We start from the raw sequence: 57671 nt of genomic DNA, 5'->3' as shown, positions 1-57671 counted from the left end.
GCGGAAATTGAGCGTCAGCGTGTTGGGCACCGCGCTCGGGACAGCATAGCCGGGCATGATCGTTGCGGCAGGTGGTTCGGTCTCCGGCGGTCCGCCACGGGCACGCGCGGCAAGCTCGACGGCCATCGCCGGGACCGGCTTGCCACCGATCGAAAAGCTCAGCGGCATGCGCCGGATGACGTCGTCAAGATCGGTGTGAACATTGAGGGCGCGGACATTGTTCTTCACTGCAAGCCGCTGTGCGGGGAAGGGCGCGTCCGGATGGTCGTTGCTCAGGACCTCGCCGAGCACGAGCTTGCCGCTGTCGGATAGCTTGCGCAGGGCGATCAGGTAATCCCGGTCAAATCCCCTCACGCGGCTGCCGAATGACGTATCGCCAAAGGGAATTTCCGACTGCTCGATCGAGCTCGGAAAGATGACGTCGAATCCGATGACCTTGGCACCGCCCTCGGTGATGCTGCCGAGCACCCGGCCGATCTCGCGCGTCCAGGTTTGCGTCGGCGACCCCCTGAACGGCGGCGTCTCGTAGGTCTCCCCGTCAATGGCAATGACGACGACTGGCGACGTTGCGGGATCGCGGTGGTCGCCGATCAGTGTCCAGCGCAAGGCCGTGAGAATGTCGAGTGAGAGACCTTGCAGTCGCTGAAACGGCGGAGACGTGAAGGCCGCACCAGCAACGAGCGCAATCAGGATCGCCGCAACGATGTCCCGCCTGCCGATCCGCCGCATCGTTGCTGTCGCGGACGTCTATTCGAGCCGCAGCAGACGGCCGACAATCGGCGTCGGCGATGCGGTCGCGCTGGCGTCGACCTGGAAAGTGTAGCGCTTGGTGCCGAGCTTCGCGAGATAACTGCCGCCCGGGGTCAGCGACTTGCCGGCTTTCGAAAGGTCGTAGAATTTTTTGGCGACCATGATGTCATTCTTGAGCGGAAGGGTGATCGTGGGCTCCTTGCCGTCGGTGCGTTCGATCACCAGCGTGCTGCCGCTCTTGGCCTGAATCAGCGGCGCGACACCGTAGATCGTCGGCAGCTTGGCCGGAGCGCTGTTGGTGTCGGCCCGCACGCTGCGGAACGTGGTCGCCGCGCTCTGGTTCGCCTCGCGCTCGGAGAGCTGCACGGCGTTGGCATCGCACGGGACTTTGACGCGCGTGATGTTGCCGAGCTGCACGGTGCTTTGCTCCGCGCCGACCAGCACGACGCCGTCAGTGATGGTCTCGCGCAGGCAGGATTTCAGATAGCTCAGCGTGATGCCGGCCTTGGGGCCAAGCTTGATGATCTTGCCGGGCGCCACGTAATCCATGAATTCGATGCCGTCGACCTTACCCTGCACGTCCTCGACGATGGCGGCCGGCGTCTCGGCAATGGCCGGCGCGCTAAGGCAGAACACGCCGACAACGGCGCCGATCAGGCTTCTCATGGTTTTTCTCGTTCCAGTTCGAAGGATTGGGAGACTGATCCACGTCTCGGCGGGAGGGTATCAGGGGATGGTCCAGGCAAGTGTGATCAGAATCACTCTCAGTATTGGTGTACCCTAGCAGGATCAGGTTCAAACCTGTGATGGCAAAAAACGGCGCCGCGGCCAACGGTGGCTCCATGCGTGCCGTCAGACGGTTTCCGGCGTGTGGTCCTGGTCCCTCGGGCTCCCGGCCGCTCCTAATATAATGAGTTCGGGGGCAGTCCCGGACGTCTGCAACGACGGCGCTGCCCGACCGGTGGCGATCGCCACGACCTCGTTCCAGCGCGATAGAAAGGCGTCGACGCAAGCCGGGTCGAACTGCCGTCCCTGATTCTCGACCAGATAGGCGCGCGCGGCGTCCAGCGGCATCGGCTCCTTGTACGGGCGTCGCGTTGTCAGGGCGTCGAAGACGTCGGCGACTGCGACCACGCGCGCGGCGACAGGGATCTCGCCTGCTTTGAGGCCGTTCGGATAGCCGGCGCCGTCCCAGCGTTCGTGATGGCCTGCGGCAATCTGCGCCCCCAACTGGATCAGCTCGCAACTGGAATCGGCCAAGATCCTCTCGCCGATCATGGCGTGGGTGCGGATCACCGCCATCTCGTCGTCGGTCAGCCTGCCGGGCTTGAGCAGGATCTTGTCGGGAATGGCAACCTTGCCGACATCGTGCAGGGGAGCTGCGAGATAGATGTCACGGCAAAGTCGGGCAGGGAGGCCAAGCTGCTCGGCGATGATCCGGCTGTAGCGGGCGACCCGCAGCGTGTGCTCGCCGGTGTCGTTGTCGCGATATTCGACCGCGAGTGCGAGCCGCAGGATGATCTCCTCTTCGCGTTCGCCGAGCTTGCGTGTGGCGGCAGCGACTTCGCTCGCCAAATGCGCAGCGCGATCATTGAGCTTGCGTACGGCTGCACCAAGCTGAATCAAATTCCGCAAGCGCACCGTCATCTCGACGCTCTGCGGTGCCTTGGGCAGGAAATCGGTTGCACCTGCCTGCAGCGCCTGCATTTTGACGTCGTCGGTCTGCCGCGACGTGATCATCGCGATCGGAATATCGGTGCATCCCGGCAGTGTGCGCAGCGTTCGGATGAAGCTGATGCCGTCCATGTGCGGCATTTCGTAGTCGACCAGCACGAGATCGAACACGCGTTCGCGCGCGCAGGCCACCGCCTCGACGGGATCGAGGAACGTGGTGGCCTCGACGAGGCCTTCCGCTTCGATATGACGTTTCAGGAAATTGAGGACGGAGCGGCTGTCATCAACCAGAAGCGCTTGGGTCAGCATCGGCGGCCGGACTCGTTCGGATGGCGAGGCGTGATCTCAACGAATAGTCCCCGTGATTTAACGTGGAGCAAACATTCATGCCGCGTCAAACCGCCTCAACGTTGCGCGCAGCGCATGAGATTTAAGCGGGGCATGCACGTTTGCATGCTTACGCGAAGTTCCTGGGAATGTGACCCGTAGTTGTACGGGTGGCTCCATTAGGGTTTTGCATACTCTCCCACACGAATAGTCATCGCACGGGATTCGCGCGATGCGTGCAGTGAATCCCGGGAATTTTGGGGGACGAATGTCGTCTGATGTCACTGAGCCGAAGTGGTCCCTACGGCTGCCTGCAGATTGCAGCATCGCTGCGATTCGGAATGTCTATGACCTGATCCGCGAAGCGTTCGGCCGGCAGGACCGGCTCGAGATCGATTGTTCCAGCGTCGACAAGGCCGACGTGACCTCGATCCAGCTTCTGCTGTCGGCTGCCAAGACTGGCGACGCTCAAGGCCGCCCGGTGGTCCTGACTTCCTTTTCCCAATCTCTGCGCAACACCCTTCGTCGCGCCGGCTTCGCCAGCGAGGCAATGATCGATCAGCACTTCCCGCAAAAGAAAGATGGCATCTAATGGCCACGATTCTCACGGTCGACGATTCTCCCAGCATCCGGCAGATGATCAAGGTCGTGCTCGAGCCGGCCGGTCACAGCGTGATCGAGGCTGGTGACGGCGCGCAAGGCCTCGCCAAGGCGCAGGCCGGCAAGCTCGACCTCGTCATCACCGATCTTAACATGCCTGTCATGAACGGGCTGGAACTGATCAAGGCGCTGCGCAAGCTGCCGAGCGCTGTCGGTATGCCCATCGTGTTCCTGACCACCGAGTCCAATGACACGGTGAAGCAAGAGGCCAAGAGCGCCGGCGCCACCGGCTGGATCACCAAGCCGTTCAAGCCCGAGCAGCTGCTCGCCGTCGTCGCAAAGCTGGTGCGCGCATGAACGCGATGGACCCGACCGAGGTCTTTCGCCAGGAAGCCAGCGAACTGTTCGAGGTCCTTGAAGGGGCCCTGCTCGACCTCGGTCAGCGTCCCGACGATCGCGAACTGGTCGATTCCGCGTTCCGTGCCCTGCACACGATCAAGGGCTCGGGTGCGATGTTCGGCTTCGACAAGGTCGCCTCCTTTACCCACGAATTCGAGACGGCCTTCGATCGCGTCCGCAAAGGCGAGATCAAGCCGACCCAGGAACTGATCTCGGTCGCGCTTGCCGCCAAGGACTATATCCGCGCCCTGATCGAGGCTCCGCAATCGACCGACGACATCATCGGCGAAGCCATCCTCGACGATCTCAAGCGCTTCGTGTCGTCGGATCAGCCCGCCGCTCCGATCGCCGTGATGGTCGAAGCGCCGCCGCTGGCTCCCGTCGAGAGCAAGCAGGCCGGCTGGCATCTCTACCTGGAATTCGAATCCCATATCCTGCGCAACGGCTCGAACCCGCTCGATCTCCTCGAAGATCTCTGCAAGCTCGGCCCCTGCTTCGTCGTGCCAATCACCGACGGCATCCCGTTCCTCGACGAGATGGAACCGGAAGACTGCTATCTGAAGTGGGACGTCAAGTTGCACGCGGCCTGCGACAAGGATGCGATCGACGACGTCTTCATGTTCGTCTCGGACGAAATGAAGCTGACGCTCCTGCCGCTGGAGCAGGTCGAGGCGCCCATGCCGGCGCCGCTGTTCCAGCTGCTCGACGAGGAACCGGCCCTGGCGATCGAGATGCCCGCGCCGGTCGCTGAGGTTGTTGCTGTGCCCGTCGTCGCGCAGCCCGTCGCAAAGCCAGAGCCCAAACCCGAAGCAAAGCTGGAACCGAAAGTCGAAGCCAAGCGCGACGATCGCGGCATTGCCACCGTCCGCGTCCAGGCTGAGCGCCTCGATGAGTTGATGGACCGCGTCGGCGAGCTCGTCATTGCCCAGGCACGGCTGACCCAGCTCGCCGCCTCCGGTTCTGATCTCTCGATCAAGATCATCGCCGAGGAAATCGAGCGTCTGGCCTCGTCCTTGCGTGACACCACGATGGGCGCGCGCATGGTGCCGATCGGCTCGCTGTTCGGCCGCTTCCGTCGCCTGATCCACGATCTGTCGCGCGACCTGTCCAAGCCGGTCGAGTTCGTCACCTCGGGCGAGGATACCGAGCTCGACAAGACCATGATCGAGTGCCTGGCCGATCCGCTGGTGCACTTGATCCGCAACGCCATCGACCACGGCATCGAGGACACCGCGACCCGCTCCGCCAACGGCAAGACCGAGCAGGGCCGGATCGAGCTCGCAGCCGTGCATTCCGGCGCGCAGGTGCTCGTCACCGTGAAGGACAATGGCGGCGGCCTTAACACCGCCCGCATCCGCGCCAAGGCCGAAGAACAGGGCCTGATCGCCGCAGGTGCCGTGCTCTCTGATCACGAGATTCACCAGTGCCTGTTCCACCCGGGCTTCTCGACCGCGCAGACCATCTCCGCGCTGTCCGGCCGCGGCGTCGGCATGGACGTCGTCAAGCGCACCATCGAGAACATGCGCGGCTCGATCGACCTGTCGACCAGGCAGGGCCAGGGCACCACGGTCACGCTGCGCCTGCCGCTGACGCTCGCGATCATCGAAGGCCTGCTGATCCGTGTCGGTGAGGGCCGCTACATCATTCCGCTGTCGGCAGTGGAAGAATGCATCGAGCTGACTGCCGAGGACGAACGCTCCCGCGGGCGCAATTTCCTCAACGTGCGCGGCAATCTCGTGCCCTTCCTCCGCCTGCGCGAAATCATGTCGGCATCCGGTGCGCCTGATCGGCACCAGAAGACGATCATCATTTCAACCGGCGAGACCCATGTCGGCCTCGTCGCCGACCAGATCATCGGCAACCACCAGACCGTCATCAAGTCGCTTTCCAAGCTGCATTCGGACGTCACGATCTTCTCCGGTGCGACGATCCTGGGCGACGGCACAGCGGCGCTAATCCTCGATGTCGCGCAGCTCGTCACGCTGGCGCAGTCGAAGGTCGAGAAACAGCACATCAGCGAGGCGGCGTGATGACCGACGGATTGGCAGCCGAACACCAGGCCGACGCGATGCAGGTCGTCATGATCGGGCTCGGCGAGGAGAAATTCGCGCTCGACGCCGGCCTCGTGCGCGAGATCATCGATCCCGTGCCCGTGACCAGGGTGGCCGGCGCGCGTGCTTTCGTTCCCAGCGTGATCAACGTGCGTGGCAATGTCATTCCGCTCGCCGATCTGCGCATCCGCTTCGGCATGCCGCAGCCGGAAGACTCCGCGGATACGCGCATCGTCGTCATCGAGATCGAGCTCGACAATGAGCCCGTACTGGTCGGCGTCACCGCCGACAAGGTCTACGAGGTCACGGAGATCTCGCAGACCGACGTGCAGCAGACGCCGCGCGTCGGCATGCATTGGAAGCCGGAGTACATTCGCTTCATCGCGAAATGGCGTGAAGAGTTCGTCATCGTTCCGAACATGGAACGCATTCTGAATTGAAAACGGGGTCTCGGGCGAGATCGGGTTAGGGGCGGATATGAGATTTACGGTCAAGGCAAAGCTTGCCAGCGCGTTCGGCCTGGTCATCGTTCTGTCGATGGTCGCCGGCGGCGTCGCCTACATGAAGCTCGGCGACATGATGGCAACTGCCGACAGCATGGTCCTTCGCGCCAAGCGCATGGAGAAGGCGACCGAAGTCGAGAAGGACATTCTCATCCAGTTGCGTGCAGAGAAGAACGCGATACTCGGTACCGACAGCGAGATCGAACAGGCCGTCGCCGACGCTGCGAAGCGCCGCGAGGAGGCCTCCAAAACCAAGGACGAGGTCTACGCGCTCGCCAGCGAGGCCGGCAGAAAGCTGCTGGATGCCTTCGCCGTGACCTTCGCCAAGATGAACGCCTATCAGGAGGAGACGATCCGGATCGCCAAGACCGACAAGGCCAAGGCGACGGAACGCTCGATGAACGAGGGCCGCAAGGTCGTGAACGAAGCGCTCGAGTCCATGGGCGTCTATGTCGATAACACCAAGAAGCAGATGGCCGAGCAGGCCGTTCAATCGAAGGAGGAGGGGCACCAGGCGCAGTTCCTGCTGATGACGCTTCTCGGCATCTCGCTGCTGGTCGCGATCGCCGCCGCCTTGTGGATTTCGATCTCGATCAGCCGTTCGCTCGGCCGCGCGGTCGGCCTGGCCGGTGCAGTCGCCAACGGCGATCTCAATCAGACAATCCCCTCCGCCAGCAATGACGAGATCGGCGACCTCACCAAGTCGCTGAACATCATGGTCGAGAAGCTTCGCCAGATCGTCGCCGAGGCGCTCACCGCAGCGCAGAACGTCTCCGCCGGCAGCCAGGAGCTCTCCGCCAGCGCCGAGCAGCTCTCGCAGGGTGCGACCGAGCAGGCGTCGTCCGCCGAGGAAGCCTCGTCTTCGATGGAGGAGATGGCTTCGAACGTGAAGCAGAACGCCGACAACGCCAATCAGACCGAGAAGATCGCGGGGCAGTCGGCCAAGGATGCCGAAGCCAGCGGCATCGCCGTCGGCCGCGCCGTCCAGGCGATGCAGACCATCGCCGAGAAGATCACGATTGTGCAGGAGATCGCGCGTCAGACCGATTTGCTCGCCCTGAACGCCGCGGTCGAAGCCGCGCGCGCCGGCGAGCATGGCAAGGGTTTTGCGGTGGTTGCCTCCGAGGTGCGCAAGCTTGCCGAGCGCAGCCAGGCTGCGGCCGCCGACATCGGCACGCTGTCGAGCGAGACCGTGAAGGTCGCACAGGAAGCCGGTGACATGCTGTCCAAGCTCGTCCCGGACATCAAGAAGACCGCCGAGCTGGTGCAGGAAATCACTGCCGCCTGCCGCGAGCAGGATGTCGGCTCCTCGCAGATCAACCAGGCAATCCAGCAGCTCGACAAGGTCGGGCAGCAGAACGCCAGCGCCTCCGAGCAGGTGTCGTCGACCTCGGAAGAGCTGGCCTCGCAGGCCGAGCAGCTCCAGTCGACCATCTCGTTCTTCCGCATCGAGCAGGCTGGCCGTGGTGAGAGCGCCGCATCCGCGCCGATCGACCGCGCCGTCAGCCAGCTCCGCAGCAAGGCGGGACAGATGCAGGTGGCGGATCGTGGCGCAAAGAAGCCCGTGCCCGCTCGAAAGCCGGCGCGCGCGATGAAAGTTGCGGGTGGCGGCGGTTTCGCTTTCGACATGCAGGACGGCGAAGACGATCGCGACGCCGAGTTTCAGCGCTGACCTAGGCATAAAAACCATCTGACCCTGGACTTGGAAATGGCCGCAACCTCTCAATATCTGACGCTCGGGCTCGCCGGCGAGACGTTCGGCATCAGCATCCGCAACGTGCGGGAAATCCTGGACATGCGGCCGATCTCGCGCCTGCCGCATGCACCGAACTTTCTGCTCGGCATGATCGACGTCCGCGGCGCCGGCTACCCGATCGTGGATCTCCGGACCAAGCTCGGCCTGCCGGCCGTCGCCTCCACCGAGGCGACCCGCATCATCATCCTCGACGTGCCGATGAAGGACCGCCTGGTCGGTGTCGGCTTCGTCGCCGATTGCGTGTTCGAAGTCACCGACATCGACGAGCAGGCGATCGAGCCGATCCCCGAGGTGGGCGGCAAATGGCAGTCAGACTACGCCGCCGGCATCGGCCGCAAAGGCGAGAAATTCGTCGTCATTTTCGACCTCGCCAAGCTGATGGCCAACGACGAATTGCCGGGCGAGGCCTCTCGCGCCGCCTGAGTTTTGCGACAGTAAGCGTTTTCGCGCGTAAGCAATTGAAATCCGAACAACGAGACTGACCATGAGATTTACCGTCAAAGCCAAGCTCGCGAGCGCGTTTGGCGTCGTCATCCTGCTGTCCATGATCGCCGGCGCTGTCGGCTATCTCAAACTGTCCGACATGGTCGGAACCGCCGAACACCTGGTCGCACGTGCCGGCCGAATGGAGAAGGCCGCAGAGCTCGAAAAGGGCATTCTGGCGCAGGTGCGCGCCGAGAAGAACTCGATCCTGGCGTCTGACGCCGAGTATGACCTCTTCACCGCCGATCTAGCCAAGGTTCGCGAGTCCCTGCAGAAGTCCAAGGACGAGATCTATTCGGCTGCAAGCGAAAGCGGCAAGAAGATGATGGACGTCTTCATCACGGCCTACGCCAGGATGAACGCTTATCAGGACGAGACCGTCAGGCTGGCAAAGACGGACAAGGCCAAGTCGATGGATCGCTCCATGCATGACGGCCGCAAGGTGGTCGCCGACGCGATGGACGCCGCCAATGCCTATGTGGTCTATGTCAAGAAGGCGATGGCGGACGAAGCCGAGCAGGCGAGGCAGGACGGAAGTCGCGCAGAGATCATCCTGATCAGCCTTGTGCTTGCCTCGCTGTTGATTGCCACTGTGGCCGCGACCTGGATTGCGCTCAATATCAGCCGCGGGCTCGCGAATGCCGTTGACCTTGCGGACGCCGTCGCGATCGGTGACCTCAGCCGCACGATCGATGCGTCCAGCAATGACGAGATCGGTGATCTCGTCAAATCGCTGAACGCGATGACGGTCAACCTGAACCAGACCGCGGCCCTTGCCAACCAGATCGCGCAGGGCGACCTCACCGTCGAAGCAAAGGCGCTGTCGGATAAGGACACGCTCGGTCTCGCGCTCGAGCGCATGGTGGAAAAGCTCCGTCAGATCGTGTCGGAGGCCCTGACCGCGGCGCAGAATGTTTCTGCGGGCAGCCAGGAGCTCTCGGCGAGCGCAGAACAACTCTCGCAGGGCGCGACCGAGCAGGCTTCGTCCGCCGAGGAAGCCTCCTCTTCGATGGAGGAGATGGCTTCGAACGTGAAGCAGAATGCCGACAACGCCAATCAGACCGAGAAGATCGCTGCGCAGTCGGCAAAGGACGCCGAAGCCAGCGGTGCTGCGGTCGGCCGCGCCGTCAACGCAATGCAGACCATCGCCGAGAAGATCACAATCGTGCAGGAAATCGCGCGGCAGACCGACCTGCTCGCGCTCAATGCCGCGGTCGAGGCCGCGCGTGCCGGCGAGCACGGCAAGGGCTTTGCGGTGGTCGCTTCCGAAGTGCGCAAGCTCGCAGAGCGCAGCCAGGCGGCCGCTGCCGAGATCGGCACGCTCTCGGCGGACACGGTCAAAGTGGCGCAGGAAGCAGGTTCCATGCTCTCCAAGCTCGTTCCGGATATCAAGAAGACCGCCGAGCTGGTCGAGGAGATCACGGCCGCCTGCCGCGAGCAGGACGTCGGTTCGGCCCAGATCAACCAGGCGATCCAGCAGCTCGACAAGGTCGGCCAGCAGAACGCCAGCGCCTCCGAGCAAGTGTCCTCGACCTCGGAAGAGCTTGCCTCGCAGGCCGAGCAGCTTCAATCGACGATCGCCTATTTCCGCATCGAGCATGGCGGCAAGGGCCACACCCAGGCGCCGATCGACCGGGCGGTCAATCAGCTCCGTACCAAGGCTGCGACCATGGCGGCGACCGAGCGTCCCGCCAGGAAGCCGCAGGCCAAGCCGGCGCGCGTCATGAAGGTCGCGGGCGGTGGTGGCTTTGCTTTCGACATGCACGATGGCGAGGATGATCGGGACGCCGATTTTCAGCGCTGAAATTGTCCGGGGACAGGTCTGCTCCTTGAGCGCGGGCCTGTCTTCCTCTGTTGTCGCGTAAACGTGCAGGAATCAAAAATGGCCCTGATGGTCCGACATTCATTGCATTCGGGCCTCGACGGCCGGAGCGGGCAGCCATGATGCCGGCTCTGCAAGATACGGCCGTGCATCTTTCGGACCGTCATTTCCGGACCATTGCCGAGCTGATCGAAGGTCAGGTCGGCATCAAGCTGCCGCAGGGCAAGCGACTGATGCTGGAGGGACGCCTGCACAAGCGTGTGCGCGCCTTGAACTTCTCCGATCTGAACGAATATGTCGACAACCTGTTTGAGGTCGATCATTTCGACACGGAGCTCACCCATCTGATCGATGTGGTGACGACCAACAAGACCGATTTCTTCCGCGAGCCGCAGCATTTCACCTTCATGCGGGAGATCGCCATCCCGGCTTTGCTGAAGTCGCATGGAAGCAAGAACGCTAACCTGAAGTTCTGGAGCTCGGCGAGCTCGACCGGCATGGAAGCCTACACCACTGCGATGGTGCTGGATGACATGACGCGGAGCGGATCGCGGTTTCAGTACCGTATCCTCGGGACCGACATCTCGACCGCGGTGCTGCGCCTCGCCAGGACCGCGATCTACACTCGCGATGTGCTGGCACCGGTGCCGGAGCCGTTCGTGAAGCGATATTTCCTGTCCTCGCGCGACAGGTCACGCGGCGAAGTGCGGGTGGTGCCGGAACTTCGGCGCATGACGCATTTCATGCGGATGAACCTGATGGACGCGTCCTATCCCGTCGATCGTGACGTTGACATGATCTTCTGCCGCAACGTGCTGATCTATTTCGACAAGCCGACGCAGCGTAAGGTCGTCGAGCAGCTTTGCAGTCATTTGCGACCGGGAGGGTATTTGCTGGTCGGACATTCGGAATCGATGGTTCACAGTGCCGTTCCGGGGCTGAAGCAGGTTCAGCCGACCATTTTTCAAGTCTGAGCGGGAGCGCATTCAACATGCCGAGGGAGAAAGTTCGCGTGTTGATCGTGGACGATTCGGCGTCGGTCCGCCAAATCCTTCAGACGATTCTGAATGACGACCCCGATATCGAGGTGATGGCGACAGCGTCCGATCCGTTCGTGGCGGCGCGCCGTCTCCAGGACGAAATCCCCGATGTGATGATCCTCGACCTTCAGATGCCGCGCATGGACGGAATGACGTTCCTGCGCAAGATCATGGCGCAGCGGCCGATTCCGGTAATTATCTGCTCCTCGCTCACCGAGGAAGGCTCGAACGTGATGTTCGAGGCGTTCGAAGCCGGTGCCGTCGACATCGTTCCCAAGCCGAAGATCGACACGCGATTGGCGCTGCTCGAATGCTCGACACGGCTGCGTGAATCCGTGAAGTCGGCCGCGCGCGCGCGCGTGCGGCCGCGTACGGAACGGCGGGTGATCGAGAAGAAGCTGACGGCGGATGCCATCATCCCGCCGCCGGTTCTGGGCAAGGCTCGGCCGACCACCGAGCGTATCGTGTGCATCGGCGCGTCGACGGGCGGAACGGAAGCGCTCAACGATGTCCTCGAGATGTTGCCGGCGAACTGTCCTCCGATCCTGATCGTCCAGCACATGCCGGCGGGCTTTACCGCGGCCTTTGCCAAGCGTCTCGATGGCGTCTGCCAGATCCGCGTCAAGGAAGCGGAGGACGGGGAAACGGTGCTGCCCGGCTGGGCCTATATCGCGCCGGGCGCACGCCACATGCTGCTCCAGCGCATCGGCCTGCGCTATCAGGTCGCGATCAAGGACGGTCCGCCGGTGTCGCGACATCGCCCCTCGGTCGACGTATTGTTTCGTTCGGCCGCCCAGCATGCCGGCGCCAATGCGCTCGGAGTCATCATGACCGGCATGGGCGATGACGGGGCACGCGGCATGCTGGAGATGCGCAAGCTTGGCGCCTCGACCAGGGCCCAGGACGAAGAAAGCTGCGTCGTGTTCGGCATGCCCAAGGAAGCCATCGCCCATGGCGGGGTCGAGAAGGTGGTCGCGCTGAACCTCATTCCGCGCGAGATCATGCAGTGGTACCAGGCCGGGCACGCGGCGGCGGTGGGTTGATCGTGATGTCAGCCACTCCGACCGGCACATTGAACGATGCGATCGCCGCGGTCGAAGACGTCTCGTCGCGCATTGAGGACGTTTTCGCGCGCGTCGGTCGGGAGCTCGGTCGCGGTCACATCGTCTTCAAGGATCTCAATCAGGGGCTCGCCTCTCTCTCCGGAGAACTCTCGGGCGCCGAGATCGAGGGCGCCGCGACCGCGCTGCAGGAGATTGCAGCGCGGCTGGGCGAACTGGCGCGCGCCTTGCCGGCCGAGAATGCCTTGCTGACGATGATCGGCAAGAGCACGACCGAGGCGTCGGCGCTGCTGAAGCCCCTGTTCAAGCATATCCAGATGATCACCATCATCGCGCGCAGCGCGCGGATCGAGGCGGCCTCGCTTGACGGCGATCGCGAGGGCTTTCTTGCCTTTACGCAGGAAGCCTACGATCTCGGCAAGGCCGTGCAGGGCTCGATCGAGGGCTGCGCGCGGGATCAGCAGCGCCTGTCGGAAGCAGTCGCCACGGCGTCCGGCCGACAGAGGGAGTTCGAGAGCCGCTATGGCGATCAACTGATCGCAGAGAGCGCCGAACTCGGCGCGGCCTATTCAGGATTGCGTGAACAACGCAGCAGGAGCGGCCATCTCGCTGAACTCGCGGGCAGCAGCACCCGGAAGATCGCCGGGGCAGTCGGCGGCGCGATCATTTCCCTGCAGGCCGGCGACAGTACGCGGCAGCGTCTCGAACATGTCTGTCATGGTTTGCGTCTCTCGTCCGGATCGGAACCGGGCCTTGTCCCTCAGCCGGTTGCCAGCGAAGACGGTGTGCTTGCAATCCGCAAGCTCGAGGCGGCCCAACTCAGGGACGCCCAGCGCGAGTTCGGCGGTGATATCGACCAGATCATCCGGGCGCTGACGGCGATCCTGAACGATGCGAGTGGCGTCGTCGGTCACGGCCGCTCGCTGTTCGGCGGCGAGAACGGCTCCTCATCCTCGGCCCTCGCGCGCATCAAGCAGACGCTGGCGCAGGCGTCGACCCTGATCGCCACCTGCGAGAGCGCCGGCCGCTCGGTCGACGAGGCCCTTGCGGTCGTCGAGGATACGCTGGCGAAATTCCGTCAGGCCATCGCGGGCCTGGCAGAGGCCACGGTCGATATCACGCTGATCGGCATGAATGCTGGGCTCAAGGCGAGCCATCTCGGCAGCCGCGGCAGCGCCTTCGTCGTCATCGCCAATGAGCTCAAGGCGACGGCCGACCAGGTCTCTGCGGGGGCGGGACGCCTGCGGCCCGTCCTCGACGGCATCGAGCGTTCGGCCAACGAATTGAAAGAGCTCCGCGTCCAGGGCGATCCCACCCGGCTCGCCAATCTGGAGCCGCAGATCCTCCAGGCGTTGCGCGAGGTCGAGGTCGGCAACGAACGGCTCGACAAGCTGATGAGCCGGCTCGTCGACGAGGGCGCCGAGTTCGAAGGCCTGATGAATTCGGCGCAGGGCCTGATGAGCTCGCTCGGCGAGTCTTCCGCTACTCTGCCTGCCATCGCGGCGCGCCTCGAGACCGCAAGCGCGAGCACGCGTCGGCCGCATCCGCAGGACGAGGCGCTGCTCGACGATCTCTTTGCACGTTACACGATGGAGCGCGAGCGCGATGTCCACCGCGAATTCCTGCAAACGCTTGGGCTTTCGTCGAGCGCCGCCGCACACCGGGTTGAAGCGCTCGCACCGGCGGATGACGGCATCGAACTGTTTTAAATCTGCCGTCCGCACCGCCAGGGCGGAGCCTGCAATTTGACGAACCGGCTTTGCAGGGCGTTAACCGTGGCCGAATACGTGTCGTCACGGTCATTGTCGCGCCCCAGAGTTGGTCGCAAATACGTTTGAATTTTACGGCGGATGATTTCCATGCTGAGAGACGGCAAATACGCTGCCTGGTTCAGAACACCGCTTGGCCAAGGCACAGGTCTTGTCGAATTGGTCGAGGGGCGGATCGCGGGTCGCGACAGCTTCTTCACCTATGGTGGCTCCTATCAGGTCGATCAGCAACGCTTCACCGCGGTCCTCACCGTGAAACGGCATGCCGAGGGTAATCCCAGCGTGTTCGGTCCTGATGAAGTCGAGGTCGATCTGTCCGGCATATGCAGCGGCGCAATGGCGACATGCTCGGGGGCGGCGAGGGAGGTGCCCGAGATCAAGTTCGAGGCCACGCTGATCTACAGCCAGGAAGAGGCCGTGGCAGCCGACGCCACATGCGCGATCGTGAAGCTCAATCCCGACAAATTGCCCAAGGGGCTCGACAGCCGATCGCGGCCCCGGCCGCCGTTCACGCCCTCCCGACCTCCGGCGTCTTAGTTTTGCGTTGACGCTGTTCTCGCGAAAGCATGTGGCGACCGCACTGCGGCAAGAGTGCTTTCAGATGTGAAATCTAGGTTGAGGCCCATAACAAAAGACGGACAGGGATATGCCTCAGATCTGGATGACTTATGACGAACTCGCGACCCTCTGCGGTTGTAATGCCACTGAGGCCAGGGGGCTGGCACTGAATCTGTCGCTCGACCGCCGCAAGAGCCGCGATGGAAACACTCGCGTCAAGCTGGACTTCGCCTTGATGACCCGGTTTTTCGAGATCATTCGCGAAGGCGAATACGGAGTTGATGAAGCGATCACTGCGTTGCGAGAGACACACCGGCAGATGTCCGGCGGCTTGGGCTCCAATCAGGAGAGCTTCCGGCGCGGGGTGGCGTAATTCCGCTGCTCCGGCAGCAGTCTCCATTCGAATCAGGCATAATCATCCAACCGGAATTTGGCGTGCCCCCTGGTGTTCCACACCGGAACGGGTTGAGTTCAACGGGATCCGGGCTGGGAGATTGCGATGATGAGAGCCGTGTGCTTGGCAGGTGCGTTGGTTTTTGCGCTTCCGCCTCTTCTCGTGACGGCGGCGAGTGCCGAAGTGGTCAAACTGCATGCGGAACTCAAGGGCAGCAACGAAGTGCCGCCCAATACGAGTTCCGCCTCCGGCAAAGCCGAGGCGGCTTTCGATACCAATACGAAGGTCCTGACCTACACGCTCACCTACACGGGCCTGACCGGTCCCGCGCTCGGCGCGCATTTCCATGGACCGAGTGAAGCGGGCAAGAATGCCGGCATCGCGCTGCCGTTCAAGTCGGCGCAAAGCCCGATCCAGGGCACCGCGACTCTCACCGAAGCGCAGGCTGCTGATCTGCTGGCCGGCAAGTGGTATGCGAACATCCACACCGCGGCCAATCCGGGTGGTGAGCTGCGCGGGCAGATGGCAAAGTAACCTGTCGGGCTCGTCAGCACATCGCGCGCGCGATCCAGGCCGACGTCGCGCGCGTCAGGACGGTGGTCTGGGCAGGAATGCCAGGATGGTCTGGGCGAGACTGACGCCGAGGATGCCGCCGGCGGCCTTTTGCAGCACGTCGATGAATCGCGGATCGCGATCGGGTATCATCGCCTGCAATAGCTCAAGCCCGACGGCGACGGCGATGACGAACGCGCAAGCGAGCCTGAAGCGCCCCGGCAGCATGAACGACAGCAGGAAGCCCAACACGCAATAGGCGCTGAAGCGCTCGATGACCACGACCCAATAGGCCTCGGCATGGCCCAGCAGCACCGGCCTGCCCGCAAGCGTCGCCAGCGTGGCATAGACGATCAGCGCGAGGCAGACGGCCGCAGCTGCGATGAAGTGGTTCTGTCGCATCGCAGCATCCTAGCCGGTCGACCGCCATGCCGCTCGCGAAAGCGCGGAATATCGTTAAGGCCCGGCACATCGCCGGTCATGCGTTCGTGAATGCTGGTTCGCGCCGGGACATGTTCGGACATGATCTCGACTGGCTGTTCAAATTCGGGCCAGCCGCGCCGGTCAGGCCACCAGTGCCGTGCCGCCGGCTGAAGCTGCGACTGCCGTCCCGGCACGCCGCGACGCGATCAGTTCGCTGAATTTCGCAAAGGGCAGGGGCGCTGCGACGAGATAGCCCTGGCCCTCCTCGACGCCGCATGAGATCAGCGCGCGAACCTGCTCCTCGGTTTCGACGCCCTCCGCGACCACGCTCATGTGGAAGTCCCTGGCGAGTGCGACCAGCATCTCCACGATGGTCGTGGTCGAAGCGTCCACCGTGATGGTGTCGACGAAAAACTTGTCGATCTTGATCGTGTTGGCGCCGAGTCCCTTCAGCCGTGACAGCCCGCTATGGCCGACGCCGACGTCGTCGATGGCGACGCGAAAGCCGTAGTCGCGCAGCTCGCTCACCACGGTCGCGGCGCGCGCGAGATCGTCGAGCTCGTCGCGTTCGGTCACCTCGAGCACGATCTGCCGTGCAGATACTCGCGCCGCGGTGACGGTGCTGCGCAGTGTTTCGACGAAGCCAGCGCCGAAGATGTGCCTGGGCACGACATTGAACGAGAGCTTGAAATCCTTGTCGGCCTTGAGAAGCGGTTGGAGGTCGGCTAGCGCGCGGCGGAGCAGCTGCCAGGTCATGGCTTCGATTCGCCCGCTGGATTCCGCCAGCGGAATGAAGTTCATCGGCGGCACCACCGTGCCGTCCTCACGCAGCCAGCGCGCGAGGATTTCGCAACCCCTGATCTCGCCCGTGCGCAGATCGAAGATCGGCTGGAAATAAGGCTTGAATTCACCGCGCGCCAGCGCGCGATCGAGATCTGCGACAGGTCCCTCCATGCGCCGCGTCCGCGAGAGCAGAACGCCGAACAGCACACCGAGCGCGAGCGCGACCGCCATCGCTGGCCAGTAGATCTCGCTGTTCCATGTCGACAACACCGACTTGTCGATGCGGATGACCGCGCGCAGTGGAAAGCGCGCCGAGCTTTTTTCGAAGTCGATCGGATGCGCCAGTGCCTTGTCGGCGTCGAGCGCGAACTCGCCGAGCTGTGCGCCGTTCGTCAGCGCGAGCAGCACCTCGCCATGGGCGCGCAGTTCGGCCGGCATGATGTCAAACAGGCTGGAATTGATGCCGAGAATGGCGACCAGCGCCTTCTTGTCGCCGATGTCCCTGAGCACGCCGAGCGCGTCGCCGCCGAATTGCTCGACGCGGAACAGCATCAGTTTCGAATCGCGCGATGCAAGCATGTCCGCGCGATCGACCCAGCCCTTGTCGAATTCGAGCGTCTCGGAATAGGCCGAGCAGATCACCGAGCCGTCGGAGTTGACGAGTCGGATGTCCTTCACGGCGGAGCGCTGATAGACGTGCAGTCGGATCGCCTGGAGCGAGGCGGGATCGCATGTCGCGAGGCCGCGGCCGGCCAACTCGTCGAGGCTTGCGGTCGCGAAGTCGACGGCGAATTCGGCCCGGCGCAGCACGACTTCGGTCAGACCGTCGAGTTGGCGCGCCTGCTGATCATGGATGAATCGCGTCGCCGCAATGTGACCCGCAAGGGCAAACGCAGCCATGCCCGCAAGTACGAGCGCCGCCAGTGAGAGTTTCGGCCGTGCTGCCTTCATCCGGCCCGCGGAGGTTAAGAGAAGATGAGCCGAACAGTAGCCATGGGGCGCTAAAATAAGGTTTAAGTCGGCTTCTGGCCGTCCTCACGATGCGTGAGCTTCCGGGCTGGTCGCGCCGAGCTTCCGGAGCATGGTTAGCGGCGCAGACGCGGCCGTTAACCCTTTTTGTTCCCCTTCGATCGGAGCGAGAGGCCGAGACGCAGAGCCATGCGCTTGACGGCATCGGGCGTGCGCCCGAGCTGTTTCGCCGCCTCTTCCAGTGAAATCGAAGACCTGGCCAATTCCATCAGCCGGCGGTCTTCCTTGAACGACCAGGGCTTGCGCGCCATAACCGAAATATTCCTCTTCGCATCGACAGAACGACAAAGCCGCCAAGCGGACCCATGTTCGCTCAGCGGCTTTGCTTGGGTGGGGCCGGGCCTTGGGGCAGGCTCGGTGCAAAGATGGATAAGCCATCGACGAGACTTCGCAACAAACAACGCGGATTAAGCTAACTGCTCAACCTTACCGCGATGAAATCGGTCCGTAACACTCCGTATAACCACGGAAATTTCGTCGATCTCGGTCGATCCTTGCGTATCGGCAGCCGCTGCTGAAGATTTTCGCCACCGCATCCAGTCGATAAAAAATCGTCAGACCGACTTCGCGCAGGATGGCGTCGTCACGCATCGGCAAGACCAGGACGTGAGGTCTCCTCGATCTCGGTTGCGGCAACGTCGGCTACGCATCGTCGCGTCGGTTCAACACGCGCCCGATGGCGGGCTCCTTCCGGTCAGGCTGCGCACGCCCCGTGCGCAAAAATTTGAATCGGAGTAGCGCGCGACAAAACCACCACAATCGATGCGGATCGAATCACGATCGGATCATCGTGTGAGTTGACAGAAGAAACTTCGATCCAAAATCGCTTCAACTGCGGCACGCGAGCGCTGTGTCGATCGCGACGAACAGCATTGCACTCTTCTCGGCCGTGTCGTCACGAGATCGTCGAATTCATTCCGCTATGTTCGCGCAGGACAACGAACCAATCAGAAGATCGAGATGCTCCAGAAAGCGCGCGCGGCGTTCCCTCTCGCGAAAGTCAGACAGCGGGCATTTGAAGGCGCATTTTTCAGCGTGGCGATGATCGCTATGGCAGGCTGGGTGTATTTCATCGCGTTGTTGCTGGTGAGATTTTTTCTCTGGTTCCTGAGTTGACGTGCTGACGAACGATCAGTTCGAACGCACCGCGCTGCCCAAAAATTCCCGGGTCTGACAAGAAAATCAGCTGCGTCCATCATGATGTAGACACAACTCGAAGATGAGAATGCCGCGTCACGAAGACAACGCGCTCAGTAGCTGGAAGAATTCCGAATGATGGTAGCTGCGATCCTGATCTCGATCCTCGCCGGCTTTGGTGCCGGCTATGCGATGCGCGCGTGGCGGTCACGCCGACGCCGGGTGCGCCATCCGCTCTACCAGCCTTATGACCCAGCCATGTCCCAGCCGGGTGTCTCGCTCGCGAGGGCGAGGCGTGCATTTTGATGATTTGCAACCGAAGCCATGTGCCGATTGTCTGTGCCCTCGCGCGTCATGCGCGAGCCTCGCTTCGTAGGGCCGTGCCATGACTAGTCTGTCCAACAACGCACCGCGTCGATATTTTGTGGATACGGTGGGCCGGCGCGTCCTGATCGGACTGACGTTGGAGGAAACCTTCGAGTTCGAGCGGCTCGACACCGAGCAGCTGTCTGCAGAGGGCCGACAGGCTGCATCCGACGATGGTCGTGGTTGGGGAGCCATCGCCGATGAGCAGCGCTGGCTAGAGCTCTATGAGAAACACGAGGGTGCCTGGAAAGCGTGGATGGCGCAAAGCCGGATGGAGATCCGGCCTTGATCTGACGATTGGGAGCTGCGCGATCCACGGCTCGTTGGCGCGAGCCGAGTTTTGCGTCGCGTGGTCAGCCGCCGCCGGCACGAGTGAACCGGCGAAGCCAATATTGCACACGACGTCGCGAAGTCGATCCGCCGGTTAGCCGAGGCCGATGCGCTTCTGCTGATAGCCACGATCGAGAATGGCTTGCCACCAGTCGCGATTGTCGAAGAACCAGCGAACCGTTTTGGCCAGGCCGCTTTCGAAATTCTCGTCGGCGCGCCATCCGAGCTCGCGCTCGAGCTTCGACGCATCGATGGCGTAGCGGCGGTCGTGGCCGGGGCGGTCCGAGACGAACGAAATCAGGCCACGCCGCGGGCCCGCCTTGCGCGGCGACATATCGTCCAGCAGGTCGCAAATGCCTTCCACGACGTGCAGATTGGACCGCTCGTTTCGTCCGCCGACATTGTAGGTCTCGCCGACCGCACCGCGCTCGAGCACGAGTGTCAGCGCTTTGGCATGGTCCTCGACGTAGAGCCAGTCGCGGATGTTCTGTCCGTCGCCGTAAACCGGCAGCGGCTCTCCGGCGAGGCCCTTGATGATGATGTGAGGAATGAGCTTCTCCGGAAAGTGATAAGGCCCGTAATTGTTCGAGCAGTTCGTCACCATCGTCGGAAGGTCATAGGTCTCACGCCAGGCGCGGACCAGGTGGTCGGACGACGCCTTGGTCGCCGAGTAGGGCGAGTTCGGTGAATAGGACGTGGTCTCGGTGAAATAGCCGTCCTTGCCGAGCGACCCGAACACCTCGTCGGTGGAGATGTGAAGGAAGCGGAACTGTGCACGGCGGTCAGAAGACAGGGCCCTCCAGTACCGCAGCGCTTCCTGCAGCAGCGTAAAGGTGCCGACGATGTTGGTCTGGATGAATTCGCCGGGACCGTCGATCGAGCGATCGACATGGCTCTCGGCCGCCAAATTCATCACCGCGATGGGCTGGTACTTCTCGAACAGCTTGCGAAGCGACGCCGCCTCGCAAATGCATTGCTTCTCGAATGCATAACGCGGGTTTGCCCGAGCGTCGGGGATCGACTCGAGGTTCGCTGCATACGTCAGCTTGTCGATGTTGACGACGCGCGCTTGGGTGTCGCGCAGGAGATGACGGACGACCGCGGAGCCAATGAAACCCGCGCCACCCGTGACGAAAATCGTGGAGCCTTCGAAACGCATGGATGATCTGCCTCAATCTTGAGCGGCGAAGGAACGTGCCACGGATTGCAGATACTGGCCGTAGCTGCTTTTGGCGGTCTTCTCGGCGACCTTCGCGAAGGCTTGAAGCGAGATATAGCCGCGTCGCAAGGCGATTTCCTCGGGGCAGGCGATGCGCAAACCCTGGCGCTGCTCCAGGATCTGAACGAAGTGACTGGCCTCGACCAGCGAGGCGTGCGTGCCGGTGTCGAGCCAGGCGAACCCGCGTCCGAGCACTTCGACGAACAGATCGCCCCTGGCGAGGTAGGCGTTATTCACGTCGGTAATCTCGATCTCACCCCGTCCCGACGGTTTGATCTCGGCTGCGATGTCGACCACGCTGTTGTCGTAGAAATAGAGGCCGGTTACGGCGACATTCGACTTCGGCTGCTTGGGCTTTTCTTCGATCGAGCGCGCGCGCCCGTCGCTGTCGAGCTCGATCACGCCGTATTGTTCGGGTGAGTTGACGACATAGCCGAAGATCGTGGCGCCGCTCTTGCGTGCCGCGGCCTTGGCGAGCATTTCCGGAAGTCCGTGCCCGTAGAAGATGTTGTCTCCGAGAACCAGCGCGACGGAATCCGATCCCACGAATTCGCGCCCAACGATGAATGCGTCAGCGAGACCACGCGGCGTTTCCTGGGTGGCGTAGGAGAAGTTGACACCGATCTCTGCTCCGTCGCCGAGCAAGCGTTGGAACAACGGTTTGTCTTGTGGCGTCGAGATGATGAGAATGTCGCGAATTCCAGCGAGCATCAGTGTCGACAGCGGATAGTAGATCATCGGTTTGTCAAAAACCGGTAACAGCTGCTTCGACACGACTGTCGTGACGGGATACAAGCGCGAGCCTGTTCCGCCAGCGAGTATAATTCCCTTCATAGGTCCCTCTGGTTTACCACTTCGAAAATATCAGATAGCGTGCGCTGCACAAGATTGATGTGTGTGCGCGGAGCTGAAGTCGCTGGATGAATGTTATCGAGACAGATCTGCCCGAGGTTTTGATCATCGAGCCAAAGCTTTTTGGTGATCAACGCGGCTTTTTCTTGGAGACCTACCAATTCGAGCGTTACGCGCAGAGCGGGGTTGCGCAGCCGTTCATTCAGGACAATCTGTCACGCTCGCGTCAGGGAGTGCTGCGCGGGTTGCACCTACAAAATCCGGGCACGCAGGGCAAGCTCGTCACGGCGCTCCGTGGTCGCGTTCTTGATGTTGCAGTCGATGTCCGTGTGGGTAGCCCAAATTTTGGGCGTCATGTCGCTGTCGAATTGAGCGAGGACAACCGCCGGCAATTGTGGCTTCCTCGCGGCTTTGCTCATGGTTTTGCCGTTCTCTCGGAGACAGCCGACTTCTTCTACAAATGCGATGCGCTCTACAGCCAGAAGGATGAGATCTCCATTCGGTGGAACGATCCGGCGATCGGCATCGATTGGGGGCTCGTTGATCCCTCGCTGTCGGCCAAGGATGCCGACGCACCCTTGCTTGCGGATGTGAAGAATCTTCCGCGTTACGGGGAGATTTGACATGAAGATTCTTCTCACGGGCACCGCGGGGCAGGTCGGCGGAGCTCTGCTTCCGCTGCTTCAGGGACGTGCCGATATCGTTGCGCCGGAACTGGAACAGTTCGATCTGTCACGGCCGGCAGAGCTTGCCGGCAAGCTGGATTCGATCGCGCCGGATCTGATCATCAATCCCGCCGCCTATACCGCGGTCGATCGCGCAGAAGATGAGCGAGAGCTGGCGTTTCGCATCAATGCGGAAGCTCCCAGGGCGATTGCCCAATGGGCCGCGCCCCGTGGCGTGCCGCTGGTGCACTTTTCGACGGATTACGTCTTCGACGGCTCCGGCGATCGTCCCTGGCGTGAGGACAGCACGCCGGCTCCTCTTTCGGTATATGGCCAAAGCAAGCTCGCGGGCGATCAGGCCATTGTCGAGGCGGGTGCCCTACATGTGATCGCACGCACGTCATGGGTGTATGCCGCCTCGGGCGCAAATTTTCTCAAGACCATCGTGCGGCTTGCCGGAGAACGCGAGCAGTTGCGCATCGTTGGCGACCAGATCGGCGCGCCGACGACAGCAAGTACGATTGCACAATCGATGGTTGCAATGCTGCCGCAGAGCGGCGACGATCTTCATAAGACGTTCGAGCAGCGCGGTGGAGTCGTCAATCTGGTCTGCACGGGCGAGACCAGCTGGCACGGCTTTGCGACCGCGATCGTTTCCGGCCTGGAAGCGAGAGGCGCCAAATTCGCCGTGAAGCAAATTGTTCCTATTCGTTCGGACGAATTTCCCGTCAAGGCGAAGCGGCCGTCCAATTCCCGTCTCGATCTCACGCGCCTGCGCGAGCGGTTCGGTATCACGCCGCCAAGCTGGCAGCAGGCGCTCGATCGCGAGCTGGATGCCATCAAGGCGACGATCTGAACGCCGGTTCACAGCGACGTGGCGGAACACAACATTCCGTCCCCTTTAGGCTTTGTTAACCATCCAGGGCCCATTTTCCGGTTTGGCGCCTCGAACCGGAAATGCACGCATGTTTCAGCTCTTCTTGCGGGCCCGCACTCACAATTTCCTGAAGGATCGCTTCGGCGGAGAGCAGACGTTTCGCGCGCGATCGCCGGAGCGCGACGCCGAGACCGATCACACGCGTATTGAAGCCATCATGATCGCGATCGACGAAGCCCTGCATGCGGCGGAGCGTGAGCAATCCGGTTTGAACCGCCGGGTGGAAGACGTGCTGGCGCGCGCCGCCGTGACCATCGGCAACGGCAATGACGAATATCTGGAACGCGAGGCGTTGGACAATCACCATCAGGATCTGTTCGACAAGGAGATCCTGAACGGCCAGCGCAGGCTCAAGGAACTCGGCGCTTCGATCGCCCATTTCAAATTTCTGAAGGCGGCGATGCTTAGCCGGTTCCCGGAATACCGGCCGCCTGCGACCAAGACCAACTGAGCGCTCCGCGCCGGCCAGGCTCTTGTTTCGATACGTGTTCTTGACGTGAACCGTTATTCACTCCGCTCGAAACCGTTCTAGATCGCGAGCATGCTGCTGCCCTGGATCGACAGCAGGGTGAGGTTGCCTGTCGCGTATGCTCCGGTGTCGATATTGGCCCTGTTCTCGAGTAGCTCGGCCTGGCGCACAGGCGTGTGGCCGTGCACCACATATTTCCCGAAGCGCTTCTTGCTCTGGAGAAATTCGTCCCTGATCCACAACAGGTCCTGCTCGCGCTGCTCTGACAGGGGGATTCCCGGACGAACGCCCGCATGCACGAAGAAAAAGTCGCCGCATGTGAATGTTGGCCGCAACTGGCGCAGGAACGCGATGTGCTGCGGCGGCATTATGGACGTGAGCTCGCGCAGCAGATCGGACTGTTCGTCCTTGCTGAGATCGGGCGCTGCCGAGATTCCATAGGACATCAGGGTCTGGACCCCGCCGAACTGAAACCAGTCGGTCGTGCGCGAGGGATCGTCCAGGACTGAGGTGAAATAGGCCTCGTGGTTGCCCTTCAGAAAAACCGTGTTGCGGCGGCGGCTGCGGTCGATCAGGAGATCGAGGGTACGACGCGAATCCGGTCCGCGATCGATGTAGTCGCCCAGAAAGACCTCGATCGCGCGATAGGGCCGGCTGTTCGCCATATCCGCATCGATGACCGCGAACATCTGTTCAAGCAGATGCGCGCAGCCGTGGATGTCGCTGAGGGCGTAAATCCGCACGCCGTTCGGCAGCTTCGGCCGGGGCAGGGTTTGAGGCGGGGTTGTGACCATGGGGTCCAACTCTTGGAGAGAGCTTGGCCCGAGATGTCAATATGCTATCGCGCAATTCGGGTCAGCATGAATGGCTTTTTTTGTCCATGCCGTGTGAACGTCCCTTCGCGCGGCCGTCATGTCACCCGCGCGGCTTGATGAGGCGTCGATTTGGTGTGCGCGCTCAGGGTCAGCCGAAGCTGCGGCTGTCGAACGACGGGGCGGCCTTGGTGCGATACGACGCCGCGCGGGCGCGGATCAGCATCGCGCCGCAGAGATAGCCAAGCTGGAGCATCGTCGCAAAGACCAGGATCGTAACGACCATGTGAGCCGGTCCCTGGCCCTGCCAGGCCCAGACCGCGCCGATCATCGCTGCACCGAGAACGATGGCGGGAGGCAGAATGAAAATCCGGAATCGGCCCCCAAGCAACGATCCGATCAGCAGGCTAAAAACGGCGACGGTACTCACGGCACAACTCCCCCGAAACTGCCGCGAGTGGTAAGCGTGCTGACCTAAGGACGCCTTAAGCAACAGAGTTGAACAACCGTTCAAATACACGCGAAATGATTTGTAAAATTTGCGCGATCTGGCGCAAAGTGCGGCGCGATGCTCAGTTAGATGTCACGCTTGTGACGGCGCTTTGAGCACGTTCGTATGCGTGTGTCGTATTGCAGAAAATCGGTTTGATTATTTCACTGCAGTGCCGCAATGTTGCTTTGTTTGGTTAAGACATTGCCCGAGACATATCGAAGATTGAATCTATCTCCTTGCAATTCTGGATTGCGAGTGCGTGACGAGGCAGCGAGGGTCGGATGGCTGTAGCGACTTATGGTTCGGAAAACTATTATCCGGTTGTATCGAACCGCCGGGGCGCTCTCCAGAGACCCCTCCAGATCGCTCTGATCGGGAGCGACTTCCTCGCACTTCTGCTCAGCTACTTTGCGGCGAACGGCTTGTATCGCCTGCTGGTGGCCGAACAGGATTCGTCCGTCGGCGCTGGTCTCGTCGTCGCTGCGGTGTTCGTGATGATCTCGTATTTTCAGGGCATCTATGATCATCACCGCCTGCTGAATACGCTCTGGCAGCTCCGCAAGACGCTGGCGATCTGGATTGTCTCGCTGACCATTCTCGCGGTTGAAGCGTTCCTGCTCAAATCGTCCGCGGACCTGTCGCGTGGCACCACGCTGCTGTTTGCTGCGACTGGCGGAGTTGCCCTCGGAGGTCTCCGCGTGCTGTGGCGCATCGCCTTGAACTCGAGCTATGCGAAGGGCCGCCTGGTCGACAGGAAGGTCGTGCTCCTCAGCCTGAAGTCGCTCGACTTCACGTCGAGCCGCTTCAAGGATCTCCGCAAGCACGGCTTCAACGTCGTGCGCCATTTCGTGCTTGAGCCGTCTGAGGACGGTGCGGGATGGGACCGTGAGATTCGCGACGTGGTGCGGCAGGCGCGGACCGCAGATGCGGAAGAGTATCTGTTGGTCATCGACTGGGATGAGATGCCTCTGCTCCAGAAGCTGAGCCAGCACCTGCGCGTGGTTCCGCAGCCGATCCGTCTCTTGCCGGACTTTCCGATCGCCGATTTGGTCTCGCGCCCGTTCCAGCCTGTCAGTGGTACCGTCGCGATCGAGATTCAGCGTGCGCCGCTCACCGTCTTCGAGCGGGCGCAGAAGCGTTGCCTCGATATCGGTCTTGCCTCGTTCGCGCTCTTGCTGCTGGCGCCGCTGCTGGTGACGGCCGCGGCCATGATCAAGCTGGACTCGTTGGGGAACGTCATCTTCAAGCAGTCTCGGCGCGGCTTCAACGGCAAGCCGTTCGAGATCTGGAAGTTTCGCTCAATGACGGTGGCGGAGAATGGCCACACCGTCACGCAGGCCACGAAGAGCGACGTCCGCGTCACGCGCGTCGGGCGCGTGCTGCGCCGGACCAGCATCGACGAACTGCCGCAGCTCTGGAACGTCCTGCGCGGCGAGATGTCCCTGGTCGGGCCGCGGCCGCACGCGTTGGCGCACGATAATTATTACGATCCGATGATCAGCAACTATGTCTACCGTCACCACATGAAGCCGGGTCTGACGGGCTGGGCCCAGGTCAACGGTTTTCGCGGCGAAACGCCGACCATCGATTTGATGGAGAAGCGGGTCGAGTACGATGTCTGGTACGTCAGTAACTGGAGCATCTGGCTCGACATCAAGATCATCTTCAAGACGGCCTTGGCGCTGGTCCATCAGGAAGCATACTGACGGCCGCGTTCGACCCTGCGGGGTTCGCTACGCCTCGATCCGATCCCTTGAGTCGACGTTCCGCTACGCCCCGCGACTGGGCCTCGATCGCGGCCCATAGTGGAAGCAGCACATTAGCGAACGACCTTCGCCTTCAAATCGATCGGAGCGGTCGTCGGCAATGTAATCACGACGGGCGTGGGTCCGATCCGTATCGTCTTCGATGCGGACTTCTGTTGGCACAATGGGGCATATTCCGGTTCCGTGCCGTCCGGGAATTCGAGGGTCGCGGAGACCTTCTCTTGCGAAGTCCAGGCAATCAACCGCTTTCCTGCGGAGGTCGTTGCCTCGATCACGGACAGTTCGGGGAGGGGGCGCTCAAGTCTCATGGCGCTTGCGCTCTTGATGATGTTGATCGCCTCGCGGGCTAAACACGCAGCCGGCTTCGGCGCAAAAGCAAAGTCGTACAGGCCAAAGTTATCCTCCAGGGCGCCAGGATCGCGGCCCTGATCCTTCATTTCGTAGAGCCAGGCCCCTTTCAACCAAGGTGTGGCTGCCGTCCAGAGCAGGAACTGCGCGATATTGTTTGCCGCCGCTTGCGTCGAGATCGGACACATTTTCGAAGCCGTAGGCCAGCCAACCTCGGTCACGTAGATTGGGATGTTCGATCCGGCCGAATCGAGCAATTGGCGCAGAGTGCTGACCTGCCGGATCGCAGCCTCTGCGGTCCGGTTGGACACATCCCGCTCGCAATGATTGTAGAGGTGAACGGACAAGCCGCTGGCGCCTTCCAGCGCGCCGGAGCGCACCAGCGCCATCGTCCATTTCCAATCGGGATCCATCCCGACAGCGCCGACCAGGACCTGCGCTTTGGGAGCCACACTGCGTATCCGCGCGAGCGCCTCCTTCGCGAGGGCAGAATAATGGCTCGCCGCGCGTGGATCGCTCGGATCACCTTCGCCGACCAGGAACGGGCGTCCCTGCACGGCGTTCATGTTCCATTCGTTCCAGATCTCGTAGATTGGAGTTCGCTTGGCGGTCGTCAGGACGGCCTTTGCTGCAAAATCGGCGAAGCTCTTCCGGCCGACATCGGTCAGAGGAGGTGCGCCGTCGGGAACGAGAGGATTGGGGTGACCAAGAATCAGCAGCGGCCTTGCCTGGGTCTGATCCAGGAAATCGAATAATTTGAAGGGTTCGCGCGCGACTTGAGTTGTCGTGTCGCCGACCGCCGGGCCAGCGTGAAACAGGCTCCAGGCCAGATCGTCCCTGACTGAATCGAAGGCGTCGGAGCGCAATATCTGCGCAGACTTTTGCGGGGAATAGCCATACTCTCCGCCTATCCCGAAGTGCACACCGACGCCGATGATCGGCCGATCGGTACGTTCGGCCAGCGGCTGCTTGCCAATCGAGAAGGATGTCGCCTCATTGGCAGCATAGATTTTGCTGAAGAGCAGGCCTGCTGCGATGATCGCAAGTGCCAACCCTCTTTTTGCCGCTTTGACCATCTTCATCTCTATTGTGTCAGGTACCGAACGTAGATGCGAATTCTCATCGTTTCAGCTTTCTTTCCGCCCTTTGTCCAAGGCGGAGCTGAACTTTCCGCACGCAATCTGGCGGCATGGCTCCATGCGAACGGTCATGAGGTCGCCGTCCTGACCACATCACCGGCTCCGGCGGACGAGGCGAGGGGAGCGATCGTTGACGGTCTCAAAGTCTGGCGCATTCACATGCCTCGGCCGTATCAGGTGTTTGAAGCCGCTCAAAAGGCCGGTTTACAGAAATCAATCTGGCATCTTCAAGACCATTTTGATCCTCGCAACGACCGGATCATGCGACAGGTCCTCGACGAATTTGTCCCCGACATCGTCAACATTCACGTCCTGCAGGGGATCGGCTGGAATACCCTTCGCGTCATCGGTGGCCGGAACATTCCCGTGGTGTTGACGCTTCACGACCTCAGCCTCGCCTGTGTGAGGATGGCGATGTTCAAGTCCGGCCGGGAGTGCGAGCGCTTATGCGCACCCTGCGCATTTTCGTCGAGAGCAAAGCTGGCTTTCCTCCGCTCGGTCCCGCGGCTGGGATTCGTTTCGCCTTCGCTGGCGATTCTCCGCCGGCTGGCGGCGTTTCAGCCGATCCAGGCCTGGCCTCAGGCGCATATCCTGAATCCCAACAAATCGCCGAGCCCGACGATCGGGAAGAGTGCATCGAGGATCATTCGCTTCATGTATGTCGGACGTCTGCATGAATCGAAAGGGCTGTACGTTCTGCTCCAGGCTCTCGAGCCGTTGTCGGCCCGTCATGAGTTTACGCTGACGCTGGTGGGCACCGGCCCCAGCGAAGACGACCTCAAGCAGCGCTTTGGCCATCATCGCTGGATCGAATTCGCCGGGCACGTCTCGGTCCAGGAGGTTGCCAACCGCATGGCCCAAAGCGATCTCCTTCTCGTGCCATCGATATGGTTCGAGAACTCTCCCGGTGTGATCATCGAAGCGCTCGGGCAGGGTCTTCCCGTCATGGGAAGCAATGCCGGCGGAATACCGGAGCTCGTGATGCACGAGAAAAATGGTATCCTTGTGGAGGCCGGCGATGTAAGAGCCTGGGGTGCGGCGATCGAAGCCATCCTCGATCATCCGGAGCGTCTCGAGGCGTACAAGGACAGCGCCGGCGCGGCAATGCAAGAGTTCAATCAGGACACTTTGGGGCGGCAGGTCGTTGCCTTCTACGAGAGCGTGAGGAGGCAACCGGCATGAACTCTTCCTTGATGGAACAGCCGGCGCCCGACGCAACAAGCCGGTACAGGCAGGACGATTACGCCGTCGACAATCCGAACTGGCACGAGGAAGATGCGCCGTGGAAGGCCGCTCATATCCGCACGATTCTCGATCGCAACAGCCTTCCGTGGCGGACGCTTGCCGACATCGGCTGCGGGACGGGTGCCATCCTCGAGATCCTGTCGAGGCAATATCCGCAATCGAGCTTCGAGGGCTTTGAAGTCTCGCCCTATGCTCACGAACTGTCGCTCAAGCGCGCGTCGGACAATCTGGGCTTCAGCATGGAGGACGCTTTTCAGAGCGGGAAGCAATTCGATCTGACGATGGCGATCGACGTGATCGAACACGTCGAGAATCCCTTCGAATTCCTCCGTGCGATGGGAAAGATGTCCCGTTGGCAGGTCATTCACGTCCCGCTCGACATGAGCGCCCTTGCTGTCGGCCGCGGCTGGGTGCTGCCCACGGCCCGTCGCACGCTGGGGCACATTCACTATTTCTCGCGTGACAGCGCGCTGTCCCTGATTGCTGAATCGGGTCTGGAGACGATCGACTTCTTCTACACGGCCTGGGCGATCGATCAGTCATACAAGACCTGGAAGAAGCGGCTCGCCGCATGGCCGCGGCGCCTGGCGTTTCTCGCTGCGCCCGATGCGACGGTCCGGCTTGTCGGCGGATGGTCTCTCATGGTTCTGAGCCGTTCGAAGCTGCCGTAGGCCTTACGAAGCCGCAAGACGCATGCTTGATGTTTTCATAAACGGTCGCTTTCTTTCGCAGCCCGTAAGCGGCGTTCAGCGATTTGCCGCGGAGGTAGTCAAGGCGATCGATCAGCTGATCGATCAGCGGCAGCTGCCTGATCGTCTCAGTGGCGCGAACTGGACCCTGCTTGCGCCTTCGAATGCGGATGATCGTCTGTCGCTGAAGCACATCCGCATCGCGAAGATCGGAACGCGGACGGGGCACGCCTGGGACCAGATCGATCTCGCCATGGCGGCGCGGAGCGGTACGCTCATCAGTCTCGCCAATTCAGGGCCAGTGCTCCATCGCCGGCATCATATCGTGCTTCACGACGCGCAGGTCTTTCGCCATCCCGAGTTCTTCAGTCGCAGCTATGGACAGTTTCACCGTTGTCTCGGATGGCTCTACGCCAGAACCGCACGCATCATAACGGTGTCACACTTCTCCCGGCGAGAGCTCGCCGATGTCCTGAAGCTTCCGGTCGACGATATCGCCGTCTGTTCAAACAGCGCCGAGCACCTTGCGGGGCTTCCGGCTGACGACACGATATTGCAGAGGCTCGGCCTGGTGGCGGGGCGATATTTTCTGGCGATCGGCTCCAACAAGCCTAACAAGAATATCGACCTTGTAACCCGCGCGATCAAATCTCTCCCCGGGGATTACCCCTTGGTGATCGTGGGCGGCTCCAATGAGCGCGTATTCGGCCGCAACGATGCAACGATCGATGATCGGGTCATCCGTGCCGGGCATATCTCGGACGCGTCCATGGCCGCCCTGTATGGTCATGCGACCGCGCTGGTCTTTCCAAGCCTGTACGAGGGGTTTGGCGTTCCTCCGCTGGAAGCCATGGTGTTCGGGTGTCCGGTGATTGTATCGGACATCGCGGTCCTGCGCGAAGTGTGCGGAGACGCCGCCGAATATTGCAGCCCGACGGATCCCGGACACCTCGCTCGTCTGATGCGAGAGCGGATCGAAAAGGGAGCGCTGACTGACGCCGAGATTGCGCGTCAGTCGACGCGGAGATCGCACTATACGTGGACCTCTTCGGCGCTGGCGATGGTCAACTCCATCTAGTCCGACGGGGACGCTGGCACGTTGCGGCCCGTTCCTTGAATGCCTGAGGCGAGCGTTGTGGTCCCGCCAGAGAGCAAAAGCCTCTGCATCCAGGGAGCCTTCATCACAGGGGCTTCGATCAGGCGATGGAAGACGATCGCTGCCATCTGGCAGATCGCGATGATGGCCACGAAATACAGGGCGCGCGGCGCCGCGATCGTTGCGCTCAGCTTGACCGCGATCTTCGCAAGCAACGAGATCAGCGGATAGTGAATGAGATAGAGCGCGTATGACGCAGCGCCTGCCTCCTCCAGCGGAGCGATCTTCCGGTTGAGGAACGGCATGGAACATGCGCCGTGGATAATTCCCGCTGCGCCCAGTCCAAACAGCAGCAGCTCGCCGTTCGGAGGAATCTGCTTCGACATGGCGAAGTAGAATGTGGTGGCGAAGACGATCAGGCCCGCGAAGAGAAAGTAGGGGCCGCCGGCAGAATATCCGCGTATGTAGAGCCACGCGATGCCGACGCCACATAGAAACAGCAGGTGATTGTTGTTGAAAATGAAGTCGATCAGCCAGCCCTTGTCGTCGAGCAACGCCAGGGGGAGGCCGATGACGCCCCAGGTCACCAGGAGCCAGAACCCGATTCTCCGATTCCAGAGAAAGCAGGCGAACAGGGCGTAGAAGAGAATTTCGTGGCGAAGCGTCCATTCCGTTGCCAGGATCACCTCTTCCTTCACCGGCAAAATCAGGAGCGACAAGACGACGTCGGCGCCGTTCGGCACCCTTGTTGCGAAGCCGAGAAATGACAGGATGATCAGGGGAACGAGCACGATCCAAAGCGACGGATAGATGCGACGAAATCGCTTCGCCGCGAATCGAGCGACCACGCTCCCGTCAGCTTCGGAATCCCGACGATGGGCCAGGTAAATGACGAAGCCGCTCAGAACAAAGAACAGTTGAACGCCGGAATGACCGGCCTTGAACAATGGAAACGTGCTGGCGCCGAAATATTTCGGCAGCACCATGGTCACTTCGCAGTGGTAGGCCACGACGAGCAGCGCTGCGATGGCCCGGATCCAGTTCAACTGCAACAGCTGACCCTGTCGCGGCGCCGGAGCCTTCGGAAGTTCGGTCGTCATGAAGGATCGCTCCCTCGGTCAATTCGCGGCGTGAAGATGCCGAACACTTAATGCCCGGCCCTTCGCTTGGTGATTTTGCCGACGCCGGGCGGCCGGATGAGCGGAACCGAGAATCGGGACCTGAACAGAAGGAGGCTGTGAATATGGGTCCGGCCGGCAAACGTGAGAGGACCGGCAGCGCTTGATCGCTGATGGTCATGCACCAGCTTGGCTCCCGGCATGCCCTTGATCTTGTGTCCCGCGCGCCAGAGGCGGGCACAGAGGTCAACATCCTCCATATAGAGGAAATAGCTCTCGTCCATTCCACGAATTTGCTCGAACGCGGAACGCCTGACGACGAAGCCGGTCCCCATGACCCATTCCGCATCGAATGGCTCCCCGGTCTCCCATGCGTCCATCATCAGGTGCTTCTTGGCGCGCTGGGGCACCATCGCCCCGATCCAGTCCACGCGCCGGGCGAGGACGTCGAACACCGAGTAAAAGCGCCGAGCCGAATACTGCCGGCTGCCGTCGGGATTGACCAGGTCCAGCCCGACCAGCGCGGTTTCGGGACGCCGCTCCATGTAGTCCACGACGGCCGCGACGCTGTTGAATTCGAAATAGGTGTCTGGATTGAGGATCAGAAGATAGTCGGCCGTCGCCTTCGCGACGCCCAGATTCACGCCGGCTCCAAACCCGCCATTGCGGTCGGCGGCGATGAGCTGGATGTCAGGCAGCGCCTTGCGAATCTCCGCGACGGAATCGTCTCCGGAAAAATTGTCGACGACCAGCACGCCATCCCGGTCCACCACCCGATGCTCCAGCATCGATTCTATGCAGCGAACGGTCAGTTGCGGGGTTCTGAAGTTGACGATGATCGCCTGGAGCTTACTCGGGCAGCTCATTGAGCGAAATTCCTGCAGAGTGAGAACAGTCGCAAATCGTCGATCCGGGCGGAACGATCCAGAATGGTCGGGCACATCATCCTGACGTTCCGGCTGACAAAGGTGCCGGTCATCAGATCTCTGCCTTCCATGGCTTTAGGTCACGGCTCATATCACAATTCCTGGGAACACCATGCGACAAACGCCATCGCGAGGCGTCTCTTTTAGTGTCATCTTCTGCATGAATTTGATGCAGATCGTTCTTGCACGATCGCCTGTCGGCTTGTCGCGCGTGTGCCATGTCGGCGGCGTCGGGCAAAGTCGTGCGAGCACCGGACAGTTCATGACGTTTGAGGCGTGTCGGATCTGTCGGGGAAAGCGTTGACCGGAATCGAGATCGACAACGCTCCGAAAAATCTGATGGCTGCCTGCCGTGCGTCCGCATAGAGCCGCCGGGCGTGCGTCACGCACATCGAGGAAACGCCTCCTCTGTCTATGTTGCATTGATCGATGATGCGACCCATCAAGCTACAGTCGTCGTTCGGAACAAAGGACAGGAGTCTGTCACTTGAGCGAATACGCTCCGGAATACAGCCGGTGCTCGAAGCCACAACTTCGCAGCCGCTGCTGTAGGACTCGAGCAGGACGAGCGGATCGGCTTCGTCGAGCAGGCGCGATGGAAGAACGAAGATGTCGATTGACCGATAGAACGCTGCCTTTTCCTTGCCATAGACCGGCCCCAGATACGCAGCATTGCCGGGGTGGCGAGCGCAAAATGCGAGAATCTCTTCTTTGAGGGACGGGTCACGAACCGGACCAGCCAGCACCAGGCGGAAATCGCTTCGCTCCTGAAACATCCGCTCGGCGAGTTCCATCAGGTAGACAATGCCCTTCTCGCGGGTGATCACGCTCAGATGTCCGAGCGTGACGGGCCCCGAACGTTCGGGCACATGGTCCATGGGCTCGTAAAACAGGAAGGAATTGGGCAGCACCAGGCTTTGGGATTGTTGCTGGCCGCTTAGATAGAGCGCCGCATATCGGTCTCTCATGCCGTCGGAGAGGAAAATATGATGCTGGTACCTTCCGCCTACGCCTGCCAGCAGCTTTGCGGACAGCGACGGAGACTGATTGATGGGCCGGAAGGAATGGTGGTGGACGTAGTGGTCGAGATGGCGAACGCGCAGTGTTGCTATTGTGAGTAGAAACGCCCAAAGGCCGCCCTGGCCGGGTGGCGAGGTATAGACGTCGTCCCCACGGCGCACGAAAAGCAGCATGATCAGCGGCAACAGCAGCGCGCCCGCGATTTTCTCCGATCTGGTTCCGCCCAACGGCAAGCAGGTCGGCACGCGATAAGGGCGCAAAAACGCCAACAGCGCTGTATTGTAGACGGATTGCCCGTGCAGGGGAGGTGGCATCGGTCCGATGAACCACAATCGAGCTGCGCCGTGCTTCTTCTTGCGCAGCTCTGAAATGAGTGTCTTGCAGTACAACAGCATCGGAACTCGTATTGCCTCAGGGCCCAGTCGCGTGATCACTTCGTCCCTGGAGCGGGGAGTTCTCCGGTATCCACGGCTACGGATATTTGAGCGTTCTGATCAAATTCGTAGACGACGGGCTGCGCTCCCAGACTGGCAGGCTGGCTTGTCGTTATTGTGTCGCCGCACATCCTGCGGGCATGCGACGCCGGAGTGTCGAACCTGTAATTCGCGCGTTTGAAGGGGCCTGATGTCCAGAGCGCGACCGTTTGTCCCCTCGCCGTGGTGGCCCGTAGCACGAAGACATCCGGAAACGGCTCGTGCAATTCCAGCACCTTGGCCGATTTGACCAGGTCTGTGGCCTCGCGCATGAAGCAGGCGGCAGGCTTCGGCTGATCGTCGAATGTAAAGAGGCCAAAGTTGTTTTCGCGATCCACCGGATCCGGCCCAATGTTCTTCAGTTCGTGCATCCACGCTCCCTTGAGCCATGGCAACGTGGCGCTCTGCAGGACGAAGTGCGCGAAATTGTAAGCGGAAACATCCAGCGGCATGCCGCAATTGCCTTGCGACGTAGGCCAGCCGAATTCAGTGACATAGATGGAAGTCTGCTGCCCATTTCTGATTGTCTTCAATGCGTCCTGAAGCTTTTCCAGGCGAACGATCATTTCTTTGGCCGTTCGATCGGATACCAGCCTCGCGCATTGGTTGTAAAGGTGCACCGACAAGCCATCGGCATGATCGAGCGCGCCATCTCGCGTGATGGCCTTTGCCCACATCCAATCGGTGTCGTCGCCGACGGCACCAACGATCACGATTGCATGAGGATTGATTTTCTTGATCGTGTCGACTGCGGTTCTCGCAATGCGTGCATAGTGAACTGCGGCTCGCGGATCACTCGTGTCGCCGGCGCCCTGCATGCGCGGCATACGAGGTCCCGTGCCGATGTACATATTCCATTCGTTCCATATTTCGTAGATCGGATCGTATTGCCTTGTGGCGCTGACGACTGCCTCCAGATAGCGATCGAAATACTGCAGGCCTTCTTCGGACACGGGAGGGACGCCGCCCGGAACCTGGCTGTTGGCGCCACCAAGATTGAGGAGCGGCTTGAACCGCGCCTGTGGAAGAAAACTCATCAGTCGCTCGGAATAGATGAGAGACGGAGCCCCCGTCCTGAAGTCGAACGATTGCCAGGGCAGATAGTCGCGGAAAGAGACCGCGCCGACCTCGCTGAGCTGCTTGATGCCCTGGGCAACGGAGTTGTAGCCGAGCGTGCGTCGCAACCCATAGTGGATGTTGGCACCATAGATTGGTCGGGGCGTCGTTGCGGCTGCATCGCGATGGGCGAAGACAACCATCTTCGTCTCTGCCGCCACAGGTCGTGTGAGGAAGGGAGCGAGGCTTATGGCAGCTACAGCCGCCGCAATGAGCTTTGCGAGGCGGGTTACCGGAAATGTCATTCTAGATGCCGTCCTCCACGTCACTGCGCCGGTAGGCCCCCAAAATTCACAATCCGATCCATGAATGCGGCATAGCGTTTGCCGATGAAATCCTGATCGAACTCGTTGGCGCGAGTCGCGGCATTCTGCTGAAATTGACTGAGGCGCTTGCGGTCCGCGACCAGCAGTTTAAGGGCGTTGCTCCATGCCGCGATGTCCCCTGGCGCGACCAGCAGGCCCGTCTTATCGTGCTGAACCAATTCGGGGATGCCTCCGACATCGCTGCCGATGACGGGGACGCCCATGCCGAGTGCCTGGATGACGACGCCAGGAGAATTCTCCAGCCATATCGACGGAATGCAGAGGACGTCGCTCCCGGCGATGCGATTGATGGCCTCCTGGAGCGGCACATGTCCCGTGAACTCGATGCGCGGGCGGTGACCGTATTTCTGCCGTAAGACCTCTTCCTCCGCGCCACCGCCGACGATCGTCAGAGAAAAGTCCAGATCTTGAATCGCATCGGTGGCCTGTATCAGCATGTCGACGCCCTTGGCCGCGTGCAGCCGCCCAACGTAGATGAAACGCACCGTGGCGGATGGTGTCCTTGCAACGGTTGGCGCCGGATATTTGTTCGCGTTCAGGATATGAGCGGTTGGATAGGCGTCGAGCGCCTGGAAGCGGGCATTGCGTTCCAGGTTTGCACGCGACGGCGCACAAAATCCGATGCGTCGAACCGAGCGAAAGTCGCTGCGCTTCAAGGCCGCCGATATCCTGCAAGGCGAACATTGTCGTTCGCATGTCTTTCCATCGCGAAACATGGTCAGGCGCACGCAGGATAAGGCGAGATCCGGCATCACATACATCACGGGAATATCGCGCTTGCCGAGCTCGGACAGCACATTGTGGCCGATCCCCGTGAGATAGTGGACGTTGCAGAAGTCAGGTCTGAATTCCTCGACCACCTTGGCGACCGTGCTCCGGTTGCGGGGATCGAGATGATCCTGAAGATGCCAGATGGGCTTGAGATAGCTTGGCTGACCCGCGCCTTGCGCGAATATCGGATATGGACGCGGCATGTAGATGCTCCAGATTCTCATGCCGTCGACGATCTCGCCAAACTTCTCCTCTGCGCGCGACTTTGCAGCGGTGAGTACGCCGATTTCATGTCCCTGCTTCTGCAGCCAGGATGAGAGGTTGAATGCGGAAATTTCAGCACCGCCGAGCACGTTCGGAGGGAACATGGCCGAGACGACCAAAATGCGCATACTCTCAAGCTCCAAATGACCAAGGATCTGGCTCGTTTAGCGGCCGACACAGCGCCTTTTTATGACGTGCGCGGGCCATCTTGCAGTATCCAGGCCAATACCCGGCATGCCGCCAAGTCAAAACGAAACCGCGGCAGGAAGGCCGCGGCACAACTCAAAGGATGTTGAAGTTATGGGCAGCGCTGCGAAGTGCAGCGCTGCGTGCAGGTTTCACCCAGTGTGAACGCGCGTTATCGCGTCAGTGTCTGGATGTTCACAGCTGTATCGGTTCCAGCGATCATCAGACTGAAGAATTTGAGCAACTCGGTGCTCGGAGATTCCGATACGACAATCGCGTCATGGTCCCGAATCTGGAACGAGTCGGCGAAGAACATTCCGTCCGGCTTGCTCCAATCGAAATTGTACACGGTCGGCACCAGTTCGCCCCCGAACCGCGCGACGTCGATACCTGCCGACTTCAGGACATTTCTGGGCTCGAGCCGCAAGACATAGACAGACGGCGAGTTTGCCCGGCTTCCGTCGAGGCCACCTGCCTTTGCGATCGCTTCGGCAAGGGTCATGGTGTCGTTTTCGAACGTAAACCTGCGGTTGTTCGTGCCGCCGATGGAACCGGGCGAGGGGGTAGATCCGAAAACCATGAAAATACGGGGCTCGCGTGACAGATAGACGACGTCACCGGGTGCAAGGAACGCGTCTTCCTCGGGATGTCGGACGATTGAGCTCATCGTCTCGACATAGGTTCGGCCTCCGCGCTTGATTCTGACCTTCGTTTCCCACGCAGGATTTTTCGGACCGCCAGCGCGCGCGATCGCACCCAGAACGCGAATGCCGCCCGGATCGACCGGGAAACGCAATGGTGCATTGGCTTCGCCGAGGACGCTGATCTGATTTCCGCGCTGTTCGACCACAGAGACGACGGCCTGCGGATCGATGGCGCGGTTCTTGATGCGCTCGCGTATGATATCCCCGACGGCGCGCGCGGTGAGTCCTGCCACCTTGATCGAGCCCGCATACGGAATTGTGATGTTTCCGGACTGATCGACCTGCTGACGAGGTACGTCAACGAAGTTGCCCGGTCTTACGCTGGCTTCCCTGGGAATGAACAATCCCCCGGATTGCGCCTCGAAGATCGTCACGGCAACGATGTCGCCCACACCGATCGTGATGTCCTTGTAGTTGCCGCCCGGCAATTTGCTGAACGAGCCGCCGCCGCGATCAGTGATGGAATTCGCCCACTTCAAAATCGCGGGATCAACGGCAAGAACGGCGTATGGGAGCGGCGGGCTCGGCGCCACCGTCAGCGCTGCATTGGAAACAATTGCGGCGCTATTTGGTGCATCTTGCGGCGTGAATCCGCCACAACCTGCGAGGCAGAAGGTTGAGACAAGAAGCGCGGGTGATACTCTTAGAAATGACTGCAACAAAGCGCATCCTACTCTTAATCCCCGCCCAACTACTTCTTAGCAGCTGCGAGAATTCGGACCAACGCTCGGGCATGTCGGCCAAGTAGATTCGACCGACGTTGTTGCTTTTGCGCCACGTCGTCGCTGATCAGAGCGCCAATTTTGTCAGTCGCTTCGAAGTTAACCTAAGTATGTTTGCATAAACCTTGAGCAGCTGTTCATGCGTTCGGCTCACGCTGAACATGGAAACGAAACGCTCGTAGCCCGCCTCGCCAAGCGCGGGCAGATCAATTCGTGCAGCTTCCTTCAATCCTGTAACGAGGGCTTGGGGCCCAACAGGATCGCAAATCAAGCCGGTGGTTCCATTGTCGACGATTTCCGGCAGGGCTCCGGCGCGAAATGCCAAAATTGGCTTGTGCGCTCGCATCGCTTCGAGCGCGACAAAGCCGAAGGCCTCCCAACGTGACGGAATGACGACAATATCCGCCAGGTTGAGCTGCGCCTCGATGCTCGTGCGCGCGAGCCATCCCAGCAATGTGACGTTTGGAGGAAGGGTATGGTCTCCTGCCTCATTGACGACAGCGGATCCGATCATTCGGACGTCGATCGTGCTATCGAGTTCCTGCGCGGCCTCGATGAGGAAGTCATAGCCCTTCTGGCGATCAAGGCGCCCGATGAAGAGCACCTTCAATTTCGGTGTGTTCCAGCTCGGTGTCGTGGGATCCGCACTCAGGCGCTCGTTGCGCATGCCGCTGAGAACGAGGTTGAGTTTCTCCTCCGGAATGCCTGCGTCCCGCGCTGCCGAGTATTCATTCCTCGATATGCAGACGATCCGGTCTGTGACCTTGGCGAGCAACCATTCTGCCAACTTGGCGACATAATTGCTGAGCCGCGACGTGTCGCGCGAGAATGCCCAGCCGTGAGAACAGTAGACCACCGCCGGCCGGTTCCGAACGAGCATCAACATGATGCGTACGATTATGCCGGCCAGCGTGGAGTGAACGTGCACGATGTCCGGTCGCGTGGCGCGCACTTGTTGCATTGTTTCGAGAGCGAGCCGCAACAGGCTGGCCAGATTGCGACCCGAGCGATCGAATGGGACGATGTTCGCGTCCGAGATTCCGATCAGATCGTCCCTGTGATCCGATGGAACGAGATAATGCACGTTCTCCTGACCGAAGGTCTGGCATTGCAGGGAGTGCAATTCATTGAAATAAGTTGCGATACCGCCGCGAACTGTCTCGGCTATATGGACTATTCTCAGCCCCGAGAAATCATGCGTCATTCGAAAAGTGGCTTGATAGAGACATACTAATCCACATAACACTCTGTTTTCGACCATATTCCGCATTTGCGTTCACACGCAAGGCGATAGCGCGAACGGCTTGTTGCCGGGCCCAACTAAGATTGAAATTTGTGGCAATTCATGGCCACGACGGATTTTCCGTGGGCCGCTTTTCCTCGCCCGTGGCGAAATTGTCATGAAGCGGGCGCGCGAAGGTGCGTCGTCTCGCGGCAGGCGGCGCCCATATTTTACCCGCAATGCGGATATGGGCGCCGGGTCTCGCGGTGGTGGACCTTGGAATACGCGGCCGAAAGCGCGGGCGAAGCCTGCGCCGTGTTCAGTTTACACGAACAGGAAGTTGTCGTGCGTTAGCTGAGCCGCATTGATGTGCGCGAGCAGGATCGATCCAGCGTCGCCCAGATGAACCAATGCGTCGGCTCCGGCCTGTGTGACGCTCAAATGGCTGTAATCCGCAGCCAGCGACTGAGAGATCTTGATGACATCGTGATCCGCTGTCGCGCCTGCGTGAAAGTTTTGAACCTGGTCGTTGCCCCGGTCAAACACAAAGGTGGTTGAGCCGGCTGACGCAAACAAGTCGCTTCCGCTCGCGCCCCGAAGTGTCACGCCGGCGGCATTTGCCGTCTCGACATGCGTGCCGTCGGTTTTGAGCAGGTCCGTCTTCTGCAGCACGCCTGACGCTGAGTAGGTCTTGTCCTGTACGCCGGTCGACAGGAACGTGAAGACGTCCTTGGCTCCGGTGCTCTCTGTCACCACTTTCGATCCCATGACGCCTTTCGCGTCGTAATATGTCGCAGTCGTGGTGCCGTCCAAGCCGGTCGTAAAGGTGTAGTCCAGCGTGCCGTCAGCGTGGGTGCGTGTCGCCGACGTGAGCGTCCCGGCAGCGTCAGCGTGCTGGACGATATTGACGTATGATTGTCCGACCACGCCGTAAGCGTAACTGTCCTGACTGTGATCCGCATTCAGGACGTACATCTTCGTTTTCACGCCATCCACGAACAGGGACGTCGAAGAGGAGCCGTCGGCGTTCTTGACGACGTCCTGCGTGAGCTGACCGGCGGGATTGAACGTGTCGCTGATCGTCGAGCCGTCGGAATGGGTGATCGTCTGAGCGAGCTTCGTCCCATGCGCGTCATATTGAGTGCTGGTCCTCGTTCCGTCCGCACCAACGACCTGAGTGTATTCCAGCGAGCCGTCGGCATGCGTACGAATGATCGAGGTCAGCTGGCCCGAGGCACTGACGTGCTGCACGATGTTGGCGTAGGCCTGCCCGGCCACGTTGTAGGCGTAGTTATCCTGGCTGTGATCGGCGTGGGCGACGTACATCTTCGTTTTGACGTCGCCGGAGAACAGCGACGTCGACGTGGAGCCATCGGCGCCAACGACCAGCTCACTGATGAGAGCGCCGTTCGAGTCATAGTTGTCAGTCACGGTCGTGCCGCCGAGCATCGTGGATTTTTCGGCGTAGCTTCCATTGGTGTGAAAGCGTTCGAACAGCGTGAGGTTGCCCGCGGCGTCAAAGTGGCTGTGCTCGGACGCATAGGACTTCTGCTGGATATTCAGTGCGTAGATGTCCTTCGTTCCGTTGCCGTGCGTGACTGCCTGCGCGACCTTTGCGCCCTTCGCGTCGTAGTTCGTCGAGGTGATGGTGCCATCCGGGTTATGGGTCTCGGTGTAGGCCAGCGTTCCGTCGGCGTAGTTGCGGACCACCGATGAGACCGAGCCGGTGGCATCAACGTGTTGGACTTCAGATGCGTAGCTCTGCCCCTTGATGTCGTAGAATGAGTTGTCATTGCTGTGATCGGCGTTGGTGACAAAGGCCGCCGTCTTCACGCCGTTCGTGAACAGCGTCGTGCTCGATGAGCCGTCCGCGCTGGTCTTTGTTTCCGAGACAAGTGTGCCCGAAGAATTGAAGCGATCGTCGATCGTGCTTCCATCGGTGCTGATATACGTCTTTTCGACGACGATCCCGGATGCGTTCGTGGACGTGATCATCGTGACGTAGGATTTTCCGGTGATCCCGTAAACGGTGACGTCCTTGGAACCATCAGTGTGGGTGACCGTGGTCTGCGTCTTGACGCCGTTGGCAAAGTTGGAGGCAGCCGTCGTGCCGTCGGCATAAGTGACCAGGTCGTACGCGGTCAGGCCGTTCTGGTAGGCGGTCTGGTCGGTCGACGTGAGCTTGCCGGTCGAGTCGTAGTTCTCGGTCAGGCTCCAGGTGGAGGCCGAGGTCGTCACGGCGAACGTATAGTCGCCCTTGATCGTGGAGAGGACGCCCGCATAGTGCGAGATCATGTAATCCATCGTTGCCTTCGACGACACCGTCAGGACGTGCGTGTCGGTCAGCGTGATGGACGTGACGAGCCCGGCCGCATTGAGGTCCGACAGGTCGGCCACGACCGCCGCCGAGGTGGCGACGACTTCGGTTGCGCCGACAGGCGTGGTCGTCGACGCGGTCGGCGCGTCGATCTCGATGATGAGTGGGTGGTCGCTGACGGGGAGCGTAAAATCCTGGACGTTGCTATAGGTCGCAATGGGTTTGCTGGTGTCCAGTGGATCGTAAATCGTGACGGTCTCGTGCACGCTGCCGAGGTGCACCTTGGCCTGCGTCGTCGGGTTGGAGATTTCCGCGTCCTTGGCGTCGTTCCAGAGTTGGGGCTCGGCCCAGACCACAAGCTCGTAAGCGCCGTTGCTCTTGGCAAGAACCATGCTGTTGCCGCTCGTCGGCAGGTTGTCGATCGTGTAGGCGAGCGGTGTTGTCGGCGTCCGGCCGCCGCTCCCGTCGTCGGCGAGAATGGTCGTGAGATTGTGAACCGCTGCTGCCGCCAGTTTCGGGGTGCCGTCGGCGTTGAACAGGCCGAAATGTCCTTCCGGGTCGGAATTGCCGCCATGGTCGAGCAGCTCGTAGAGATAGGTCTTGCTGACACCATCCTTGAACGCATCGACCAGGGAATTCAGGATCGACTTGGCCTGCACGAGCTGGTCAACGCCGAGGCCCGAGTAACTCGCAAGCGTGGTGTAGCCGGTCTCGGTGATGACGGAAGGGTTGCCGGGCGAGCTGCTTGCGGCAACGTCAACGCCATACTGAATGCCGTAGTTCTCCGGCGTCGACGTTGCGACATACGCGTGGGACGTCGAATAGTCGGAGTATTTGGAGAGGTCGCCGAGCTGCGCGTAGGCGGCCGAGTCGTTCAGACCCAGGGTCAGATTGTAAACAGAGACGCCGCCGAGATGTGCGTCGGCCTTGATCGCCGTGTAGAGATCCTTTTGGAACTGGGCCGCCGCCGCCATCGACGAGCTGCCGTGGTAGCTGAACGCCTGGATGTTCGCTTCGTTGAGCCCCTCGATTGCGACGATGCTGCTCGGGTATGTCGCGACGAAGTTGTCGAGCGATGCGATGAATTGCGCAATTCCGGCCGCACCGGAGGCGGGCAGATCGGACGAGACCACGAAGTCGAACGTCACGCCGGCGGCGGCAAGCGCATTGACCACGGGGGTTGCGTTCGGATCCGTCGGCAGGGCGTCACGGATCGTGGTCACGCCGAGATAGTGCAGGTCGTCGAGGATCAAGCTCGAGTTGCCGTAGGACGCGTAGGCAGATGAGCTCGAATAGGCCGAGTGAGCGTTGACGGCGATCGAGGCGACAAAGGCTTGAGCCGAGAGGACGGTGGAGGATGTGCTGGATGTTGCCATCGTGGCGAAATTCCAAATTCGAGTGTTTCGCGTTATGTCTCACGCAAGTCGGAATTTTCCGTGCGTTCACAATCTAAAATTTGCGTAGTCGCGCGTTCGAATGCTCCGTAAAACTCCGGATGCATTCGTCTGTTTCGGCTGAATTGCGCGGCAACGCGGTCGTTGGACGCACATCGCCAGCTCGTCGCGAACCATGCCGCCGGAGATCGTCGTCGGGAGACGGATCGCGATGACTAACGAGTCGTTTAGAGCGCTCTGGTCGGACCCGCGAAGCGCGACCATCGCCCAGCCGCGGAGGGTTCCGAGCTACGCTACAAACATGGTCAGCGACAATGCTACAGGGTACTCGTGACCGGTCGCTGCGTGTTAAGAGTGATCAGGAACCCGCGACGCCCGTCGACCGAAGATTATGAGGCTACGAATGAGCACTTGGAGGCGAGATCTCTCGCGAAACGCCGGGCGCGAGGGCTGGCTGGGAGCGGCGATCGCGCTCGTCACGTCGCCGGGTTTCTGCGTCGTCATGCGCGCGCGGCTCGCGTTTCGGCTGAATCGCGGCGGCAAGATCGCGAGGGTGTTGTCGCGGCTCGTTTGGCGAGGGACGGTCACGTCATATGGATGTTACATTGCAGTCACGGCCCGCTTGGGTTCCGGACTATGTCTGCCGCATCCGATTGGCGTCGTCATAGGTGAAGGGAGCGTGATCGGGAACGACGTGACGATCTATCAGGGCGTGACGCTTGGCCGCATTTCGCAAGACGTCGCGGCATACCCGACGATCGAAGACGGCGCGGTGATCTACACGGGGGCAACGGTGCTGGGTGGGATCAGGATTGGACGTAACGCGGTCGTTGCGGCCCATTCCGTCGTTCTGATCGATGTCCCCGATCATGCGTGCGCGGCAGGAGCTCCCGCGCGGATCGTCGGAGCGGACAAATCGGCGGCCAAGGCCGGTTGAGCCGCGTTTCGCGCGTCTCGCAATCCTAAGCGACCTGCGATTTGGCGTCCTGCAATTCGTCCTTGGCGCCGATCGGAGCGTCGGCGCGCCGCAGTATTTTGGCCGGAGCGCCGATCGCGACGGAATCTGGCGGGACATCCTTCAGGACGACGGAATTGGCGCCGATGGTTGCGCCGCTGCCGATCGTGATGTCCCCAACCACGACGCAGCCCGCCATCAAGGAAGCTCCGTCGCAGATCCGGGGGCGCCCTCGATCCGTGTGGTCCTTTCGGCCGATCGTGATGTGCTGCAGCAACGTGACGCTCTTTTCGATGTCGCAGGCGCCGACGACGATTCCGTACGGATGCGGGACGTAAAGTCCTCCATCCACGCGCGCAGCCATCGCGATCTCTGATCCGAAGAGGAGGCAAGAGGCCCACCAGGCGATGCGGCGCAGGAGCCTGCCGACGAGCGGTATCCGAACCAGCGCCTCCTGGATGCGCAACGCCAGCACGAACTGGAATCCCGGGGTCACCAGGAACATGCGTGCGACAAAGGCCGGGCTGACACGGGTATGTTCCCGCAGGGCGTAATGGGCAAGATCCTCCCTGATCTTGTCGGTAATTGTCGTCGTTCGAGTCATGGGGAGTTGCTCCGCGATGCGGCACTGGCTGCCGGCAACCTTAGGGTCTTTCGTTTGCAGCGCAAGGCCGTTCGACCGGCGTCAGGCATTGCCACCAGAGCCGGGCGATGCGGCGGGCCGAAGCAGGCCGGAGAGCAGCCAGATCCGCATCATCAGCAGGATGACCGCGGTGGTGAAAATCGCCACGCCTGCGCCGGAGAGGCCATAGAATGCGACGCCGAGACAGGTCATGGCGGTCGAGAGAAAGACCCCGATGATGTTGATGGCGGCATATGACGTATCTTTTTGCGTGCTCAGCATTGCGACATTTCCCAGATCCGAACACGCACGCAGAACGGACGCGGCGAGAAGCAGCAGGAAGAGCCCGTGGTGCTCGCTCAGGCCCTGCATCGACATGTAGCGCAGCGCGACTTCGCTCGCCGCGAAGATCACCAGTGCCATTCCGACGGAAATCGAGATCACCTTATAGAACTCGATCGTGATGGCATTTTTCCAGGCGTAGCGATCTTCACTCGAGAAGGCTTTCACCAGGGTCGGCAAGGCTGTCTGGACCACGGCGGTCGAGACCAGCGTCTGCAGCGAATTGCTGAGCGACCAGAAGAAGGTGTAGATGCCGGTCGCCGACAACCCGAGGAAAATTCCAACGATATATCGATCAAGGTACATCAATCCCACCAGGCTGACGTCGCTGATATAGATGTGCCAGGATCGTCGAAGCCGGTTGACGATCCAGTCGAAATCGATTTTTGAGTTGAGTATCCCGCCCACACCCCATTGCCGCGCCATGAATCCGAGCAGGACGAGCGCCAGCACGTCGGCGATAATCCAGGCCGACAGCAGTGCCTCCATCGAACGGAATTGCGGGAAGGCCAGGCCGAGGCCGACGATGAAGGGGACCCAGGCGGCGGATCGTATGAAGACGAGAACGTTCGCTTCCACCGCCTTGCCCAGGCCGATCAGCGGCAGGTGCAGGTCGAGGGCAATTGTTTCGAGCCAGGCAAGGATGGCGATCAAAACAACGAGAGTGGCGCTGGTTCGTTGCGTGAAGAGGGAGAACAGGATCATCGCAACTGTTGCCAATGCCAGCGAGACGATCGTGATGAACAGGCGATTTCGAATCCGCAGGGCTGCCTGGGACGGAGACATGCCGACCACCTCGCGGGCGACGAAATAGTTCAGCCCCCAGCCGATCAGCGCCGGCGTAATCCCCGTCACGCCGACCGTGAGCCCGTAGACGCCGGCCGCGTCGTAACCGAGATATTTGATGATGTAGAACGAGAGTAGGAAACGGAGCCCTAGCGTTGCGGATCGAATGAGGACATTCGTCAGGGCAATCAGTTTCCGGGGAATACGCATTGTCAGGACCGTCATCATCCGCGATCGCGAAGGCGAAGCATATCGTGCAATGCCTGTCAAAGGAGAGGAGGCGACGAACGTTGCAGACGTGACGCCGCCGGAATTTCGTTCGCGCGGCTAGTCATTCCGCGCTTCGGCGAGGGATCCTCGCTTGGAATTTCCAAGCAATGCCGCGATGGCATGTCTCATTCGAACCTCGATCAGTTCGTACGTCATGGTCGATGCCACGAACGAGAGCGGCAGGCCGACGATCACGAACATCGGCCAGACCGCCCACGGTGAATATCCATGCGCGACCAGCTTGCTCCCGATGACCTGCAGCGGATAGAGCGCAAAGGGATGAACGAGGTAGAGGCTGTAGCTGATCTTGCCGACAAATTGCGGCGCAGCCTTCGACAGCAACTGCGCGATGGCCGAGGCCGGATTCAACACCGTCGAAAACAGGAAGAATGCCGGGATCAGTCCTGCGAACGGGTGTACATACTCCATCATCCCATACATCAATGCCAGACAGGCGACGCTGAAGATCAGCCCGGGCAGGCCCCGTGCCCTGATGCGCAGCTCGATCGCCCCCAAGACGAGACCGATCAGGAAATAGGCGGTGATCGGGAAATAGAACATGGCGGCGCAGCCGGCGACGACCACGAGCGCCGTGATCGGCCGCGAGCGCGAAGCGAAATAGAACGCAACCGCAAACCAGATGTAGAAGGCCCACTCATAGGTGAGCGTCCAGGCATTCTGCTGGCCAAGAGGGAGATTGAGGATGTCAGGAAGGAACAGCAGGTTGGCGAAGAAGATCTTCAGATAGTTCAGCGCGTCGATGTCCTTGAAGAATTTGTATCCGACCAAGGGGCCAATGGCGAACAGGATTAGGTGGAAGGTCACGAACACCGGAAGAATGCGCAGGCACCGGTCATAGAAGAATTTTGAGATCAGCTTGTGCCGAACCAGGCTCGCCGGAATGAGGTAGCCGCTGATCATGAAGAACACCTCGACCCCGCGGCCGAAGGTTCCCACGATCGCGTTCAGCCACGACGGCACGGCGGGAAGGAATCCGGCCAGCATCGGCATGTCATAGAGGTGAACGAGCAATACGCTCAAGGCCGCGAGCCCGCGCAAGCCTTGAATCGAGGGTTCGAATTGCGTCGCGCGGGCGCGATGGGCCCCCTCGGGAAATGTCGTCGTGACGGGAGCTGCCCGCTCGTCGGCTCTGGAAAATCTCATCACCCGCTCGCTGTCCCCAGAAGCGGCTGCCGTCCGATGGCCTTGGATTCGGCGCTAAACGGACGTGACTTCAGTTTCGCGCCGAATACCTCGCTGAAGCCCATGGTGATGACCAGGAGGCCGCTGGCGGGTCCGTAGCCCAGAACCGTGATGGTGTAGAAGTTCATCACGAAGACCACGGTGAGCTTGTAGATGTCCCGTGTCCTCGCCACTGCCAGCATGACGAAGATCATGAAAAGCGCGAAGATCGGACCGAACATCAGGTACGTACCGATGTAGAAATTGTCGACGGGCACGTAGTAGCTGACCTTGTTTGAGAACAGCTGTTGCGGGTAGTTGAAGCAGCCCAACCCGCAGCCCGTGAAATAGCCGAGTGGCATGAGGTCGTTCATGTAGACGAAGGGCAGTTGCCAGCTGTTGTTGATGCGGTCCTGCAAGCTGTAGAGGCCTTTTGCGACACTCGCGAGGTTCGTGCCGCTGAACATCAGCATCAGCGCGCCGGGGATCAGAATGCAGGCAAACGACCAGAGACTGATCGATCGAAGGGCCGAAAACCGATGTCTTTCGTTGAATGCGCGGACGAACAGCAGGGCTGCGAGATAGATCGCAAGGACGCCGATCGCCGTCTTGTTCGTCGAAAGATGGATCGCATAGAAGGCGGGTCCCGCCCACACCAGGCACCACAGCACGCTTTTTCGAACCGAGGTGAAGACGTAGGTGATCAAGACAAAGTAGGCCGCCATGGTGCTGTCGGCGGCGAACCCGGAGACGCGGCTTTCGCCGCCGGTCCACCAAAGCCGCGCGGCAGTTCGTGTCGCGCCGAAGGACTCGTACGAGAAGGCGACCCACGGCAAGCGGGTATGGGCAGACCACAGGATGCCGATCATGGAGGCGAAAAAGAGAAAGTAGATCACCCTCAGGAGGAGTTTCTGATCCTTGAACTCGCGGCCGCAGAAGCAGAATCCAACGAAGGCCGGCGCAATCATCTTGATGGACGAAGCCAGTCCCTTGACCTCGCCGAGGAAGACGTAACCCAGGAACAGCGCAAACAGCACATATAGGAGAAAGAGAATTGCAAGAACGTTCGCTTGCTTGAAGGCGTACCTGTAGGTGAAGGCGCCGATGCAGGCGAATGCGAAGATGTCCGGGACGAACCACAGTGGGTCGAGATGGGTAAGGCTTGCGTAGTACCGAACCACGCCGGCGAAAGCGTCACGCCCGAAATAGAGGATGACCGCGAGACCTTCCAGGGTTGGAAGCGTCCAGAGCGCAGGCATCGTCTTTTGGTCTTCGAGAGGCGACGTCGGTTGATCCATCGAGAAGGCTTCCGTTAAATGCTTTGTGTCTTCAACGACGGAAGTGTCTGGGGCAGAAGGTGGCACATGGCGTCGATTTTGTTCATTCCGCGCGGCAGGCCCAACCGGCTGACGGTCGTTCGTCTGGCGTCCAAATAGAAACTGCTGCTGTGCACCGGATATCTCAGTTTATTGCGCTTTTTGTCGTCTTGGTGGCGCCGCTGCCATTCGGCTCCGTCGATCTGATCTGGGTCTGGATATGGACCGCGCTCCTGGTTGTCAGCCTCATGACAGCTGACCTGTCGCGCCTGTGTCGCGGAGATCTCTGGATCCTGGGCTCGACGATCATCATCCTGCTATTCACCTGCGCGTTGGCGGTATTTCAGATCTGGCCCGGAATCGGTGTCGAATTCGCCAGTCCGGCGTGGGATGTGGCCCGGAAGTTTGCCGGGCTGACGCTGCCGGATCGCGTTTCTGTGACAGCTTCAGTCCCGTGGGTGGCGTTCGGCCCTTGCCTGCTCTTTGCCCTGGTGCTCGTGCGGGCCTATTTGATCGCGACGGACGAGAAGGCTGCGAGATCTCTGCTGAAGGCGACTGCATATGCTGGTTTTGCCTATGCTGTCTACGGCATCGCTGCACAGCTTCTTGCTCCTGCGAAGCTCCTGTGGCGGACCAAGGAATATTATCTCTCGTTCGCGACCGGAACGTTCGTCAATCGAAATACGGCGGCGGCTTTTTGGGGCTGCTGTGCGGTGTTGTTCCTCGGTCGATTGTTGGCATTGTCGTCCGACACATGGTTTTCGCGGCGAAGCGCTCCACAGGTTCGGCACTCGTTTGTCGATCATCCCGTCGCTCTTTGTTCGGGCCTTGTTGCATGTCTCACGGCCGTTGGCATGACGGGGTCGCGCGCCGGCGTTCTTCTCACTCTCCTTGGTCTCGCCTTCCTGGCCAATCTGCACTTGATGCAATATCGAGACCAGTTGAAGCGCTACTGGCTGGCCGCGGGAACAGTGACTATCGCCGCCATCATGGTTTTTTTTGTGATCGGTGGAATTGCAAGCAGCCGCGTCGGCATGTTCGGGATGGGGGACCCGCGGCGGCTCGAGGTCTATCGAACGTCATTTGATATGCTGAGGGGCCACGAGCTGTTCGGTTGGGGGCTGGGCAATTTCGAGGCAGCATTTCCTGAGTTCCGGGCGGCAGATCTTGGAAGTCAGGGAATCTGGGACAAGGCCCACAGTACCCCGCTCGAGATGTTGGTCTCCGCGGGCATTCCTTTGACGATCCTTGTGTGTGGTCTCTCAGCAATGTTCTTCGGACGAATGGTCTTCGGCAGTTTCGCAAGACGACGTGACAATTATATGCCAGCCACGGGTGCCGCCGTGTTTCTGCTCGGAGCTTTGCATTCATGCGTCGATTTTTCGGTGCAAGTAACGGGCTTTGCAACGTTATTCGCGGCGATTGTGGGATGTGGTCTGGCGCAGTCGATCTCGACACTGGAGCGTCCGCCGCGCCAATTCACCACTTCTTAAATGTGTTCACCCCTTTGGCGAATTCGCTTATACGAATGAGACTTCTGCACGTAAGAAATTCGAAAAGAGGTCGCCAAAATGAAGGTTAGAGTATGGCTGCTTTTGGTTCCCTTTTTGCTTGAGCCGTCATTGTCTCGCGCAGCGACTGCGGTCGATGTTTCATGCGCGCCTCTCGCCGCCGGGATGAGTGCCGAGCGGGCAACACAATTTCTCGACAACCCGACGGGCTTGCTCAGCAGTTACCCGGAGGGTGACGAGGGCAAGCTTTCGGCAACCATTCGAGACTTCGCGACAATGCGCCCCGAAACGTTGGAGGGAATCCGGTCGTTATCGGGGGCCAGTTCGCCGAGTCAAAATCGCGCAATCGGCGCAGGGCTCGGGACCGCCGCAGCAACCTGCGTCGTGTCGCATCCGGCGACCGCAATGTTGATCCAGGAAGCGGTCCTGAGAAGCGAGAATAGCGAGCTAATTCAGTCCTTCGAAAGCATCACGGGAGATGTTCCGACCAACGCTGTTCCGGGGTCTGACCCCAACGGTGAATCCGTCGTCGGAGGGGGGCGCGGGTCAGCAGCGCCTCAGTCGGCGGGGGGAACAAGTACTTCCGATACCACAACTTTTTCAACGGCCTCGCCGCCGGCAACGGCGACTTTCTTCACAGCGGCATCGAGCGCATCCACCAACACCCTTGCGCCCATCAGCCCGACGAACTGAAGGCTATCCTTCGTTTCGGTGCAATTTTACGAAATTGCGCAATCAGGCTGAGAAGTTTCGACACTACACGTTCTATCCATCGAGTGTTTCGTTGGAGGTGGTGATGAAACGGCATCTGATTGCGGCTTGGCTCGTCGTGGGGCTGTCAATGCCGTGCTACGCGGCTGAGCAGGCGACGGCGCCTTCGGGGGCATTCCTGAAGGAGGCGCAGAACGTTCTCGCTCCGCTCCAGTTCGTGAAGTTCTGCATGAACAACCCCGCGGAGTGCGAACCGAGTTCCTCGGAAGCGCAGTTGCCGGCACGCGATGAGGCCTTCGCGATGTTGGCCGAGGTCAACGCGACGGCGAACCAGAGCATTCATCCGCAGGCCAAATCGACGGACCCGATCCTGGCGCGCTGGGCGATCTCGCCGGCGTCCGGTGACTGCAATGACTATGCGGTGACCAAGCGGCATATGCTCATCGCGCGTGGATTGCCGGCGAGCGCTCTGCGTTTGGCGGTCGTCTATGCGCCGGCCGGAGGCCATCTGGTGCTCGTCGCGCGCCTGCAAGACGGTGACTATATTTTGGACAATCTCGCCGCGGAGGTTCGGAAGTGGGGCGCGGTCGACTATCAGTGGGTGTCGATGGAGTCGGGTGAGAATCCCCGCTTCTGGGTGTCCATTGCGAAGCAGGATCACCGCGATTTTGCCGAACTTGGCAGCGCGAAGGACGGCTCCAACTAGACCAGACACAAATCTTTTTTGCAACGCACAAACACTTGCCGTATTTGTCTGTTAAGCGAGCGTTCTCGGACAGACACTAACGGTGACATCAGTTGACTTCCTGGCGTTGTGGATCCTGGTTCACCTTGCGTGAACCCACATAATGGCGCGCTTTGTGCTTGCGATTTTTTTCGCCGTGGTCGGTCTCGCACCGGCCGCGGCGACTGGCTGTTTGCCGCTGCTCTTGCGAACTCCGTCTCTGGAGCTTCGCTTGTTCTCCGACGATCCGGACCATCTGTTGAAGTACGCGAAGAATGATCGATCCAAGATCGAGCAGAAGGTGACCGAGTATCTGGCGAGCGATCCGACTCTGTTACCCGCGATCAAAAAGCTGGTGCAGATCACGCCTGCGTCGAATCGCGCCGCGATCGGTCGTGGGCTCGCTCGCGCCGCGCAGCACTGTGGTCCTGTCGATCCGAAGGCCGTGCAAAGCATCATCGACTTCAAGCAGCGCTTGCAAGACTCCTCCGTGAGCGCGGGCTATGCTTCGGTTGATTCTGACACGTCGCCGCAACTTCCGGTACAAAGCGCCCCGGCAAATCGGTCCAATCCATTGTTCACCGGCGAGTGGAACACCGACGTCGTCGATCCATTCGCGCCCGTTCCGCTTCCCCTCGAGATTCCGCGATAAAAGTGCAACATGTATCAGCCTCGCAGCAACTTTGAGCCTGGCCAGCCTCTGACGTTCCCGTTCAACACGGCCGTGCTGACGTTCGAGCGCGCGGTGGATATCATTCGTCGGCAGTGGCCCCTGATTGCCACCGTCGTGGGCTGCTGTCTCGCCCTGGTCGTGGCGTATTCGCTGACGGCCACCCCTTACTACACCGCCTCCACCAGCATTCTCGTGGACACGCGCCAGGCGCAGATTCTGAGCAAATCCACGGACGCCAATAGCACCCTCATCGATCCCGGCTTTGTGGAAAGCCAGGTTGAAATTCTGTCATCCGACGACATCATCCGGTCGGTCGTCGAGTCGATGAAGCTGACGAGCGACCCCGAGTATGTCGAAGGCAACCTGCTCTCTCACATGATCGGCGCCGTCGTCAGCGCGCTTGGACTTGCCGAGCCCGAGTCCCAGGACTTCGTCAAGCGGGCGGTCGTTGCCGCCATCAAGAAGAATCTGAAGGTGGAACGGGTCGGCGTGACCTACGTTCTGACGCTGTCGTTCAAGTCGACGGAGCCGGACAAGGCGGCGCGCATCGCCAACGCGTTGGCTGACCAATATATGGTCGGCGTGCTCGAGGCCAAATATCAGTCGACCAAACGGGCCAGCGAGTGGTTGCAGCGGCGCAGCGGGGAGTTGCAACAGCAGGCCATGGACGCCGACCGCGCGGTCCAGACCTTCAAGTCCGAAAACAATATCGTCGGAACCAGCAAGGGGCTCATGAGTGAGCAGCAATTGTCCGACGTCAATACGCAGCTGATTCAGGCCCGGGCCGCCACGGCCGAGGCCAAGGCGCGCCTCGACCGGATCAATGCGATCACGGATCAGGATCTCGCCCAGCCCACCGTCACCGACGCGCTGAACAATACCGTGATCACGCGTCTGCGCGCACAATATCTTGATCTCGCCGCTCAATATGCCGACTGGTCCAGCAAGTACGGCAAGGATCACCAGGCATCGGTCAACCTGGCTTCGCGAATGCAGGAGCTGAAGCGGGCCATCAAGGATGAAGTCAAGCGGATCGCGGATGCCTACAAGAGCGATTACGAGATTGCGCGTAGCCGGGAGAACTCTCTTGACGGCGATCTGAACAAGCTCGTCAGTGAATCCAGCAGCGCGAGCCAGGCCCAGGTGAAGCTGCGCAATCTCGAAAGCGCCGCCGATACCTATCGGACCCTGTACAATAATTTCCTCCAGCAGCTGCAGGAGGCCACGCAGAACCAGAGCTTCCCGATCAGCGAAGCGCGGATCATCAGCACGGCACAAAAGCCCGACAAGAAGAGCTGGCCGAGGATCGGTCTGCTCCTGCTCGGCGGGCTGGTCGGCGGGCTGTGTTTCGGCGTCGGTGGCGCCGTAGCCAAGGAGCTGCTGACCGAGGTGCTGCGAACACCCCTGGAAGTGGAGGGCGAGACTGCGCTTCAGTGCCTCGGGACGCTGCCTGAAGTTCATTCGGATGGGTTGGATGGTGTTTCTTCGGACGCAGCCCTCGCCCGGTATGCCCTGGAGCATCCGTTCTCGCGCTACGCAGAGACGCTGCGCAATGTGAAAACGGCGGTCGACCTTGCTCGTTTGTCGAGAGAGACGAATGTCATCGCGATCGTGTCGTCGCTGCCGAAGGAAGGCAAGACGACGGTCGCGGCCAACCTTGCTCATCTCGCCTCGCTCACGGGACATCGCACGTTGCTGATCGACGGCGACCTGCACACGCAGGCTTTGACGCGCAAGCTTGCTCCCGGTGCCAGGACCGGATTGGTCGAGGCTCTTTCGGAGCCGGACCAGTTCGAGCGGCATGTCCAGGTCGATCGCCACTCGAAGCTGAATTTCCTGCCCTCGGTCGTGCAGACAAGATTGGTGAATTCCGCCGATCTGCTCGCTTCTCCCGCGATGGCGGATTTCCTCCGGTCCGCCCGCAAGCAGTATGACTATATCTTCATGGATCTGGCGCCCGTGCTGCCGGTGACGGACGCCAGGGCGGCTGGGCACTTGATCGACGCCATCGTCTACGTCGTCGAATGGGGCAAGACACGCCGGGCGGCGGTCCACGAGTCGCTCACGGACCTGGACGTCTTCAAGAACAAGATCGTCGGAGTCGTTCTCAATAGGGCCAATCCGAAAACGTTGAAGCGGATCGAGTCGTATAAGGGACGACATTACTCTGACTACTACATTGAGCAGCGCTGACGCATCGCGTGTTGCGCGGCGGCCGGTGGTGATCTCGGCCGCCATTCTGAATGCCGTCCTCGTGGTGATGGCACTCGTTTGGCTGACATCGGTCGCAAGCTACACGTTCCGACCGACCTTGCAGGATATCGCGTCGCACTTGATGCGCGGCGAGCGCTACGACAGCGCGGCGCTCGACCGGATCGTGACCCGGGTCAGGACCGACGCGGAGGGGCTTTGCGATCCGAAGCTGAGGCGCAATGTGCTCCTGATCCAGCTCCGGCTGTTGAGCAATGCCTTTGAAGCCGGCGACGCGGCGGCCATGGATACGAGGCTGCCGAACGTCACGGATGCCGCCAGGCAGCTCATCGGCTGCTCACCGTCGGAATCGATAGGCTGGTTGGCGCTCTATTGGGCGGAAACGCGCACGCTCGGCTTTGGTCCAAACGCCATTTCCTATTTGACCCAGTCCTACGCGTTCGCACCACACGAGATGTGGGTGCAGCTGTTCCGCGCGCCACTTGCGTTGCGGGCATACAACTTCCTGCCTGAAAAGCTCAGGCAGCAGACGCTCAATGACTTCGTCGACATAGTCGGCGCCCGACAGCTTCCGACGGCCGTTGTCATCTATCAGGGCACGCCCGCGGCAACGCGGGCGGTGTTGCTGGACAAGATGTGTAGCCAACCGGAAGAAGTACGCCAGGTGTTTCGCCGGTACGCTCAGGATCGCGGACTCGTGATTTCGCATCCCTGCTTTCCTGTATCCGCAAGCCAGCGCAGCTGACTGCTTGATGTCGCCGAGCGCGTCGCTTTCCGACGCGACGGCACGAAGGTTTGAAGCCTTGCCTCCGCCGGCCCAGTCTGGCATTGCAGTGCAGAAGAACGAAACAGCGGAGAGTTTGGCCTTGGCCCCTGTGCTGGTTACTGGCGCTGCCGGCTTTATCGGAATGCATGTTTGCGAACGACTGCTGGCCCGTGGCGAACAGGTCGTAGGCGTCGACGCGTTCACGCCGTATTACGATCCGGCGCTGAAGCGCGCGCGCCTCGAAACGCTCAGGCATCGTCCCGGATTTAGCTTCCACGAAATCGACCTGGCTGATTTTGCCGCGGTGATACGCGTCTTCGATGAAGTCGCGCCCGATCGGGTCGTCCATCTCGCGGCGCAGCCGGGCGTCCGCGCCTCGATCGACGACCCCATCACCAGCATCCGTGCCAATTGCGACGGCTTCGTCACCGTGCTCGAAGCCGGCCGGCGCCATGGCCTGGCGCATCTCGTCTATGCATCGTCGAGCTCGGTCTATGGCGCCAATCGCACCTTGCCGTACTCGACCGAGCAATCGGTCAACCATCCGGTCAGCCTTTATGCCGCGAGCAAGAAGGCCAACGAGCTGATGGCGCATACTTTTGCGCATGTTCACAAGCTGCCCGTGACCGGTCTTCGTTTCTTCACGGTCTACGGTCCGTGGGGTCGGCCCGACATGGCCGCGTGGCTGTTCACGCGTGCGATCTTTGCCAATGAGCCGATCAGGATTTTCAATCATGGCGATATGTGGCGCGACTTCACCTATGTCGACGACATCGTCGAAGGCGTGATCCGCACCCTCGATCGGCCTGCTGCGCCAAATCCCGCGTGGAACGCGGAAGCGCCGGAAAATTCGTCGAGCTATGCGCCGTATCGCGTCTACAACATCGGCAACAACAAGTCGGTGAAGCTGCTCCAGTTCGTCGAGACGCTCGAGAAGATCATCGGCAAGCCTGCGATCCGCGAGCTCCTGCCGATGCAGGCCGGCGACGTGCTCGAGACGCGCGCCGACATTTCCGCCCTCCAGCGCGACGTCGGTTTCTCGCCGTCGACCTCGATCGCGGAAGGGCTCGCTCGTTTCGTCGAATGGTACCGGAAGTACCACGGCGTGTGATCGTCACTTCTGACGCTTGTGGAACTCGTCGAAATTTGCGACGAGCGACCCGCTCGACGGGACATCGCCACGCGCGGTGCACTGTTTCGTCACAATGGACCGGCACGAGGTGGATCTCCGCGATCAGGCCGCCATGTTCGATCGGTTGCCTGTCACGCGCATCGTTTAAGGTTTGTTCGGTTCGCGAAGCAGGCTGCCCTAATGTTGGGCGTGCGACCGGATAGAGAAATGGTCTAGGGTGTTCAGTGGAACATCCGTCTTCAACGGAAAGAGTTTTTCATGCGAATCGCGATGATCGGCACGGGCTATGTTGGACTTGTGTCCGGAGCCTGCTTTGCGGATTTCGGTCACGACGTCACCTGCGTCGACAAGGACGACAAGAAGATTGCAGCGCT

General features: G+C 60.8%; 54 protein-coding genes (1 of these 54 running past the window's edge). 31 read left to right on the top strand and 23 right to left on the bottom strand.

The window, feature by feature from the left end:
* The 3 genes from JQ631_RS28380 to JQ631_RS28370 form a co-directional block, all read right to left on the bottom strand.
* Window positions 1–729, bottom strand: partial view of an adenylate/guanylate cyclase domain-containing protein gene (locus tag JQ631_RS28380; RefSeq protein ID WP_212332521.1) — the 5' end (the start) only. 1422 nt of this gene lie to the left of the window's left edge; only the first 729 of its 2151 coding nucleotides appear in the window; the start codon lies at window positions 727–729; its stop codon lies beyond the left edge, outside the window.
* Window positions 730–747: 18 nt separating this feature from the next.
* Window positions 748–1416, bottom strand: a complete 669-nt coding sequence (locus JQ631_RS28375) for a hypothetical protein (RefSeq protein WP_212332520.1) — start codon at window positions 1414–1416, stop codon at window positions 748–750.
* A 186-nt stretch (window positions 1417–1602) separates the two neighbouring features.
* Window positions 1603–2733 (bottom strand): response regulator, encoded by a 1131-nt coding sequence (locus JQ631_RS28370; RefSeq protein WP_249161186.1) that lies wholly within the window; start codon window positions 2731–2733, stop codon window positions 1603–1605.
* A 286-nt stretch (window positions 2734–3019) separates the two neighbouring features.
* On the opposite strand from JQ631_RS28370, the gene JQ631_RS28365 reads away from it, so the two are divergent.
* The 13 genes from JQ631_RS28365 (at window position 3020) to JQ631_RS28305 (ending at window position 15721) form a co-directional block, all read left to right on the top strand.
* Window positions 3020–3343, top strand: coding sequence for an STAS domain-containing protein (locus tag JQ631_RS28365; protein WP_212332519.1), 324 nt, complete (start codon window positions 3020–3022; stop codon window positions 3341–3343).
* Window positions 3343–3708, top strand: a complete 366-nt coding sequence (locus JQ631_RS28360; RefSeq protein ID WP_092300982.1) for a response regulator — start codon at window positions 3343–3345, stop codon at window positions 3706–3708. The genes JQ631_RS28365 and JQ631_RS28360 overlap by 1 nt, the downstream gene beginning before the upstream one ends.
* On the top strand, window positions 3705–5780 hold the full coding sequence (locus JQ631_RS28355) for a chemotaxis protein CheA (protein ID WP_212332518.1): 2076 nt from the start codon (window positions 3705–3707) through the stop codon (window positions 5778–5780). Before JQ631_RS28360 ends, JQ631_RS28355 begins: the two co-directional genes overlap by 4 nt.
* Window positions 5780–6241, top strand: a complete 462-nt coding sequence (locus tag JQ631_RS28350) for a chemotaxis protein CheW (RefSeq protein ID WP_212332517.1) — start codon at window positions 5780–5782, stop codon at window positions 6239–6241. Before JQ631_RS28355 ends, JQ631_RS28350 begins: the two co-directional genes overlap by 1 nt.
* Before the next feature lie 37 nt (window positions 6242–6278).
* On the top strand, window positions 6279–7976 hold the full coding sequence (locus JQ631_RS28345; RefSeq protein ID WP_212332515.1) for a methyl-accepting chemotaxis protein: 1698 nt from the start codon (window positions 6279–6281) through the stop codon (window positions 7974–7976).
* A gap of 36 nt (window positions 7977–8012) precedes the next feature.
* Entirely contained in the window at window positions 8013–8483 is a 471-nt protein-coding gene (locus JQ631_RS28340; RefSeq protein ID WP_212332513.1) for a chemotaxis protein CheW, read from the top strand.
* Between the two features lie 61 nt (window positions 8484–8544).
* Complete coding sequence (locus JQ631_RS28335; RefSeq protein ID WP_212332511.1) at window positions 8545–10347, top strand: methyl-accepting chemotaxis protein; 1803 nt, start codon at window positions 8545–8547, stop codon at window positions 10345–10347.
* Window positions 10348–10484: 137 nt separating this feature from the next.
* The gene (locus JQ631_RS28330; RefSeq protein WP_212332509.1) at window positions 10485–11339 is read left to right on the top strand and encodes a CheR family methyltransferase; all 855 of its coding nucleotides are present in this window, start codon (window positions 10485–10487) and stop codon (window positions 11337–11339) included.
* Window positions 11340–11356: 17 nt separating this feature from the next.
* Window positions 11357–12448 carry a protein-glutamate methylesterase/protein-glutamine glutaminase gene (locus tag JQ631_RS28325; RefSeq protein WP_212332507.1) on the top strand — a complete coding sequence of 364 codons (1092 nt, stop codon included), beginning with the start codon at window positions 11357–11359 and terminating at the stop codon, window positions 12446–12448.
* 5 nt (window positions 12449–12453) lie between these two features.
* Window positions 12454–14175: a methyl-accepting chemotaxis protein gene (locus JQ631_RS28320; RefSeq protein WP_212332791.1), complete on the top strand. Its 1722-nt coding sequence runs from the start codon at window positions 12454–12456 to the stop codon at window positions 14173–14175.
* A 150-nt stretch (window positions 14176–14325) separates the two neighbouring features.
* Complete coding sequence (locus JQ631_RS28315) at window positions 14326–14772, top strand: hypothetical protein (RefSeq protein WP_212332505.1); 447 nt, start codon at window positions 14326–14328, stop codon at window positions 14770–14772.
* A 109-nt stretch (window positions 14773–14881) separates the two neighbouring features.
* Window positions 14882–15166 carry a hypothetical protein gene (locus JQ631_RS28310; RefSeq protein ID WP_212332503.1) on the top strand — a complete coding sequence of 95 codons (285 nt, stop codon included), beginning with the start codon at window positions 14882–14884 and terminating at the stop codon, window positions 15164–15166.
* Between the two features lie 126 nt (window positions 15167–15292).
* Window positions 15293–15721: a CHRD domain-containing protein gene (locus JQ631_RS28305; protein WP_212332502.1), complete on the top strand. Its 429-nt coding sequence runs from the start codon at window positions 15293–15295 to the stop codon at window positions 15719–15721.
* A gap of 54 nt (window positions 15722–15775) precedes the next feature.
* On the opposite strand, the gene JQ631_RS28300 is transcribed toward JQ631_RS28305, so the two are convergent.
* From JQ631_RS28300 to JQ631_RS28290, 3 genes are all read right to left on the bottom strand, one after another.
* A complete protein-coding gene (locus JQ631_RS28300) occupies window positions 15776–16141 on the bottom strand; it encodes a VanZ family protein (RefSeq protein WP_212332501.1) in 366 nt (121 codons plus the stop codon).
* Between the two features lie 162 nt (window positions 16142–16303).
* The gene (locus JQ631_RS28295; protein ID WP_212332500.1) at window positions 16304–17896 is read right to left on the bottom strand and encodes an EAL domain-containing protein; all 1593 of its coding nucleotides are present in this window, start codon (window positions 17894–17896) and stop codon (window positions 16304–16306) included.
* 155 nt (window positions 17897–18051) lie between these two features.
* Window positions 18052–18225 carry a hypothetical protein gene (locus JQ631_RS28290; RefSeq protein ID WP_212332499.1) on the bottom strand — a complete coding sequence of 58 codons (174 nt, stop codon included), beginning with the start codon at window positions 18223–18225 and terminating at the stop codon, window positions 18052–18054.
* Between the two features lie 709 nt (window positions 18226–18934).
* Here JQ631_RS28290 and JQ631_RS28285 point away from each other — a divergent pair.
* The 3 genes from JQ631_RS28285 (at window position 18935) to JQ631_RS28275 (ending at window position 19766) form a co-directional block, all read left to right on the top strand.
* Window positions 18935–19090 (top strand): hypothetical protein, encoded by a 156-nt coding sequence (locus tag JQ631_RS28285; protein WP_212332498.1) that lies wholly within the window; start codon window positions 18935–18937, stop codon window positions 19088–19090.
* 156 nt (window positions 19091–19246) lie between these two features.
* Window positions 19247–19417, top strand: coding sequence for a hypothetical protein (locus tag JQ631_RS28280; protein ID WP_212332497.1), 171 nt, complete (start codon window positions 19247–19249; stop codon window positions 19415–19417).
* A gap of 79 nt (window positions 19418–19496) precedes the next feature.
* Window positions 19497–19766 (top strand): hypothetical protein, encoded by a 270-nt coding sequence (locus JQ631_RS28275; protein WP_212332494.1) that lies wholly within the window; start codon window positions 19497–19499, stop codon window positions 19764–19766.
* Window positions 19767–19901: 135 nt separating this feature from the next.
* Here JQ631_RS28275 and rfbB read toward each other — a convergent pair whose 3' ends face one another.
* Window positions 19902–20966, bottom strand: coding sequence for a dTDP-glucose 4,6-dehydratase (gene rfbB / locus JQ631_RS28270; RefSeq protein WP_212332492.1), 1065 nt, complete (start codon window positions 20964–20966; stop codon window positions 19902–19904).
* 12 nt (window positions 20967–20978) lie between these two features.
* Window positions 20979–21860, bottom strand: a complete 882-nt coding sequence (gene rfbA, locus JQ631_RS28265; RefSeq protein ID WP_212332483.1) for a glucose-1-phosphate thymidylyltransferase RfbA — start codon at window positions 21858–21860, stop codon at window positions 20979–20981.
* Window positions 21861–21946: 86 nt separating this feature from the next.
* On the opposite strand from rfbA, the gene rfbC reads away from it, so the two are divergent.
* The 3 genes from rfbC (at window position 21947) to JQ631_RS28250 (ending at window position 23931) form a co-directional block, all read left to right on the top strand.
* Complete coding sequence (gene rfbC, locus JQ631_RS28260; RefSeq protein ID WP_212332481.1) at window positions 21947–22501, top strand: dTDP-4-dehydrorhamnose 3,5-epimerase; 555 nt, start codon at window positions 21947–21949, stop codon at window positions 22499–22501.
* A 1-nt stretch (window position 22502) separates the two neighbouring features.
* Window positions 22503–23399, top strand: a complete 897-nt coding sequence (gene rfbD, locus JQ631_RS28255; protein ID WP_212332479.1) for a dTDP-4-dehydrorhamnose reductase — start codon at window positions 22503–22505, stop codon at window positions 23397–23399.
* A gap of 109 nt (window positions 23400–23508) precedes the next feature.
* Entirely contained in the window at window positions 23509–23931 is a 423-nt protein-coding gene (locus JQ631_RS28250) for a hypothetical protein (RefSeq protein ID WP_212332477.1), read from the top strand.
* A 77-nt stretch (window positions 23932–24008) separates the two neighbouring features.
* On the opposite strand, the gene JQ631_RS28245 is transcribed toward JQ631_RS28250, so the two are convergent.
* Together JQ631_RS28245 and JQ631_RS28240 are read right to left on the bottom strand one after the other, a co-directional pair.
* Window positions 24009–24743, bottom strand: a complete 735-nt coding sequence (locus JQ631_RS28245; protein ID WP_212332475.1) for a metallophosphoesterase family protein — start codon at window positions 24741–24743, stop codon at window positions 24009–24011.
* Window positions 24744–24912: 169 nt separating this feature from the next.
* Entirely contained in the window at window positions 24913–25191 is a 279-nt protein-coding gene (locus tag JQ631_RS28240) for a hypothetical protein (protein WP_212332473.1), read from the bottom strand.
* Between the two features lie 344 nt (window positions 25192–25535).
* Here JQ631_RS28240 and JQ631_RS28235 point away from each other — a divergent pair, with 344 nt between their 5' ends.
* The gene (locus JQ631_RS28235; protein WP_249161184.1) at window positions 25536–26960 is read left to right on the top strand and encodes an undecaprenyl-phosphate glucose phosphotransferase; all 1425 of its coding nucleotides are present in this window, start codon (window positions 25536–25538) and stop codon (window positions 26958–26960) included.
* A 113-nt stretch (window positions 26961–27073) separates the two neighbouring features.
* On the opposite strand, the gene JQ631_RS28230 is transcribed toward JQ631_RS28235, so the two are convergent.
* Window positions 27074–28450: a glycoside hydrolase family protein gene (locus JQ631_RS28230; protein WP_212332471.1), complete on the bottom strand. Its 1377-nt coding sequence runs from the start codon at window positions 28448–28450 to the stop codon at window positions 27074–27076.
* 27 nt (window positions 28451–28477) lie between these two features.
* Between JQ631_RS28230 and JQ631_RS28225 the strand changes: the two genes are divergently transcribed.
* The 3 genes from JQ631_RS28225 to JQ631_RS28215 are packed head-to-tail and all read left to right on the top strand — an operon-like array spanning window position 28478 to window position 31519.
* Window positions 28478–29689, top strand: a complete 1212-nt coding sequence (locus tag JQ631_RS28225; RefSeq protein WP_212332464.1) for a glycosyltransferase family 4 protein — start codon at window positions 28478–28480, stop codon at window positions 29687–29689.
* Window positions 29686–30423, top strand: a complete 738-nt coding sequence (locus JQ631_RS28220; protein ID WP_212332462.1) for a class I SAM-dependent methyltransferase — start codon at window positions 29686–29688, stop codon at window positions 30421–30423. The genes JQ631_RS28225 and JQ631_RS28220 overlap by 4 nt, the downstream gene beginning before the upstream one ends.
* 22 nt (window positions 30424–30445) lie before the next feature.
* Window positions 30446–31519, top strand: a complete 1074-nt coding sequence (locus tag JQ631_RS28215) for a glycosyltransferase family 4 protein (RefSeq protein ID WP_212332460.1) — start codon at window positions 30446–30448, stop codon at window positions 31517–31519.
* Here the strand turns inward: JQ631_RS28215 and JQ631_RS28210 are convergent.
* The 8 genes from JQ631_RS28210 to JQ631_RS28175 form a co-directional block, all read right to left on the bottom strand.
* Entirely contained in the window at window positions 31516–32637 is a 1122-nt protein-coding gene (locus tag JQ631_RS28210) for an acyltransferase family protein (RefSeq protein ID WP_212332458.1), read from the bottom strand. The two genes, JQ631_RS28215 and JQ631_RS28210, sit on opposite strands and share 4 nt — an antisense overlap.
* A 47-nt stretch (window positions 32638–32684) precedes the next feature.
* Window positions 32685–33521 (bottom strand): glycosyltransferase family 2 protein, encoded by an 837-nt coding sequence (locus tag JQ631_RS28205; RefSeq protein WP_249161201.1) that lies wholly within the window; start codon window positions 33519–33521, stop codon window positions 32685–32687.
* Window positions 33522–33841: 320 nt separating this feature from the next.
* Window positions 33842–34996 carry a glycosyltransferase family 4 protein gene (locus JQ631_RS28200; protein ID WP_212332456.1) on the bottom strand — a complete coding sequence of 385 codons (1155 nt, stop codon included), beginning with the start codon at window positions 34994–34996 and terminating at the stop codon, window positions 33842–33844.
* A 35-nt stretch (window positions 34997–35031) separates the two neighbouring features.
* On the bottom strand, window positions 35032–36333 hold the full coding sequence (locus JQ631_RS28195) for a glycoside hydrolase 5 family protein (protein WP_212332455.1): 1302 nt from the start codon (window positions 36331–36333) through the stop codon (window positions 35032–35034).
* A 122-nt stretch (window positions 36334–36455) separates the two neighbouring features.
* Complete coding sequence (locus JQ631_RS28190) at window positions 36456–37679, bottom strand: glycosyltransferase (protein WP_212332454.1); 1224 nt, start codon at window positions 37677–37679, stop codon at window positions 36456–36458.
* 230 nt (window positions 37680–37909) lie between these two features.
* The gene (locus JQ631_RS28185; protein ID WP_249161182.1) at window positions 37910–39100 is read right to left on the bottom strand and encodes a polysaccharide biosynthesis/export family protein; all 1191 of its coding nucleotides are present in this window, start codon (window positions 39098–39100) and stop codon (window positions 37910–37912) included.
* A 130-nt stretch (window positions 39101–39230) separates the two neighbouring features.
* Entirely contained in the window at window positions 39231–40367 is a 1137-nt protein-coding gene (locus JQ631_RS28180) for a glycosyltransferase (RefSeq protein WP_212332450.1), read from the bottom strand.
* Between the two features lie 342 nt (window positions 40368–40709).
* Window positions 40710–44078, bottom strand: a complete 3369-nt coding sequence (locus JQ631_RS28175) for an RHS repeat protein (RefSeq protein WP_212332448.1) — start codon at window positions 44076–44078, stop codon at window positions 40710–40712.
* 697 nt (window positions 44079–44775) lie between these two features.
* Here JQ631_RS28175 and JQ631_RS32595 point away from each other — a divergent pair.
* A complete protein-coding gene (locus tag JQ631_RS32595) occupies window positions 44776–45033 on the top strand; it encodes a serine O-acetyltransferase (RefSeq protein WP_249161180.1) in 258 nt (85 codons plus the stop codon).
* Window positions 45034–45058: 25 nt separating this feature from the next.
* On the opposite strand, the gene epsC is transcribed toward JQ631_RS32595, so the two are convergent.
* From epsC to JQ631_RS28150, 4 genes are all read right to left on the bottom strand, one after another.
* Window positions 45059–45655, bottom strand: a complete 597-nt coding sequence (gene epsC, locus JQ631_RS32530; protein ID WP_283841825.1) for a serine O-acetyltransferase EpsC — start codon at window positions 45653–45655, stop codon at window positions 45059–45061.
* An 81-nt stretch (window positions 45656–45736) separates the two neighbouring features.
* Window positions 45737–47011: a lipopolysaccharide biosynthesis protein gene (locus JQ631_RS28160; RefSeq protein WP_212332443.1), complete on the bottom strand. Its 1275-nt coding sequence runs from the start codon at window positions 47009–47011 to the stop codon at window positions 45737–45739.
* Between the two features lie 117 nt (window positions 47012–47128).
* A complete protein-coding gene (locus JQ631_RS28155) occupies window positions 47129–48235 on the bottom strand; it encodes an acyltransferase family protein (protein ID WP_212332440.1) in 1107 nt (368 codons plus the stop codon).
* A complete protein-coding gene (locus JQ631_RS28150) occupies window positions 48235–49551 on the bottom strand; it encodes a hypothetical protein (protein WP_212332438.1) in 1317 nt (438 codons plus the stop codon). Before JQ631_RS28150 ends, JQ631_RS28155 begins: the two co-directional genes overlap by 1 nt.
* Window positions 49552–49610: 59 nt before the next feature.
* On the opposite strand from JQ631_RS28150, the gene JQ631_RS32525 reads away from it, so the two are divergent.
* From JQ631_RS32525 to JQ631_RS28115, 7 genes are all read left to right on the top strand, one after another.
* The gene (locus tag JQ631_RS32525) at window positions 49611–51062 is read left to right on the top strand and encodes an O-antigen ligase family protein (protein ID WP_212332436.1); all 1452 of its coding nucleotides are present in this window, start codon (window positions 49611–49613) and stop codon (window positions 51060–51062) included.
* 814 nt (window positions 51063–51876) lie between these two features.
* Window positions 51877–52497, top strand: coding sequence for a transglutaminase-like cysteine peptidase (locus JQ631_RS28140; protein WP_212332434.1), 621 nt, complete (start codon window positions 51877–51879; stop codon window positions 52495–52497).
* A gap of 142 nt (window positions 52498–52639) precedes the next feature.
* Window positions 52640–53167 carry a hypothetical protein gene (locus JQ631_RS28135; RefSeq protein WP_212332431.1) on the top strand — a complete coding sequence of 176 codons (528 nt, stop codon included), beginning with the start codon at window positions 52640–52642 and terminating at the stop codon, window positions 53165–53167.
* 9 nt (window positions 53168–53176) lie between these two features.
* Window positions 53177–55381, top strand: a complete 2205-nt coding sequence (locus tag JQ631_RS28130; protein WP_212332429.1) for a Wzz/FepE/Etk N-terminal domain-containing protein — start codon at window positions 53177–53179, stop codon at window positions 55379–55381.
* Entirely contained in the window at window positions 55368–56144 is a 777-nt protein-coding gene (locus JQ631_RS28125; RefSeq protein WP_212332427.1) for a hypothetical protein, read from the top strand. Before JQ631_RS28130 ends, JQ631_RS28125 begins: the two co-directional genes overlap by 14 nt.
* 121 nt (window positions 56145–56265) lie before the next feature.
* Entirely contained in the window at window positions 56266–57276 is a 1011-nt protein-coding gene (locus JQ631_RS28120; RefSeq protein ID WP_212332425.1) for an NAD-dependent epimerase, read from the top strand.
* A gap of 279 nt (window positions 57277–57555) precedes the next feature.
* Window positions 57556–57671 (top strand): NAD-binding protein (locus JQ631_RS28115; protein WP_212332785.1); only part of this gene is annotated, 116 nt, incomplete at its 3' end.

It is taken from the genome of Bradyrhizobium manausense (assembly GCF_018131105.1).
GTDB classification, from domain to species: domain Bacteria; phylum Pseudomonadota; class Alphaproteobacteria; order Rhizobiales; family Xanthobacteraceae; genus Bradyrhizobium; species Bradyrhizobium manausense_B.
This window is presented reverse-complemented; position numbering and strand designations above follow the sequence as displayed.

Bases quoted from the DNA above. Each gene is read 5' to 3' on its own strand.
- JQ631_RS28375 (WP_212332520.1), bottom strand. From the start codon at position 1,416: ATGAGAAGCCTGATCGGCGCCGTTGTCGGCGTGTTCTGCCTTAGCGCG.
- JQ631_RS28370 (WP_249161186.1), bottom strand. From the start codon at position 2,733: ATGCTGACCCAAGCGCTTCTGGTTGATGACAGCCGCTCCGTCCTCAAT.
- JQ631_RS28365 (WP_212332519.1), top strand. From the start codon at position 3,020: ATGTCGTCTGATGTCACTGAGCCGAAGTGGTCCCTACGGCTGCCTGCA.
- JQ631_RS28360 (WP_092300982.1), top strand. From the start codon at position 3,343: ATGGCCACGATTCTCACGGTCGACGATTCTCCCAGCATCCGGCAGATG.
- JQ631_RS28355 (WP_212332518.1), top strand. From the start codon at position 3,705: ATGAACGCGATGGACCCGACCGAGGTCTTTCGCCAGGAAGCCAGCGAA.
- JQ631_RS28350 (WP_212332517.1), top strand. From the start codon at position 5,780: ATGACCGACGGATTGGCAGCCGAACACCAGGCCGACGCGATGCAGGTC.
- JQ631_RS28345 (WP_212332515.1), top strand. From the start codon at position 6,279: ATGAGATTTACGGTCAAGGCAAAGCTTGCCAGCGCGTTCGGCCTGGTC.
- JQ631_RS28340 (WP_212332513.1), top strand. From the start codon at position 8,013: ATGGCCGCAACCTCTCAATATCTGACGCTCGGGCTCGCCGGCGAGACG.
- JQ631_RS28335 (WP_212332511.1), top strand. From the start codon at position 8,545: ATGAGATTTACCGTCAAAGCCAAGCTCGCGAGCGCGTTTGGCGTCGTC.
- JQ631_RS28330 (WP_212332509.1), top strand. From the start codon at position 10,485: ATGATGCCGGCTCTGCAAGATACGGCCGTGCATCTTTCGGACCGTCAT.
- JQ631_RS28325 (WP_212332507.1), top strand. From the start codon at position 11,357: ATGCCGAGGGAGAAAGTTCGCGTGTTGATCGTGGACGATTCGGCGTCG.
- JQ631_RS28320 (WP_212332791.1), top strand. From the start codon at position 12,454: ATGTCAGCCACTCCGACCGGCACATTGAACGATGCGATCGCCGCGGTC.
- JQ631_RS28315 (WP_212332505.1), top strand. From the start codon at position 14,326: ATGCTGAGAGACGGCAAATACGCTGCCTGGTTCAGAACACCGCTTGGC.
- JQ631_RS28310 (WP_212332503.1), top strand. From the start codon at position 14,882: ATGCCTCAGATCTGGATGACTTATGACGAACTCGCGACCCTCTGCGGT.
- JQ631_RS28305 (WP_212332502.1), top strand. From the start codon at position 15,293: ATGATGAGAGCCGTGTGCTTGGCAGGTGCGTTGGTTTTTGCGCTTCCG.
- JQ631_RS28300 (WP_212332501.1), bottom strand. From the start codon at position 16,141: ATGCGACAGAACCACTTCATCGCAGCTGCGGCCGTCTGCCTCGCGCTG.
- JQ631_RS28295 (WP_212332500.1), bottom strand. From the start codon at position 17,896: ATGAAGGCAGCACGGCCGAAACTCTCACTGGCGGCGCTCGTACTTGCG.
- JQ631_RS28290 (WP_212332499.1), bottom strand. From the start codon at position 18,225: ATGGCGCGCAAGCCCTGGTCGTTCAAGGAAGACCGCCGGCTGATGGAA.
- JQ631_RS28285 (WP_212332498.1), top strand. From the start codon at position 18,935: ATGCTCCAGAAAGCGCGCGCGGCGTTCCCTCTCGCGAAAGTCAGACAG.
- JQ631_RS28280 (WP_212332497.1), top strand. From the start codon at position 19,247: ATGATGGTAGCTGCGATCCTGATCTCGATCCTCGCCGGCTTTGGTGCC.
- JQ631_RS28275 (WP_212332494.1), top strand. From the start codon at position 19,497: ATGACTAGTCTGTCCAACAACGCACCGCGTCGATATTTTGTGGATACG.
- rfbB (WP_212332492.1), bottom strand. From the start codon at position 20,966: ATGCGTTTCGAAGGCTCCACGATTTTCGTCACGGGTGGCGCGGGTTTC.
- rfbA (WP_212332483.1), bottom strand. From the start codon at position 21,860: ATGAAGGGAATTATACTCGCTGGCGGAACAGGCTCGCGCTTGTATCCC.
- rfbC (WP_212332481.1), top strand. From the start codon at position 21,947: ATGAATGTTATCGAGACAGATCTGCCCGAGGTTTTGATCATCGAGCCA.
- rfbD (WP_212332479.1), top strand. From the start codon at position 22,503: ATGAAGATTCTTCTCACGGGCACCGCGGGGCAGGTCGGCGGAGCTCTG.
- JQ631_RS28250 (WP_212332477.1), top strand. From the start codon at position 23,509: ATGTTTCAGCTCTTCTTGCGGGCCCGCACTCACAATTTCCTGAAGGAT.
- JQ631_RS28245 (WP_212332475.1), bottom strand. From the start codon at position 24,743: ATGGTCACAACCCCGCCTCAAACCCTGCCCCGGCCGAAGCTGCCGAAC.
- JQ631_RS28235 (WP_249161184.1), top strand. From the start codon at position 25,536: ATGGCTGTAGCGACTTATGGTTCGGAAAACTATTATCCGGTTGTATCG.
- JQ631_RS28230 (WP_212332471.1), bottom strand. From the start codon at position 28,450: ATGAAGATGGTCAAAGCGGCAAAAAGAGGGTTGGCACTTGCGATCATC.
- JQ631_RS28225 (WP_212332464.1), top strand. From the start codon at position 28,478: ATGCGAATTCTCATCGTTTCAGCTTTCTTTCCGCCCTTTGTCCAAGGC.
- JQ631_RS28220 (WP_212332462.1), top strand. From the start codon at position 29,686: ATGAACTCTTCCTTGATGGAACAGCCGGCGCCCGACGCAACAAGCCGG.
- JQ631_RS28215 (WP_212332460.1), top strand. From the start codon at position 30,446: ATGCTTGATGTTTTCATAAACGGTCGCTTTCTTTCGCAGCCCGTAAGC.
- JQ631_RS28210 (WP_212332458.1), bottom strand. From the start codon at position 32,637: ATGACGACCGAACTTCCGAAGGCTCCGGCGCCGCGACAGGGTCAGCTG.
- JQ631_RS28205 (WP_249161201.1), bottom strand. From the start codon at position 33,521: ATGAGCTGCCCGAGTAAGCTCCAGGCGATCATCGTCAACTTCAGAACC.
- JQ631_RS28200 (WP_212332456.1), bottom strand. From the start codon at position 34,996: ATGCTGTTGTACTGCAAGACACTCATTTCAGAGCTGCGCAAGAAGAAG.
- JQ631_RS28195 (WP_212332455.1), bottom strand. From the start codon at position 36,333: ATGGTTGTCTTCGCCCATCGCGATGCAGCCGCAACGACGCCCCGACCA.
- JQ631_RS28190 (WP_212332454.1), bottom strand. From the start codon at position 37,679: ATGCGCATTTTGGTCGTCTCGGCCATGTTCCCTCCGAACGTGCTCGGC.
- JQ631_RS28180 (WP_212332450.1), bottom strand. From the start codon at position 40,367: ATGACGCATGATTTCTCGGGGCTGAGAATAGTCCATATAGCCGAGACA.
- JQ631_RS28175 (WP_212332448.1), bottom strand. From the start codon at position 44,078: ATGGCAACATCCAGCACATCCTCCACCGTCCTCTCGGCTCAAGCCTTT.
- epsC (WP_283841825.1), bottom strand. From the start codon at position 45,655: ATGACTCGAACGACGACAATTACCGACAAGATCAGGGAGGATCTTGCC.
- JQ631_RS28160 (WP_212332443.1), bottom strand. From the start codon at position 47,011: ATGCGTATTCCCCGGAAACTGATTGCCCTGACGAATGTCCTCATTCGA.
- JQ631_RS28155 (WP_212332440.1), bottom strand. From the start codon at position 48,235: ATGAGATTTTCCAGAGCCGACGAGCGGGCAGCTCCCGTCACGACGACA.
- JQ631_RS28150 (WP_212332438.1), bottom strand. From the start codon at position 49,551: ATGGATCAACCGACGTCGCCTCTCGAAGACCAAAAGACGATGCCTGCG.
- JQ631_RS28140 (WP_212332434.1), top strand. From the start codon at position 51,877: ATGAAACGGCATCTGATTGCGGCTTGGCTCGTCGTGGGGCTGTCAATG.
- JQ631_RS28135 (WP_212332431.1), top strand. From the start codon at position 52,640: ATGGCGCGCTTTGTGCTTGCGATTTTTTTCGCCGTGGTCGGTCTCGCA.
- JQ631_RS28130 (WP_212332429.1), top strand. From the start codon at position 53,177: ATGTATCAGCCTCGCAGCAACTTTGAGCCTGGCCAGCCTCTGACGTTC.